Origin of the sequence: Novosphingobium cyanobacteriorum (assembly GCF_029436685.1) — a bacterium.
Taxonomy (GTDB): domain Bacteria; phylum Pseudomonadota; class Alphaproteobacteria; order Sphingomonadales; family Sphingomonadaceae; genus Novosphingobium; species Novosphingobium cyanobacteriorum.
In genome coordinates, this window is the sequence record NZ_JAROCY010000009.1 from 1 (window position 1) to 57671 (window position 57671).

At 61.5% G+C, this 57671-nt stretch carries 43 protein-coding genes and 1 pseudogene (1 of these 44 running past the window's edge); 23 read left to right on the plus strand and 21 right to left on the minus strand.

Annotation, left to right across the window (positions count from 1 at the left end):
• A partial coding sequence (locus POM99_RS10655) for a hypothetical protein (protein WP_277277574.1) occupies positions 1-219 on the plus strand: 219 nt, incomplete at its 5' end.
• A 241-nt stretch (positions 220-460) separates the two neighbouring features.
• Here the strand turns inward: POM99_RS10655 and POM99_RS10660 are convergent.
• Entirely contained in the window at positions 461-2041 is a 1581-nt protein-coding gene (locus tag POM99_RS10660) for a calcium-binding protein (RefSeq protein ID WP_277277576.1), read from the minus strand.
• Positions 2042-2431: 390 nt separating this feature from the next.
• Here POM99_RS10660 and POM99_RS10665 point away from each other — a divergent pair, with 390 nt between their 5' ends.
• From POM99_RS10665 to POM99_RS10675, 3 genes are all read left to right on the plus strand, one after another.
• On the plus strand, positions 2432-2725 hold the full coding sequence (locus tag POM99_RS10665; protein ID WP_277277578.1) for a hypothetical protein: 294 nt from the start codon (positions 2432-2434) through the stop codon (positions 2723-2725).
• Positions 2726-3410: 685 nt separating this feature from the next.
• A complete protein-coding gene (locus POM99_RS10670; protein ID WP_277277579.1) occupies positions 3411-3740 on the plus strand; it encodes a hypothetical protein in 330 nt (109 codons plus the stop codon).
• Between the two features lie 1535 nt (positions 3741-5275).
• The gene (locus POM99_RS10675) at positions 5276-6205 is read left to right on the plus strand and encodes a hypothetical protein (RefSeq protein ID WP_277277581.1); all 930 of its coding nucleotides are present in this window, start codon (positions 5276-5278) and stop codon (positions 6203-6205) included.
• A 1462-nt stretch (positions 6206-7667) separates the two neighbouring features.
• Here POM99_RS10675 and POM99_RS10680 read toward each other — a convergent pair.
• The 3 genes from POM99_RS10680 to POM99_RS10690 form a co-directional block, all read right to left on the minus strand.
• Positions 7668-9047: a replication initiator protein A gene (locus POM99_RS10680; protein ID WP_277277583.1), complete on the minus strand. Its 1380-nt coding sequence runs from the start codon at positions 9045-9047 to the stop codon at positions 7668-7670.
• Between the two features lie 109 nt (positions 9048-9156).
• Positions 9157-10167: a ParB/RepB/Spo0J family partition protein gene (locus POM99_RS10685; protein WP_277277585.1), complete on the minus strand. Its 1011-nt coding sequence runs from the start codon at positions 10165-10167 to the stop codon at positions 9157-9159.
• Positions 10164-11363 (minus strand): AAA family ATPase, encoded by a 1200-nt coding sequence (locus POM99_RS10690; RefSeq protein WP_277277587.1) that lies wholly within the window; start codon positions 11361-11363, stop codon positions 10164-10166. Before POM99_RS10690 ends, POM99_RS10685 begins: the two co-directional genes overlap by 4 nt.
• 425 nt (positions 11364-11788) lie before the next feature.
• Between POM99_RS10690 and POM99_RS10695 the strand changes: the two genes are divergently transcribed.
• From POM99_RS10695 to POM99_RS10705, 3 genes are all read left to right on the plus strand, one after another.
• Positions 11789-11992: a hypothetical protein gene (locus POM99_RS10695; RefSeq protein ID WP_277277589.1), complete on the plus strand. Its 204-nt coding sequence runs from the start codon at positions 11789-11791 to the stop codon at positions 11990-11992.
• Between the two features lie 1585 nt (positions 11993-13577).
• Positions 13578-14099, plus strand: a complete 522-nt coding sequence (locus POM99_RS10700) for a Ros/MucR family transcriptional regulator (protein ID WP_277277591.1) — start codon at positions 13578-13580, stop codon at positions 14097-14099.
• Positions 14100-14344: 245 nt separating this feature from the next.
• Positions 14345-14902, plus strand: coding sequence for a MarR family winged helix-turn-helix transcriptional regulator (locus POM99_RS10705; RefSeq protein ID WP_277277593.1), 558 nt, complete (start codon positions 14345-14347; stop codon positions 14900-14902).
• A 295-nt stretch (positions 14903-15197) separates the two neighbouring features.
• Here POM99_RS10705 and POM99_RS10710 read toward each other — a convergent pair whose 3' ends face one another.
• Both POM99_RS10710 and POM99_RS10715 read right to left on the minus strand, forming a co-directional pair.
• Entirely contained in the window at positions 15198-15599 is a 402-nt protein-coding gene (locus POM99_RS10710; protein WP_277277594.1) for a hypothetical protein, read from the minus strand.
• A gap of 246 nt (positions 15600-15845) precedes the next feature.
• Positions 15846-16592, minus strand: a complete 747-nt coding sequence (locus POM99_RS10715; RefSeq protein WP_277277596.1) for a ParA family protein — start codon at positions 16590-16592, stop codon at positions 15846-15848.
• Positions 16593-17249: 657 nt separating this feature from the next.
• On the opposite strand from POM99_RS10715, the gene POM99_RS10720 reads away from it, so the two are divergent.
• Positions 17250-17447, plus strand: coding sequence for a hypothetical protein (locus POM99_RS10720; RefSeq protein WP_277277598.1), 198 nt, complete (start codon positions 17250-17252; stop codon positions 17445-17447).
• Positions 17448-17508: 61 nt separating this feature from the next.
• On the opposite strand, the gene POM99_RS10725 is transcribed toward POM99_RS10720, so the two are convergent.
• The 3 genes from POM99_RS10725 to POM99_RS10735 all read right to left on the minus strand — a co-directional run bounded on the left by POM99_RS10725 (position 17509) and on the right by POM99_RS10735 (position 22561).
• Positions 17509-18150, minus strand: a complete 642-nt coding sequence (locus POM99_RS10725) for a hypothetical protein (RefSeq protein WP_277277600.1) — start codon at positions 18148-18150, stop codon at positions 17509-17511.
• Between the two features lie 709 nt (positions 18151-18859).
• Positions 18860-21307 carry a calcium-binding protein gene (locus tag POM99_RS10730; protein ID WP_277277603.1) on the minus strand — a complete coding sequence of 816 codons (2448 nt, stop codon included), beginning with the start codon at positions 21305-21307 and terminating at the stop codon, positions 18860-18862.
• Between the two features lie 147 nt (positions 21308-21454).
• The gene (locus POM99_RS10735; RefSeq protein WP_277277605.1) at positions 21455-22561 is read right to left on the minus strand and encodes a helix-turn-helix transcriptional regulator; all 1107 of its coding nucleotides are present in this window, start codon (positions 22559-22561) and stop codon (positions 21455-21457) included.
• Between the two features lie 973 nt (positions 22562-23534).
• On the opposite strand from POM99_RS10735, the gene POM99_RS10740 reads away from it, so the two are divergent.
• The 7 genes from POM99_RS10740 to POM99_RS10770 all read left to right on the plus strand — a co-directional run bounded on the left by POM99_RS10740 (position 23535) and on the right by POM99_RS10770 (position 33077).
• Positions 23535-24101, plus strand: coding sequence for an RNA polymerase sigma factor (locus POM99_RS10740; RefSeq protein ID WP_277277607.1), 567 nt, complete (start codon positions 23535-23537; stop codon positions 24099-24101).
• The gene (locus POM99_RS10745) at positions 24098-25078 is read left to right on the plus strand and encodes a FecR family protein (protein WP_277277609.1); all 981 of its coding nucleotides are present in this window, start codon (positions 24098-24100) and stop codon (positions 25076-25078) included. The genes POM99_RS10740 and POM99_RS10745 overlap by 4 nt, the downstream gene beginning before the upstream one ends.
• 733 nt (positions 25079-25811) lie before the next feature.
• Positions 25812-26162: an antitoxin Xre/MbcA/ParS toxin-binding domain-containing protein gene (locus tag POM99_RS10750; RefSeq protein WP_277277611.1), complete on the plus strand. Its 351-nt coding sequence runs from the start codon at positions 25812-25814 to the stop codon at positions 26160-26162.
• 4 nt (positions 26163-26166) lie between these two features.
• Positions 26167-26661 (plus strand): RES family NAD+ phosphorylase, encoded by a 495-nt coding sequence (locus tag POM99_RS10755; protein ID WP_277277613.1) that lies wholly within the window; start codon positions 26167-26169, stop codon positions 26659-26661.
• Positions 26662-27617: 956 nt separating this feature from the next.
• Positions 27618-27851, plus strand: coding sequence for a hypothetical protein (locus POM99_RS10760; RefSeq protein ID WP_277277615.1), 234 nt, complete (start codon positions 27618-27620; stop codon positions 27849-27851).
• Between the two features lie 187 nt (positions 27852-28038).
• On the plus strand, positions 28039-30981 hold the full coding sequence (locus POM99_RS10765; RefSeq protein WP_277277617.1) for a TonB-dependent receptor: 2943 nt from the start codon (positions 28039-28041) through the stop codon (positions 30979-30981).
• A gap of 95 nt (positions 30982-31076) precedes the next feature.
• Positions 31077-33077: an Atxe2 family lasso peptide isopeptidase gene (locus POM99_RS10770; RefSeq protein ID WP_277277619.1), complete on the plus strand. Its 2001-nt coding sequence runs from the start codon at positions 31077-31079 to the stop codon at positions 33075-33077.
• Here the strand turns inward: POM99_RS10770 and POM99_RS10775 are convergent.
• The 7 genes from POM99_RS10775 to POM99_RS10805 form a co-directional block, all read right to left on the minus strand.
• A complete protein-coding gene (locus POM99_RS10775; RefSeq protein WP_277277621.1) occupies positions 33059-34834 on the minus strand; it encodes an asparagine synthase-related protein in 1776 nt (591 codons plus the stop codon). The genes POM99_RS10770 and POM99_RS10775 overlap by 19 nt on opposite strands.
• Complete coding sequence (locus tag POM99_RS10780; protein WP_277277623.1) at positions 34831-35430, minus strand: lasso peptide biosynthesis B2 protein; 600 nt, start codon at positions 35428-35430, stop codon at positions 34831-34833. Before POM99_RS10780 ends, POM99_RS10775 begins: the two co-directional genes overlap by 4 nt.
• A 129-nt stretch (positions 35431-35559) precedes the next feature.
• Complete coding sequence (locus tag POM99_RS10785) at positions 35560-35691, minus strand: benenodin family lasso peptide (RefSeq protein ID WP_277277625.1); 132 nt, start codon at positions 35689-35691, stop codon at positions 35560-35562.
• Between the two features lie 80 nt (positions 35692-35771).
• Positions 35772-36410 carry a GntR family transcriptional regulator gene (locus POM99_RS10790; RefSeq protein WP_277277627.1) on the minus strand — a complete coding sequence of 213 codons (639 nt, stop codon included), beginning with the start codon at positions 36408-36410 and terminating at the stop codon, positions 35772-35774.
• On the minus strand, positions 36407-37276 hold the full coding sequence (locus POM99_RS10795) for a phytanoyl-CoA dioxygenase family protein (protein ID WP_277277629.1): 870 nt from the start codon (positions 37274-37276) through the stop codon (positions 36407-36409). Before POM99_RS10795 ends, POM99_RS10790 begins: the two co-directional genes overlap by 4 nt.
• A 3-nt stretch (positions 37277-37279) precedes the next feature.
• Positions 37280-37936 (minus strand): acyl-homoserine-lactone synthase, encoded by a 657-nt coding sequence (locus tag POM99_RS10800; protein WP_277277632.1) that lies wholly within the window; start codon positions 37934-37936, stop codon positions 37280-37282.
• A 62-nt stretch (positions 37937-37998) separates the two neighbouring features.
• Complete coding sequence (locus POM99_RS10805) at positions 37999-38769, minus strand: helix-turn-helix transcriptional regulator (RefSeq protein WP_277277634.1); 771 nt, start codon at positions 38767-38769, stop codon at positions 37999-38001.
• A 347-nt stretch (positions 38770-39116) separates the two neighbouring features.
• Between POM99_RS10805 and POM99_RS10810 the strand changes: the two genes are divergently transcribed.
• Both POM99_RS10810 and POM99_RS10815 read left to right on the plus strand, forming a co-directional pair.
• Positions 39117-40004, plus strand: a complete 888-nt coding sequence (locus tag POM99_RS10810; protein ID WP_277277636.1) for a hypothetical protein — start codon at positions 39117-39119, stop codon at positions 40002-40004.
• Between the two features lie 823 nt (positions 40005-40827).
• Positions 40828-41928, plus strand: a complete 1101-nt coding sequence (locus POM99_RS10815; protein WP_277277638.1) for a GGDEF domain-containing protein — start codon at positions 40828-40830, stop codon at positions 41926-41928.
• 566 nt (positions 41929-42494) lie between these two features.
• Here POM99_RS10815 and POM99_RS10820 read toward each other — a convergent pair.
• Positions 42495-42887: pseudogene (locus POM99_RS10820) on the minus strand (lytic transglycosylase domain-containing protein); the annotation flags it as partial.
• A 601-nt stretch (positions 42888-43488) separates the two neighbouring features.
• Between POM99_RS10820 and POM99_RS10825 the strand changes: the two are divergent.
• The 6 genes from POM99_RS10825 (at position 43489) to POM99_RS10850 (ending at position 51617) form a co-directional block, all read left to right on the plus strand.
• Entirely contained in the window at positions 43489-43950 is a 462-nt protein-coding gene (locus tag POM99_RS10825) for a transcriptional regulator (protein WP_277277640.1), read from the plus strand.
• Positions 43951-45149: 1199 nt separating this feature from the next.
• Positions 45150-46673, plus strand: coding sequence for a carboxylesterase/lipase family protein (locus POM99_RS10830; protein ID WP_277277642.1), 1524 nt, complete (start codon positions 45150-45152; stop codon positions 46671-46673).
• Between the two features lie 26 nt (positions 46674-46699).
• Positions 46700-48004, plus strand: coding sequence for a sugar MFS transporter (locus POM99_RS10835; protein ID WP_277277644.1), 1305 nt, complete (start codon positions 46700-46702; stop codon positions 48002-48004).
• 136 nt (positions 48005-48140) lie between these two features.
• The gene (locus tag POM99_RS10840; protein ID WP_277277645.1) at positions 48141-49676 is read left to right on the plus strand and encodes a tannase/feruloyl esterase family alpha/beta hydrolase; all 1536 of its coding nucleotides are present in this window, start codon (positions 48141-48143) and stop codon (positions 49674-49676) included.
• Between the two features lie 85 nt (positions 49677-49761).
• A complete protein-coding gene (locus tag POM99_RS10845) occupies positions 49762-50985 on the plus strand; it encodes a serine hydrolase domain-containing protein (RefSeq protein ID WP_277277647.1) in 1224 nt (407 codons plus the stop codon).
• A 119-nt stretch (positions 50986-51104) separates the two neighbouring features.
• Positions 51105-51617, plus strand: coding sequence for a MarR family winged helix-turn-helix transcriptional regulator (locus POM99_RS10850; protein WP_277277649.1), 513 nt, complete (start codon positions 51105-51107; stop codon positions 51615-51617).
• A gap of 6 nt (positions 51618-51623) precedes the next feature.
• Here POM99_RS10850 and POM99_RS10855 read toward each other — a convergent pair whose 3' ends face one another.
• The 4 genes in view from POM99_RS10855 to POM99_RS10870 are tightly spaced (at most 43 nt apart) and all read right to left on the minus strand, a layout consistent with a single transcriptional unit that may run on beyond the window.
• The gene (locus POM99_RS10855) at positions 51624-53270 is read right to left on the minus strand and encodes a carboxylesterase/lipase family protein (protein ID WP_277277651.1); all 1647 of its coding nucleotides are present in this window, start codon (positions 53268-53270) and stop codon (positions 51624-51626) included.
• Positions 53271-53299: 29 nt separating this feature from the next.
• On the minus strand, positions 53300-54970 hold the full coding sequence (locus POM99_RS10860; RefSeq protein WP_277277653.1) for an FAD-dependent oxidoreductase: 1671 nt from the start codon (positions 54968-54970) through the stop codon (positions 53300-53302).
• Positions 54971-54983: 13 nt separating this feature from the next.
• Positions 54984-55505 carry a MarR family winged helix-turn-helix transcriptional regulator gene (locus POM99_RS10865; RefSeq protein ID WP_277277655.1) on the minus strand — a complete coding sequence of 174 codons (522 nt, stop codon included), beginning with the start codon at positions 55503-55505 and terminating at the stop codon, positions 54984-54986.
• Between the two features lie 43 nt (positions 55506-55548).
• Positions 55549-57671: the 3' portion of a TonB-dependent receptor gene (locus tag POM99_RS10870; RefSeq protein WP_277277657.1), read on the minus strand. 172 nt of this gene lie beyond the right edge of the window; the window shows 2123 of its 2295 coding nt (coding positions 173-2295); its start codon lies beyond the right edge, outside the window; the stop codon is at positions 55549-55551.

Sequence of the window (57671 nt, forward strand, 5' to 3'; positions counted from 1 at the left end):
CACCGGTTGTCTGGTCCGCTCTCCGGTCGGGGCTGCGCCCCTCCCTACGATCAGACCAGACAACCGATCCTACCGGCCATCATAGTCGCCGCTCAACCGGCCATCGTAGTTGTCGCCGCGCACTGGACCACGTGCCCCGCAGACGACGAATACCAGATTGAACGCGGCGGTGGCGGCCCGACGGTCGATGATGCGGCGTCGTTTGCGGCTGCTATCTGATCGAAAGTTGGGCTGGATGTCGCGCTCCCGAGGCGCTAAAATTCTCGAGCCTCTAAGGTGTGCCCCGGCGCGTTTAGGTTGGTCCCTAGGTCCGCGTCGGGGCAGTAAATCTTTTCAGTAATTCACTGTGTTGAACCAGGTTGCGTACTCGGTCGCCTCAGGCTGCAGGGGAATCAGCCTCGTAACCTTCACGATCAGGAACGCTGCGGCGCGCGGCGTTGAGCTTAGTTCACCTTGCCGGCTACAAAACCAAGTCGCCCTGCAGGAGGTGTGTGTCCCCTTGCACATCGACCAGTATGACAGCATCGACCTTCCCATCGTCGCCCTGATCAATGGACAACAGGTCGTAGGTGGCGCCTTGCGTGATGCTTACTGACGTCACACCGAAAGCGGTCAAATCGATTTTGTCGATTCCGCTTTCGAAGTCGCTGATACGGTCACGGGCACCCAGCGTTGTGCCGGTGTCGCCAGGCGCGAACACAAAGCGATCCGCACCAGCCCCTCCTGTCAAGAAGTCCGCGCCTGTACCACCTGTCAGCGTGTCGTCACCATCACCGCCATTCAACCTATCCTTGCCCTCGTCACCACGCAGGCGATCGATGCCGTCTCCGCCAGCAATCACGTCATCACCGGCACCGCCGTAGGCAAAGTCATGGCCGAGACTTCCAGACAGGGTGTCGTTGCCGTCTCCGCCGTCCAATTCGTCGTCGCCACTGCCGCCATAGAGATGATCATCATTGCCATTCCCTACCAACAGGTCGTCGCCCGCGTTACCGGCGAGCGTGTCATTGCCGAAGCCACCGAAAACAAAGTCATTTCCGCCAGCTCCCGACATGTCGTCGTTTCCCGCGCCTCCGTAGAAGAACTCCGCAAGCTTGGTGCCAGTCACGGCCTGCGCGCCGTCGTCCAGGAACGGCCCCGCATCCAGGACCAGGCGCAGAAAGTCTTCGGGCGTGTAATGGGCGTCATAGAACTGGTCGGGAACGCCGTCGTTATCTGAATCCCACGAAAAATCGTCGTCCGACCAATCCGCAATCCCGTCACCATCCTCGTCGACCTCGATGCCTCCAGTCGCAGTAATAATGAAATCACCTCGCCTGCCGGTGAAGGCAGATACCAGATGCTGCTGGTCCAGTACGATCTTGTCACCCTCTTCGAGGCCGCCGCGGTCAAAGTCGACGTTGAAGAATACGTCGCAACCAAGTCCCCCGGAACTATAGGCCGAGTGGATCACATCGTTGCCGGCACCGGCCTTTCCGTAGGAGCCTTCCCAGAGGTAATCCGATCCGTCCCCCCCATCGAGCCCCTCGCCCCCGAGCATCACATCGTCGCCGGCGCCGCCGCTGCCCCCTGTTCCATTGTCGGGGTTGCCGTCGATGTAGTCGGACCCCGCCCCGCCGCTACCACCGTAGTAGATGATGTCATTGCCATCGCCGCCACTACCGTAATCGAGGATGTCGTCCCCTGCCCCGCCATAGGCGTATTCAAAGCCGAAGATGCGATCGTTTCCGTCGCCGCCATATGCAACGGCACTTAGAGCGAGGCCCAGGTAGTTGGAAAGTACTGCCGAAATCAGATCGTCACCGGTTCCTCCATCTACGACGCCATTGTTCACGAAGTCATGAACGAAGATCTCGTCATTGCCAGCCCCCGCGTTGACAGCCAGGCTGTATATCGGAACAGAGTTGCCATCTTCATCGTAACCGTCTGGCGTACCGAAAATCGTGATGTGATCGTCGCCGGAGAAAGCGTTCAGAACTGTATCCTGAGTCAGGGTGATTTCGTATGTATCTCCGCCTTGGGTCAGATTGATCGTCGCCATGATCTGCACTCCGAATCAGCCACAATAAACTAATGTTAGTGCACATTTACAGATAGATATAGGACGTATTTTGGAGCATTCCTTGCCTCTTCCTTGTTCAGTTGTGTTCCGCATGTGGAATGCCCGCGCGAGCGCAATTTGCGGATGATGCGGCAGTCCGCTCATGATTCGGAGATCGTTCGGACTGAGGAATCAACCGCGGTGCCCCGGGGAGGGAACGCCCCCTTAACCGCACCGGATGACATCGGCAGGGTTCATCGGCGGCATACCTAATCTAGTGTCGCGGCAGATCCGGCCGGGCCCGCACACCCACTCCGAGTGCCCTTCTTGTCACATGTTATTGAATTTTGCGGGGATTATTGCCGTCTTGTGACACTTTGGTGTGACAACATGGACGACAAAGACAAGGCAAAGTCCCCCGGACTGCAGCTGCGCTGGAGCAAATGGTACGCCCGCATCCCCATCCCCAAACGCCTCGCTGCGTTTGATGGTCGCGGTTCGATCCGGCAAAGCTCGGACATCTCCGACAAAAAAGTCTCCGAGCAGCGACACCGCAAGAGGATCGGCAAAGTGCAGGCGGACCTGCGCGACCTAGAAGACCGGGTCAGGCAAATGCTTCGTATCGAAGTCGCCCCAGCCTCTGGTGGGCGGAAGACCTGTCGTTCGAGCACGTCGAAGCCTTGATGAAAGATCGGCGGGAACGTCGTTCGTCTCGACGAGATGAGGAGATGGAAGACTGGGGCCGACAGTCGCCACATGAGATCCAGGACCTCCGTGAGCTGGAGCATCACCCACTGGACATCGATGAGAAGGGCAACGATCCCCTTGGAGGGCTGATCGATCACCTCCTCATCGAGGCGGGATCTATCTCGCAAGCCCCGACTTGAACGCCAAACAAGCCGTGACGCGGCAACTTTCTTCAACAGGACAACGTCCGCTTACTGGTACCTGCACAGTTTGGTCGCTCGCGTGTTGCGGGGCGAGGGAGGTATGGCAGTGGTCATTGCGGCGAGGACGCGGCTGGACCACTCGTGTTAATGGGGAGCGGTTGCACACCCATTTTGCAACCGGTTGCAGCGTTGGGCAGCCCGACGTCCTGCCCAACGCTGCAACCAACTGCAACAGGGGTTTGCCACGACCTGCCGGTCATGCTTCCTCGCGTTCCGTCGGCCGCTTGCACAGACACCGACGCGTTCATCGACCACTTGCGACAACCGGGGGCCTGAACTTGCTAAAACACAGAGCTTCATCAACGGCCTGTGTCACCTGATCGGGATCGAGCCTCCCCAAGGCAGCCTCACCGACGGCCTCGGCAACGACTAGCTAACGCAGTGTTGATAGCCGACCTCTCACACACTAGCATCACGGCATGGCTCTATCGAACAAGGAACGCCAAGCACGCTTCCGTCAGCGCCAACGTGAGGCGTCTCAACCAGCATGGATCCGCAAGGACTTCGAAAGTTCGGCCGACGCACGTGAAACTCTTGTCTGGTTCAGGGAATTCTTCGCGACTTCACCTATCCCACACGGCGCGGGCCTGGCAGTTTATAGCCAAAAGGATATGGGAACCGGGGCCGTCTCCCTGCTGGTGCATCTGCCCTTCCCGCTGACTGAGACTGAAAGAGGCATGAGGGGTTGGCGGTTGGCGCGTGAGGACGCGACCGATCTCGGACACTGGCAAGTCGAGGTCTGGACATAACTTCCCGCGAGCCTACCGACACTCAGGCTGGGCCACGCCGTCGCCCGCCCTGCGCAGTTCGAGCATTTCAACCGCTGCTCTACATCGTGCAGGTGCCGGCTAGTCCCCCCTTGATGCAACGCTCGCGCAGCACGCTGGCATCCATTCCCAAGATATGCCCACAGCCCTCACAGGTGACGCGCAGACTGAAGCTCGCGCGAGCGAGGTCATTGAGGCGTCTGCGGCTCACATGTGGTTGGAACATAACAAGAACTATTTGGCAATTTCGGGGATGCCTTCCAGATCGGATAGGTTTGTGCGTAACCTTCGAAAAGGATAAATTCAGGAAGAATTGCTACTAAGGGATCGCCAAGCAGGGTCCGAAGTCCTTGGCAACCCTTCACGAAACCCGCCGCTCTTGCATCGAACGGCGGGCTTTTTGATTCTTCGGGTGCAAGCGTAGGGCCGGATGGTTCAGCGCTTAGGGGCTGCTGGTGTCCTGAGACGCGCTGCTAGCCCCCGCAGTTCACGCGTTGCTCAGACCCCCTGCTGCGCGTGAAGGCCGTCCAGCACTTGGAGAACATTGCGTTGCGGCAATGGGCCGCTTACGGGGTGCAAAGACGCGATACCTCCGGATTTTCAGAGCCAACTCGGAATCTCTGTGCCGTCAGGCGCGACGGTCTTCCTGTTCCCGATATGAATGTGTCTACATTGCCGTTGTAGCGCCGGGCCTCCACCAGCCTACCGTCTGCGGCGGGGCGACCATGTCCATCGTGATCGACCCAACCCGTCATTTGCACCTCTGCAGGTGCCGGGTCGAATTCAGGAGTGAGCCATGACCCGCTGTGTCGGCACGCCCTGCCCCAGCCGCCTGCACCGCCGTTCAGAACGTTGTACAAAATGCCTATGCCATCCCGCGCGAACAGCGCGGCATCGGCGGTACAGACAAAGGCGCCTGCAGTGGCGTTGCGCCCTGCCACGCGCGGATTTCCCCAAGCAAGGTGGATTAAGGCATCACTCTGGGGCTTGAGGGTTGTTGCCCCCTATCGGGTTTGCCAGCACGATCCGGGGATGTCCCAGTACGCGCTGTGCGGTCTCTCTCCATCGTATTGTCTGTTCTAGCGGTCCAGCTTCTCGCAAGCGTCTTCTTGCGACATACGGGCCGGAAAGTTGTGACAATGCCGGAGAACAGTCGGGCGGACGGCTCTCGTTTCGCGCTTCACCAAGCGTGGCAAGCCCCCCGTGGTCCCTTTGAAACCGGCGGGAAAGCGTGGACCGGCGGGCAAGGGCAAGCTGAGCAGCCACTGGGCTGCCCTTCTTGCCTTCGCTTCGTCCATGCAGAGCACGCAAGATGGACATATTCTGGTGCTTGAGCGTGATAATCCGGGCCCCAAACCACCTCTGCATGATGGGATACTGAAAATGAGGTTTGGTAAACTTTGGCTTGCTGGCGCGGGAACGCTCGGATACTCTCCGGCGTCCCGCCCCCCAAGTACAAATGGCGCATGAACGCTACGTCACTTGCTTCTGTTGCCCAGACCGCCCTGGCCTATCGCATGGGCCAGCTCGATGCGCTTAGGCGGACCTTGCTTGCCGAAACTACGATCTATCCCACGCATTTGCGCCAATGCCTGGCTTTAAGCTCCTTGAGGCGCGCCTGGAACCAGTATCGCGAGGACCGCGCAATAACCCTCGGCACAACCTTGGCCGGTGCCGAATGTGCCGCTGAACGTAACGCTTTCCTCATCCTGCTGACCAAGGCCCTCCCCTCCCCGCAAGCTCTGCTGGCCCCGGCCATCGCGGCAGTCCGCAAGGCCGTCATCCGCCCGCTTGGCGAAGAAGCGCGACAGAGCGACGCGATCGTCGAAGCGGGGCTCCCGGTGATCGATGCGGTGCGCGATGCCATACGCCAGGCCAGCATGCCCGCAGACCCGCTGGAGCGCGTCCTCCAGGTCGTGGAGCGGCTGCGCTATTCGAGTGTGGATGGCAGCGATGCACTGACCGCCACTGCCCACACGCCATGCTGGGCCGTCAACTTGCTCGCGACGGCCGATATGTCGCTGTTCATATCGGGTTCTCACGGGCTGCCTTGCCCGGGACTGGTCAATCGGCGACTGTTCCGGGCAGACCGGACGGCACAGCAGCGTCGTACTGCTGCCCGCGAATGCATGCTCGATGCCCTGCGCATGCTGATCGAGGACATCGCCGTCATGCCCAAGGCTCAAGCGGCTTTCGACGCTGCCTTTCCGCATGTGCGCTCGAACTCCCGTGCAGGGCTTGCCTGGCTGATGCTGTTCGGCCTCGGTTCGCTGACCGCAGGACAGCTTGCACGCGCGCTGCCAGCAACGAAGGCGGGAGCAGGCAAAGTCCTCCGCCAACTGGAAGGCGCAGGTCTGATTCGTGGCCAGGGGCCCTATGCGCCCTATGTCAGTGCTCGCAGGTTCGCAACGCGCTGGCCCGACTGGCTTGAAGAGCCCGCTGCGTAGAATGGTTCCAGGAGGCAGGATTACACCTTCTCCGCCCCTCGTCAGGTACTCTTCCGTCTGGCTATGCAGAAGGGACACTGGAATCGAAAAGCAGGAGTTGCAGGCAAAAGCGCGTCGCTGCAAATGCGGCGATCCCGATCGGTTGCGGCATTCGCGATTTTCCGGCCCCCGCAAAGGCCCCCTGGAGCGCAAGAACGGGCATCGGCAGGGGGCGGATACCAGAGAGGCGGGCAAAGCGCTCCAAGGCCCCCTGGAGCGGCCTATGGCGCATTTTCGTAATATCTAATGTAAAGAGCCGGGATTTTCCGGTCATCCCGCGCCTGGCCTTGTCTGTGAACGGCCTCTCAGGGCGTGGCAGGCAAGAGCACCCGACCAACTGTCATTTCCGACAAGCGAGCTCTGGATCAATCCCGACAAGGTGCATCTGATGCCTGTACGGCAACGGAGACCGGTGCAGTCAATACCATGCCTGGCAATGAAAGTGTAGGGAACGCTTTATGTGTCGGGACTTGTGCATAGCCCTACCCTGCCCTCAAGGTTGATCGACGGATATCTGTGGTACTTCCGTCGCTGTTTCCGACGCAACGCGGCCCAAGGAAAGACCGAATGGATCGATGGTGCACATATCAGGTGTTCCGGGATCACGCCTTCCGCCGGCTTGATGCAGCGCAAGTCACGCTCTTTCTTCCCATTCAGAATCATTCATTCATCCAATCCTGCCGCAGGCAGGGCGTTAATGGGATTTAGAATCTTGAGTTAGACAGTTAGCGGCGCCTCAAGGTGATCAGATCCGCTTGAACTGGCGAGTCGGACTCCCGAACCGATTCCAAAAACACGTCAGATACGATGTGATACCACGACGATGTGATTCTAAAAACACGTTGGCCTGTTCCCGATCCCACGTGTCGCGCGGTTCACGTCAAGCCAGCCAGTTTTTGTTTGGATTTACCACGGGCAGGGAGGAAGCGGTTTGGGTTTTGCCTCGATTTGGAGCGTCACACCGCCAACCATTTCTCCCAGGTCGGCATTGGCAACGTGTTTTCGGGAAGCGCAGGCCTGAGGCCGTTCGTGTTATCGGGAATGTCGTAAACCACGCTTTTCATGGTGAGCGGATTCTATCTCGAGGAACATCGGGGCTGGCTCGGTATGGAAATCTGCTCGCCTCCGCATGACCGCCCGACGTGTTTTTGGAATCGGCTGCGCTAAAATCCGGGCTTGCAGCGAAGGGGCGCTCGACCGGGTACACGCTGATGCCCTCCCCTCCCCCAGATCTGGCCGGTCAGGGTCTTGCGCATAGCATGTGGATTTCCGAAAGCACGATGCACCTGACGGATGCCGTTGCCTCGGTAGCAAGACACAGCACCCGGTTGAATTCCCAGTGCGTTGAGGGCGATGACCTGATTGCGCCGCTTTCAGCTCCCTCGAAGGGCGCAAGGCTGGGGCCTAGCACGGCGTTCCGCGGTCAGACGCCGCGCAGCAGATGCTTGTTCCGTTCATGGTGCTTGCGCACGAACCCATGGAATCGAACCGCATAGTTGCGCGGCAGTTCGTCGGGATTTGCATTCAGGAACAGGTCGAACTGCGCCATGAGTGCGTCGAGGTCCCAACCAGGACATTCGGCCTCGATTGCCATGAGTGTTGCTTCGCCAAGGACAGTTTTCGCTGTCCTGGCAACCGGCCGCGCGACGGATCTGGGCAGTTCGGCTTCCCGGTGTGCTGGCGATGCCTTGCGGTTCGCGCGCTCCGAACTGGCAAGGTTCTCGGTCGTGCGGTTGATCAAGCTGCGCATCAAGGACGCGTCGATGAATTCGACATCCTCACGGGAAGGCGCGTCCCTTTCCGAAGGCGCCGCAGCTGGCAATGCGGAAGGCCCTGGTCGGCGGGACGTGGCCTGCGGCGAGCGAGGGGAAGGGGAAGGGGAAGGGGAAGGGGAAGGGGGCTTCCCCGTAGCCGGATTGCAGCTGGCTTTGTCTTCGAGATGGCGACGCATGACCATCTTGAGCTTTGGGCGTGGCGTTTCGGCACCGATCACTTCGAGATGAATGTCGGGAAGCGCGTTTGCGCGAGCCAGCTCGAGAATCTTGTTCTTGAACGAGGGCAGGGAGCTCTCGCTCCCGCTCTTTTGATGGAGGGTCTCAAAGCCGATCGTAAAGCCGGCAGCACCGTTTCCTCCGGCGTGCTTGCGGCTGGCGCGGTACAGCCATTTACCCAAGCCACTTGTGATTTCAAAGTAAAGCGGACTGATCGCCAGGACGTTACGCTTGTCCATCACTCCATCGAAGAACCACTTCGACAAGGTGATCTCCATCCCCAGGGATCGCTGCGTTCGCTCATCGACCAGATGGGTATAGCTGTCGATCCATGAGAACGTTGTCTCGCGTGTCTTGGAATTGGCCCGGATGTTCGTCTTGATCGTCGTTGCCTGGAGCCGATCGAGCGCGCCTACGAGCCGCTCGTAGGCGCGCCCGCTCACGCCCCAGCAGATGCGCTTGAGCAGATCCCCGGGTTGGACGCGAATTGTCGGCGACAGGTCATTCTCGCCACGTTCGCGAAGTTCGTTCAGATGCGATGCCAGATAGATCATGATGTCGGCATCCCAGATGGTTGCCATGCCGTACGCCGGATTTGGCGAAACATGGACAGTCACCGACTTGTCGGGGCTGACGTACTCTATCGGCTTGAGCCGCTTCTTCTTCGACAGGCTGAAGAATGGCCGTTGCATCGTTTCCTGATAATCCCTCAGCGATACGTCGCTGAAGTCGGGCAGGGTGAAGAACATCTCAAACTGGACCCGCCGTCCGTCAGGCATGGCAGTGATGGTCTTCTTCACGATCTCACCCATCCTCACGGACCGCGTCCCACGCGTGGGACGATTGCATTAAGTCATTGAAAAAAGAGAGAAAATAGCAAAATCTCGGAGTGGCATTGCACGCGCCTGAGGTCTGTTGAAATCACCGGCCATTCCCTTTGAAAATCCTGGCTCTCTCGATCACCGGCCTGAGCGCTGCAAGGATGTCATCAGGCGCGAGGTCGGTGGGATTGAGTGTGAGGGTCAGCCCTCGCGCCCGGTCGCGCTCCACCGTACCGATACATCTGCCTTCGACATCGATCGTGGCTTTCTGGCTTCGCGCGGGCCTGGTCGTGGCGGCCTTGACCAAGCGGGCCACGACTTCTGCCCCTCCGATGGGTTCCTCATCGCCCGACTGGCGGAAACTCTGTTCGGCAGCGATCTGCCTGGCTGCCTCTTCGACCCGGCTGCGCAATGCCGGATTCCGCAGGACGGGCAGGAGCTTGTCGCCGTGCCGCACCTGGAGATCCATTGGTGAATTGAAGGCGCTGATCACGGTGGCAGGAATGTCGGTCAGCCCAATGTAGCGCGCCAGCATGGACTTCGACAGCTTCACGCGGTCAGCCAGACGTGCCTGGACCCCATCGTAGTAGGCTTCGACCGCTGCCTTGTAGTTCATCCCCCGCTCGAGGTCCGATATATCCTCGCGTTCGCGGTTCTCGATGTCAGCTAGACGGAATGCTGCCTCGTCATCGAGGTCTTCGATGATCGCGACAAGCTCGATATCGGGATAATGATTGGCATTGAGCCATGCCACCGCCCAGTGTCGACGTGTCCCGATCACCAGCTCGTACTGGCAAGCGCCCTGTGGGGTGCGGCGGACAACCACGGGTATCCGGTTGCCGTTTTCCGCCTGGATAGAATCGATGAGACTGCGCAACCGGGTCTCGGATAGCAGGGCATAGTCGCGCGCATTGCCTGGCCAGATCGAGCATTCGGCGGGCTTGAGACGGATGGTTGGGCGCTTGACCATGCGCGCCGCCTCGGTGAACCCCTCCAGCCTGCGTGTCGTGAACGTCTTGGGCGCGGTCGGCGGTGCGACCGCAGCGGGCGCAACCTCGATCGCCGACGCTGGCGCGGCAAGCGCCTCGTCGATCAGCGAACGACGGCTCATGCTGCAGCGCTCCCAAGAAGATCAGGCGTACCTGTCGCAATGCTTTGAGATGGCCATTGTTCGCGGACCTGCTGCAGCACCTCGTCGAAGACGGCATTCAGATTGTCGCGGCAACGCTGGTAGGTCGCATGCGAGGCCGAAGGCTTGCTCTCATAGATCGAGCGAAATGCCTGCGTTGCATTCTTGATTTCCTCGGACGCCAGGATTGGCTGGCTCAGCAGGAAATTGGCGTAAGTCGCCTTCATCATCTTCCACATGTCCGCTTCACCCGGTTTGCTCGGTGTGTAGGTCGAACAGACGACGCGGATAAAGCCGTAGTCGACGGGCGTGCCGTGAGCTTCCAGAATTTCGATGTTCTCTGCGATTGTATCCATGAAATGGATCGTGGAAAGATAATCCAGCTGCCGTGCGGGGACCGGCACCAGCAATCCGGTTGCTGCGGCCATCACGTTCAATCCCAGGAATCCCATCGCCGGGGGAGGGTCGAGCAGGATGACATCAAAGTCCTTGGTCACGCTCGCGATGCCGATCCTGAGGCGCTGCAGGCTTTCCCGAACCGCCTGGCCACCTTCCTGCAATGTCGCGGTCAGATCCCACTCGGCGTCCTGTAGGCCAAGGCTCGACGGCACTATCTTGATCGTCGGCCAGGCGGTATCGTGGATGGCCTGGCTGAAGTCATCGAACGTGCTGCGCGGGGACAGGAAGTTTCCCAGCGTCCTTTCCTCATCGATCAATGTTTCGGGCTGGATATCGAACATTGTCGTTGTCGATGCCTGCGGATCGCAGTCGATCACCAGCACATTGAAGCCGCGCAGGGCGAGGTAGTCTGCGAAATGCTTGGTAATTGTGCTTTTGCCGACGCCGCCCTTGAAATTCTGGACAGCGACGACGACCGCATCCTCGTCCGCGGCCTTCCCGGGATGGATGTTCAGCGCATTGCGGATCTGCGTGAGGTCCTCGAGAGTATAGTATCGCCGGCCATTGCCCAGCTGCTTGGGCGGTGCAAGGCGCCCTTCTTTCTCAGCCTTTGCAAGGGCTTCGGGCGTACGCCCGACAAGTTCCGCCGCAGCCGTCGGCCCGAACGTGACGTCGAGCACCTTGCGGTCTTCCGGCCTGAAGACAACCGATTTCACCCGGTCACGCATCAACTCGCAAGAACGCGTCATCGTCCGGAGCGTGCTGACGGTGTAAGACATCGAATGCACCTTCTGTCTGAATCAAGAGATTGCGTCTGGTTAGTGTTTCAATGCACCAGTATCACGGGCAAAGTCAAACCTGCTATGTTGGAGCAGGTCTGAACGCAATCCACACGCAATCGTCGCAGATACGTCCGCGACAAACGGTGAGACGGCCTCGAGAAGACAGCAATCCGTGCAGATGGCAGGGGGGCCAGCCAGAACGCGCACCACCCAGCGACACGCCAGGCTCGCGACGAGGGACAAGCTGGACACAAGCAACAGATCGCTGGATTGTCGTCTCCGCACGACAAGCATGGTTTGGCCAGTCTACGGTGCCGGATCGGTCTACGCCTACTTGACTGACATGCTCTTGCCCCTCGGCGAGGCGGCGCACCTGGTGTTGGTGCCCATGATCTGATGCGATCGGGGCTGGCGTCTTGCCGTTGCGCGAACCGCTTGCCGAATCGGGTCTTTCGCGTTCAAATCTGGTGGTGCGCAGCTTCCGACTGATCAAGCCCGATGGAGTGCCTGTCCGCTACTACGCCGGCAAGGACATGGTCTTCTTCAATGTCCGGGATGCGGCGCGGTGGCTGATGCCGGGTTGGCGGATCAAAGAGATCAAGGGACGCCGTCGTAGCCCACGCTGATCAGATGGTCCCGTGGGCCATGGAGGGAGGCCTGCCCACGGGACCTGCATGCCACGGGCCTGCTGTCACTCAGGCACGCGCCCCGACAACCGGACGATCACCGGGTAGGTTCCATGGCCAACATAAAAAAGGAAAGCCCCCGCGGCCGTTACATGTGAGGGTAGAAGCCGCGGGGCAAGTTCTGGTCATGGCAAGGCTCTGTTCCAAGCCTGTGCCAACGACGACAATACGGAAAACGCCGTCCAACTCAAGCAGCACCATGCAACCGAGACTCTGACCACTGATGTGTTGCCAAGATTACGCGCGTTTGCGCGTCGGCTGGACGTGCGCAGGCGTATTGCTCAGGACGCTCGCTGCGCAAGAACAGGCATCTGATCTTGCCTGGCAGTTGCCGTGGCATGTGGCAGGTCCGGTTGCCACGCCACAGGCTGCAGAGTCGTGGATGGGAAAACGGCCCGTTGCCGTCCTTGCGTCATGAGCGGACGATCCGGATGGCCGTTGCCTGGGCTCCAGGAGCGCAGGGTCCGGGACGACTGCTGTGGGGATTGAGCCGGAGGGTCGCCGGATGCCAGACCAGCCATGCCGGGGTGACGATCTGTCTCGTGATAGATGTGCGAGCTCGAATCTCGGCCCGACCGCCCCGCCTTTTGCGAACCTCGGAGCAGCAGCGCGGTCGAGGCCGGCAGCTTTGTACGATTGCCAGATTGCGAGCTAGACATGGCGCCATGGGGCCGCCAGCGGCAGGGCAACGCAGATGCGCTTGCGAGTTGCGCCTCGCGAGGCGACCCTCAGCGGGTCCGGTGGCAGAAGTGAGATGGACACCAGGCCACTTGTGCTCGTGTGCGGCGCCCAGCCCGCTCAGGCGACTGCTGTCGGTATGCTCGCAGCACGCACGGCAAGTGGATTGCCTACGGGTCGGCCAGATCGACGCCGTGTTGCTGCAGACAAGTTCGGGCGATGCCGGGGCATTGCCCGGGCGCACAGGTCCTGCGCTGCAGATACAAGTCCGCCGCCGGACTGTAAAGACCGACGGCGGACCCGGTGTTAGAACGCTTGCTGCGTTGAAAGCTTGATAATCGCGGCACGGTTTCAAACTCGTAAATGGGCGTAGTCGGCCAACCTCGGTTTGAGACCAGCCAAGGCAGCGCGCGCATGGACCTGGTTCGAGCTTTCGCTTCCGCCAGAACCACATGTGCCAACTGCCAGGAGAACCAGGCATGGCTGCGCGCTTTTCCTGGTGCGATGCAAAACAAGTTGTCCGTACGGAAGCTGACGACTGGCGAGCAAAGCACCACTGATCTGCCGGGCCCCCTTTCTTCATGCGCCGCCTGTCGAGGCGCATGATTGTCACCCAGACCCGCCAGGCCCGCCCTGAAACGTCTGTACAGGCTGGGTTTCATCAACGCCAGCGCGTGCGGGTAACGCGATCCGGCCGTCGCAAGGCTGGCAGGGAAGGGGGCTTGGTCCGCGTGTCCCAGCCTTGGACAGTTTTGCGACCACCCCTTGCTGCACTGCAAAACGTTCTTGCGCGATGCTTCGCTCCCCGGCAGGACTCGAAGGGTTTCTCATGCGGTGAGTCGATACGATGTCCGACGCGAACTTGTTTGCCCACGTTGCCGATATCGTCTCCGCACATGTCAGCAACAACGCGGTTGCGGCAAGCGACCTGCCAAACCTGATAAAGGCGGTACACGCATCCCTGACGAAACTCGGCGAGCCTGCACCCGCCGAGCAGAAGCGCGCTCCGGCCGTTTCGATCCGCTCATCGGTGAAGCCTGACGGCCTGACGTGTCTTGAGTGCGGCACGAAGACGCAACTCCTCAGGCGGCATCTGATGCGTGAGCACAAGCTCCTGCCGGACCAATACACCACGCGCTGGGGCCTGGCCCGAGATTATCCCATGGTCGCACCCGATTACTCGGAGCGACGCAAGTTGCTAGCTGTCTCTATTGGGCTGGGCCTTAAGTCGCCACGGGCGAGGGCCAAGGAGCGTGCAAGTCTGGATACGGACGGCGTCGATCTCCCGGTGATTTCCGCCGGGCCTTCCCCCCTCGAACCGTCGAGCCCGGGGCCTGGCCCGCAGTCAGGCCAATCCGCCGATACCTGACGCAGCGCCAGCTCGCTCTTCCTCGCGCCGGCACCGGCCACGCCTCGGGGCAGCCCCGTGGACAGGGACCAGCCGAGCGTGTCTTCAGCATGACCTGATCACGTGTCCGGGTCTGCACGTCGGTCCTGTCGCCCCATTGCAGGCTGCACCCAGGCACTTGGTCATTCAATGCAACACTTTGCAAAAAGACTTCAAGAGGGAGATCGGCATTTCCTCAAGACCTTGCCGTCGCGGCATAAGGATCCTTGAAGTTGACGCTGCACCAGTTTGAACTTACGCGGGGATGCGATAGCTACCAGCACTATTTAGCGGTTTTACAGATCATGTCCGCTCGCAATCGCACCAGCAAGGTCGCCAATCATGCGAACCAGACCCGCCTGGGAGCATTTCTGCCCTACCAGCTCGCAATCACGTTTGATGCAGTCAGTACCCGTATCGCAGGCAGCTATCATGCGGCACTGGGTCTCAAGGTTCCGGAATGGCGTGTCATGACCGTGCTGGGTGAGATCGGCGCGGCGGCCCAGTGCGAACTCGTGGACCTGACACTCCAGGATAAGGTAACCGTTTACCGGGCCTGCAAGTCGCTCGGCACCCGCGGGCTTGTCGCACGATCAAGCAACGTACGCGACGGCCGATCACATCTGCTTGAATTGACAAGCGCCGGGGAGGCGGTGTTCCGCGAAATCTGGCCTCAGGCCGAGGAGGCCAGCAACGCGATCTTCAACGTGCTTTCCGCGACCGAGTTGAAGCGATTGCGCACGATGCTCGAGAAGATTTACACCAGAGCGAGTTCGTCAGGCTGAGGATTACCGAGGCAACTGGTCGGAGGGGCGGGACCCCTCAGGAGCAATCTGGTCCTTGCAGGTTCGTACCCGCCGCTTCTTGCGCCATGAATCGAACGCCCGGTTCGGGGCGGGCTTCCCCGCCATGCGCTTGACTACGCCCATGATGCGCGGTCCCCGCCCAACTGTGCAGGCGTCTTCGGGCTTGCAGCACGCAAGGCGCTCTCGATCCGGTTCGAAGACCAGCAAGAACGCGGGAACAATTTGGCCCAGCGCCTGGCAAAAGGGGAAACCGTCAAGGCGCAGTGAAGCGATTTCAACGGGAGGGAGGTGCTTGCTCTACATACTCGAAAGAATCAGGCAGGACCCGACATGACCACGACCGCCGATCATCCTGTCTCCCCGGCCCGGACTTGGCGCGCTGTACTTGGGGTTCGGGCATGGAATCGACATCGGCAAACACGCTGTCGAGCACCTTGCGCAGACCGGACGTGATCTTCCATTCTCCCGGGGCTTCGCCTGGAGCGGACCTGCCAGGCCCGAGGGTCGCTGTATCGGAAGGCGGGTCATCGCAAGACAAGGCATCGTCGGGCAAGGCCGCACGACATTGCGAGACCTTCTGTGGTTGTCGGCGCATTTCCCGGTGCGCCAGCAAAACCATGAAAACAACCAGTGCTGCTGTCAACGCGAAGGGCGCGAGTCTGCCGAGATCGTCCATGGCTGACATAATCGCCGAATTGTCCTTTCAAAAGCCCTAACGACCGGAGCGGTCTCGACCATGGCGGATGCAGGGTCCCGACAGCAGGACCTGACGATCCGCACCCAGCAGAAGATTCACGCTCTAGCGGTGCGCCAACGCACACCGGACGCGATAGTGCCCGCGCGATACGCCTGCTCGCGCCTTGCCTGGACCGAACGCCTAACGTCTTCTGTCAGACGATGGCGACATGCCATGATGCTCAAGCTACTGGCGGCTTTCGAGCTCTGCGATTTTCACTTCTATCGCATTGAAAAGTCTTTCCATCGCACGGCTCGGCTCGCTCCAGCTGGCAAACGAGCCTAGCGGGGCCCGACGGACGGCCATCTGCTCGACCAGGCTGTTCATGGGAACAACCGGCCAACGAGGTTCCAGGGCAGCAAGCGTCTCGCGATGAAGCCTGCGTCGGATATCCAGCATTGAAAGAACCGGCAGGATCGGGGGGTGACGGCGGTGGTGACGGATCAATTCGCTGCGTATCTTGTCGAGCGTGCCGGCTTTGAGGCAGGTCGGCGAAAGCGGGACCAGCAGCAAGTCTGCCGCGGCGATGATCTGCTCGCTTGTCGCGTTCAACCCTGGCGGACAGTCCATGATCACGCGGTCATAGTTTGCTGCGAGAAATTTGGTCTGCTGGGCAAGCCTGTAGGGTGACCCGATCCTGGAAAAGGTCAGAACCAGATTACGCAGGCTCTGATCCGATGGCAGGAGGGAAAGCCCTGCGAATCTGGTATCGACGATCAGGTCACGCAGGTTGCTGGTCTTGTAGAACGCCGAAGCGGCTCTAGAGCCAGTGGGTTCCTCGAGCCGAAGCAGGTAGCTGCAGCCGCCTTGCGCGTCGAGGTCCCACAATAAGGTCCGGTGGCCGGAGCCAACAGCCGAACGCCACGCCAGTTCCACAGCCAAGGTCGTCTTGCCGACTCCGCCCTTGGCGCTGAATACGCCAATCACCGCCATGATCACGACCCCTCCGGGCCAGCTTATTGCTGACCTGCGCGTGTCATACAATTCGAACCGCCACCCTTTTAAGGCACGCGCTGGGTCAATCACGTTTGGTGATGCCCTTGATTGTATCCTCGAAAGGGCAAGATGTAGTTTTCACGAAACTTTAATTCACGAGGCGCGCCAGTGTTTAGGAACCTTAAACAAACGGTGCCTATAGACCTGATGGAAGTCGACTGACCGTCAATCAGGGGGTGGCAAGGCTTTCCGGAGATCCTTTGGGACCGGTTGAGTATTACGGCCTCTGAAGGATTGAGATGGCAACAATGAGCGGGGACTGTGCTGTTATGAAATCGCGACGCGGACATGTCGATCGGCGTGCAGGTGTCCGCAGCAGGATCGAGCTATCGGGTAGTTTGCGGCCACCAAGCGGCCAGGCGCACGAGGTTCTGCTCGTCGACGTTTCGGAACATGGATGCAGGATCAGCGGCTATGAAGGACCGGTGATCGTGGGTGCGCCCGCAGTCCTGCGGATTGGCGCGCACGCTGAACAGTCTGTCTGGATGCGCTGGCGCGAAGGCGATGCGGCGGGGCTGGAGTTTTCGAGGATGCTCGCGTCCCGATCAATCGCCGCTTTGGCTGAAAGTGTCGGGACGAGGTGCGAGCTCGTTCATGCGGGCACTGGCGGACAGAGATAATCTCGACCGATTTCTTGATATTGCTGGATTTTCAGGAGCCGTGATGACCTTGGAGCATGGTATCCATGACCAGGTGACGATCGACCTGAACGGTGACCTCAGGTCCGATCTTGTCATCCATGTCCAAACCGTAGACGGCATGCCCCCCTCGACGGCTGATCTCATCGTGTAGCAGTCCGACTATCCTTCTTGCATGCCGGGACCCGCCTTCCGCCCTCGTGGCGGCCATGCAGTCAAGGAGAGGCGGCCTGCCGCACGAAGCGCAGCTCGCTCGCACCACGGTGCATTCTCAGCTCGTTGGGCAACAAGTCAACCGCAATGCCCGTGAAGTCGATAACACCAAGGTCATTGGGAACAAGAACAACGCGGATCGCGCAAGGATCGCTACAGTCGAGAGGAAAACGAGGCGATTCCAGGTGGTAAACGGGCTCGGACAGCTCGATCCAGCGCGGTGTCCGGCGCTCCTCTGCAGGCAACCCCCAACCCTGTTCCTGCGTGTATCCAGCGATCGGCTCGCCAGCACCGAACCCGACGAGAATGTCCACGCCCGCTATGCCGCGACCATTTGGCCAGGTGACTTGCACCATTGGCGAACCGGGGGTTCGGGCGCTGCTTGAGACAAGCCGAAAGACCGGCGCGACGGGCTTTGGCTGCGTCGTCAAGTCAACCTGGCGGTCACGGCGCAGCCAGCTTCCTTCGGCGCGCTCGTCCAATGCGCCATAGGCAAGAATGTACGCAAACCGCCCATCGGCGCGCAACTGCAGCTCGCCTGCCGCGTCGGGCATTCCTTCGAGCCGATAAGTGCCAGCGATTTCGTCAGGCGGTGTGCCCGCTGCGAGCAAAAGGGAGCCAAGCAATGCCAGCAAGACGCGCATGCTATCATCATGCTCCCCTGCACACGAATGGGCCAGTCCAAAGTGTCGCCGAGCGCGCAGGCACAGCCGATGCTCAACCCGGTCGGTGCCCAACCTTGCAGGGATTTTAAGGACCCGGTGCCGATCGGCGATCTCGCAGGGAACAGGCCCAGTGCCCTGCATCAATCGGACAAGAATCCTAGCCGGACACGTGTGCCCGGACGCCTCGTCATTCGGGATCGATCCAACCAGATCAGGGGGAACGTCAAGGCGAACCTTTCGCGGATTGTCTGAACTTGCGACAAGGGGGCACCGGCGCCGGCTCGGCGATACCATAGTGCTGGCGGCTGGGTCGACGCAGGCTTGGCTGGTCGCGCCCGCAAGGCCGTGGGCGTGGATTGTTGTTGCCAAACCATTCGGCTCTCAACCGCCGCAGCACCCAATCGGTCGCATGGCCTCGTTCGGGCAGCCACCATCTCGTGCTTGAACGCACTGCACAATCCGGCCCCTTCCGTGGTGTCCGCCTGCGCCTGAAGGTCGGCTGAAGCCTGTCAAAGCGGGCGCAACCTGGCGGTCACTTGAACTGGTCCTCGATCAGAAGCTCCCCAAGTGCTGGGGCATTGCTGGGCGGATCGTGACAAGGTGCGGCTTTGGGCTATCGCGCTGCGAGATCTGACCGGCCGGGCGGGAAGGGGGGCGATTGGCCCCCGGGCCTCAGGCCTATACGCCCCTAGATCAGCACAAAGTCCGCCGCGTCCAGGACGGGTCTGGTCGACAGCAGGGCAATCTGGACCTGACTCTGGCCGCCGACGCCATCAGCATCGTAGTACAATGCACCCGTGGCCTGGTTGTAGATCAAATGCTGTGTGGCCGCGGCAGCGGCAGTGCCAAGGGCGAAGGCATTTGCCGATATGCCCCCAGGAGCGCTGCCGGAAAAAGCGGTGAAAACGCTCCGGCTCAGGGCGATTTCGTCGATTCCGTGCTCGAAATCCTTGATCGTGTCCTTGCTCGCGGAAGATTCCAGGGTATCGAAACCGAACAGGTCCGCATCTCCACCGCCAGTCAGGTTGTCGGCTCCCAGCCCCCCCCAAAGACTGTCAGTACCTAGACCACCCGAGATGATGTCCTTGCCAGCGAGACCCCAAAGATGGTTGGCCCCGGCGTTGCCGATGACGGTGTTGGCCAAGGCATTGCCAGTCCCATCCAGATCGCCTGCACCCGTCAGGGTCAGCTTCTCGAGATTGTCTGCGAGGATGAAGGCAATCGAAGCCTTGACCGTGTCCGTCCCTGCGCCGGCGCTTTCGCTGACGACATCGCCTGGATCGTCCACCACGTAGGTGTCATTGCCCATGCCGCCGAACAATGCATCTGCCCCGCCCTTGCCATCCAGCGTGTCATTCCCGTCGAGGCCATAAAGGTGATTGGCGCCCGCGTTGCCGGTAAGAGAGTTGGCGAGTGCGTTGCCGGTTCCTTCGAGACTGTCACCACCCGTCAGCACGAGCTTCTCGACATTCTCGCCCAAGATGTAGCTGAAGCCGACGTTTACGGTATCGGTTCCTTCATCGGCCTTCTCGGCGACAACATCGTAAAGGGTATCCACCGTGTAGGTGTCATTTCCCTTGCCACCAACCATCAAATCGGCACCAGCCTTGCCGTCGATCTTGTCGTTGCCATCCATGCCTTCCATGCGATTGTTCGCATCGTTGCCGGTCAACGTGTCTGCAAAGGCCGAACCGACCAGATTCTCGATCGAAACGAGCTTGTCGACGCCTGCTGCAGAACCGGTGTTCTGCAGGCCTGTCAGAAGCAGGCTGACCTTCACCGCTCCTGCTGCATCGTCGTAGACTGCGGTGTCGCTGCCCACGCCTCCATCAAGCGTATCGTTGCCGGCGCCGCCATTCAGCCTGTCGTTCCCGGCAAGGCCGTTGAGCACGTCGCTACCTGCCAGGCCGTTCAGGACATCATCAAATGCGGTGCCATTGAGTTTGTCGTTGCCCGAGCTGCCGCTGATTATGGAAAGATTGAAAGCTTGCGCACTGACCGCCCAGCCATCCTCGCTATTGCCGATGAACTGCGAGACGTAGCCACCGCCCGAAAGGCCGACGAGATGGACATTTCGTTGAATATCGGCAGGCGATATCTCGAAGGACGTCCCAAGCGGTGCTCCGTCCGCTGCGATCTTCTGCCCCATGATCGACGAACCATCAGGCGCAATCCAGGAAACCACGAGCTCTCCGGCACCGTTGAGCGCTATATCCGCGTTGGAGAGCTGACCGGATGAGTGGGTCGTGACAAGTGTAGGGCTGTTACGGGCAGCGCCTGCGGCATTGAACGTCTGGACATAGATCGAGGATTCCCCGTTCTGGCGCCATGCCAGCCATTCGACAGCGAAGCCGCCGTCGGGCAGGGCCACTATTCCATCATGCCAGAACGTGGCCCCGAATTCGGTGGAGTGATCAATGGTGACAACCGCTCCGCCATTCTTGAAATCGCGGTCGTAGATCTGCAGCTTGAAGGATGCTTCGTTGATGGGAGCGACGATCGTTTCAGACCAGCCAACAACCACGCGCCCGTCAGCCAGCTGGGCGACCTCGGGGAAGCTGACATCCGTTGCCTCGCTGAGATTGAGAAGCTCGATGCCTGGACCGAGATTCGCCCCAGTCTGGTCGAGATGCTGCGCGATCAGACCCTGTCCGCGCCCGACAACGAAATCTTCGGAGACAATCCAGAACGAGCCATCCGCTGCAGGAAGGATCCGGGGAGATTCGCTGGAAGGAAAGCTGTCTGAGTAAGTGGCCACTGGGAACGTGCCGCCCAGCGCTTGTCCGGTGCTGTCGAAGGTCCGGGCCAGTACCCCGTTCCCATTGAAGCCGGCATAGTTCTGATCCCACGCCACGACGAAGTGGCCGTCAGCAAGGCCCGACACGGCGACATTCGATTTTGCCGAGTAAGGGACATTGCCCGGCCCCTGGTCGACGATTATCTCAGCACCGACCGGTGTACCGAAACTGTCGAAGCGTTGTGCACGAACCGCCGCCGTGTAGCCGTCATTGCTGTCGATCCAGACAACCACATAGCCCCCGTCGGCCAGGGCGGCGATCTCACCTTCTTGTTCGGAATGCGGTCCATCGAGATCGGCATTATGCCACTCGGATCCGGACTTGACGATGGCAGTCATGACAGTTCTCCCGTTCCAGACCGATGGCTTGCGCCGTTTGGGGCCTCGCGCGACGTTCGATGCGCAAAGCCGTGCCTGCGAGGTCGTTGTGATGCGGGATAGGCCAACAGGCCGAATGCGCCATACTCAGATGGGTAGAAACCGGCTCTATCCATCAAGATTCTGAATCAAGCGAACCAGAGCTGTCTGATTTCTTACATCGGCTTTGCTGAGAATCCGCCGCATATGTACACGGGCTGTCGAATACGTTTGCTGGGACTGATTCGCTGCCATGCGTAGGTCCAGATCATTTTCGTAGAATGCTTTCAGTAATCTTGACTCCGTCGGGGTCAGGACGAAAAGGCTATCGGCCTTTTGGAGTGCTGTTCGAGGATACTTGAGGGGGCGCTCTACAATATGAACAACGGTTCTTGCCGCGAAATGCTGCAAATAAGTCTCGGTTCGGGGGAGGTAATCGATAGTCAATATCCAGTCAGGGTTGCCTGATGGGCGAGGTACGGCGAGCACGCTTCCTCCGCCCAGCGGGGAGTCAATCGCCATGGCATTGGCGATCGTCACGGCAATGCGATTGGAATCTTCTTGTCTGGTGCCATGAAGGCGTCTTCCAGTAGACCTCAAACCGTCGTTTTCGGCCAGGACTGCCTCTGCCCCTTCATTTTGCGCAATTATGAGACCACGGGGGTCAAGAAGCAACGTCGGCATCTTCTCGTACGAGGTCATTGGGGGACGCACCGCAAGCAGCGTTGCTCGTTCGATATGCCGAAACAGCAGGCGCAACAGGTCCAGCTGCTCAGGTTCGAAACAACTCCTGGTGTTCGGCAGGTTGATGGATATGCCCAACGTCAGGTGTTCGTTTGGCGCAGTGTAGCAAACGGCGTTATGTCCAGACCCGAGCTGCCCGGCGACAAAATGCATGTATGGATCATCCTGCAAGGATCGACCGAGCCTGGACAAGGCATCGCGGCTTTCTGCGAAGCCGGCGCTCGGGTTCCGCGCTGCGTAGGTCAGCAGCGGATCGTTCTGAAATTGATGCTCTCGATACTCCTCGACACCGTCAAGAAACTGACCGCTGTCCACGCCGAAGAATTCTGCCTTGGAATAACATTTGGACGCCAGGTCAACGGCTGAAAAGACAATGTAGCGACTTCCGGTCCGGGTCCGGATCTGTTCCAGGACTCGCCGCCATGCACGTTCGTCATGTGGTGATTTATAGATTTCCTCGATCAGGCGAGATAGTCCCTCGTCAAAGGTCATGTCAGCCAGCCAATCCAAGTGTTCAATGCGGGACGTCCGTATTGGATACTGGAAAAGGCAAAGACATGCGCTGAGGATTTTCCATACCCAACTGGGTAGTGTTCCTTGGCAAGCCTAAAGGGAACTGGCGGTCGCTGTGCACGCTGCACGCGCCGCCGACGACATCTGCCTGGCAATGCTACTGTCCAGAGTTGATCGAGCGTAGTCAGGTCGGACCTGCTGCCTGGTGGGCCTTGCATCGCTGGTGCCGATCTTCTTCCTCGGCGCCGGCTTTGGCAAAGTCATCACCCGACCACCCGGGGCTCGATGACGAAGCCGGGACTGCGCCCTGTTACGACGACGTCAGCCACACAGCTTCGTGCTTTCGACATTATCCTTGATACAGGGGCGTTGGGTCTTCTTGCTCCTGAGTCTGGCGGGCGCTGCGATCGGCACGCTTGTGCCAGGCCGAGCACGGGGGTGGCAGGTGCCGGAACAGCAAGGCATTGACTTGCCTCATGGGGCTACGTCCTTGTTCGGCTCATGCCGACCGAGCTGCGTCGGGCAGGATGACGTTGCGGCCAAGCCGCATGGTCGTCGCCCTCGTGACGCCTGAATGACGTCCCATTTTGGCGCTACGGTGCCTCACGATCCGGCAAGTCGAGCAGCATCGCTTGGAGGCAAAGGCACGATGGCAGGGATTATAATTGCAGAAGAAACCAGTTTGGAGGTGATTGAAGCGCTTGCGCGTACAAACGCAGGTTGCGGCAGCGGCAAGATTGACCTAACTTTTCAATGTGTGGGCGTTGCCCTGCACCGAGGCCTGAGAACCTCGTGTTGAGTGCGGACTTCCCTTGCCGTTTTCCGACGGCCGGATCGCCAATGTGCATGTCCAAGCCCGAAAGGGCCAAAGACATTGGCGCACGTCTCAATCGTGTTCTCAGGATCCGGCTCATTGCCGGGGGACCTCGTCCACGAAGGCCCTGGCATCTTCATGACGCAATCGACCAGTCCGACATCGAGCCTGCAGGAACAATCGGGAGAGGCACTTGTCGCATGCGCGGCTGCGTCCATACCGGATCTGGAAACGCTTTATCGCGAACACAGGTTGCCGTTGCTCCGGCGCCTAGTACGCAAGGCCGGGATCGAACGAGCAGAAGACCTCGTCCAGCAGGTATTCCTGCGACTTGTCCGCCGCGAATCCCGGGAAGCACCGATCGAAGCGCCCGCCGGCTATCTTGCCGCAGCAGCAGCCAACGCGTTGCGCGATCTGGAGCGTTCCGCGCGCCGTAGTGAAACTGCGCATCATGTCCCGCTTGACGAAGAAGATCCGGCTGGAATCGATCCAGTTCGCCATCTCGAGGCTCGCGATCGCCTGATGCGGATCGACAACGCACTGGCCAGAATGAAGCCGTTGACCCGTGAGATCTTCCTTGCCCGCAGGCTGGATGGCTATAGCTATGCCGAAATCGCGCAGAAGACAGGGCTGAGCGTGCGAGGGGTCGAGAAACAGATGGCGCGGGCACTTGTCCAGCTGAGCCGGTTCAGGAGCGACGCATGACGGGGCGTAAGTCAGTGCCCGTTGCCATTCGCGAGGAAGCCGCACAGTGGTTCGCCCGCAATGAGGCTCTCGAAGGTGCCGCCCCTAGCCGAGCCTTTGAGGAATGGCTTGCGCGCGACCTGCGCCACCGACTTGCCTATGCTGAAATCGAGCGCGATTGGCACGAGAGCCTTGCGCTCGCCCAGTCTGCCCATGGCCGCCAGCGCCAGTTGACGCCGGCCCCGTTACTGATGCGTCGCAGCACCCACTTCACGATGGCAACGCTCGCCTGCTTTGCTCTGGTCGGACTTATCTCGGTTCACTTCTCCAACCATATTCCGCTCGTGGGGATCGGCGGCCCGGTCGAGGCCCGCACATTTGATACGGCCCCTGGTCGGCAACATTCCTGGCGGCTGGCCGATGGTTCGATGCTCACTCTGGCAGAATCAAGTCACGCGCGCAGCAGTTTCGATGCAAGCGCAAGGCGCGTCGAGATTCTTGCCGGTAGCGCAAGGCTCGAAGTGGCCGAAGGGGATGAAAGGCCGCTTGAAGTTCGTGCGGGCGCACTGGTCGCCCGCACGAAGCACGCGACGCTCGACGTTGCTGCTGCGCCCGGAGCGGCACGTATCCGGGTCCTGAGCGGTAAAGTGAAAGGCGAAAGCCCTGATGCGCCATCGCATGACCTCGGACCGGGCGAAGAGCTGGGTGCTGCATCCCAATCTGGCCCGGCCGCCAGTGCTGTTGCGGTGCCGACCAACCAAATGCTTTCAGGGAATGGACTTACCTTGGGGCGGGCCGTCGCCCTGCTCAATGCACGGAATTCTGTGCAGTTGCGCCTTGGCGATCCCGGTCTCGACCATTTTATGCTCGCCGGCGCATTTCGTAGTGATGATCCAGAAGAGTTCGCAAGGGCCGTCGCGATTGCTGCGGGTCTCGATGTCGTACGGGAAAGCAATGGTGTCCTGCTCCTCTTGCTGCACAAGAGGAGCAACGGATAACGAAACACCAAGCAGGACATCCGCGTCTGCAGGCACCAGTTTCATGGACAAGAATTCGCCATGATGGGCTCAGGTGTTCGAATCACGCAAGCGACACCGCCTGCTTCAAGGTGCTTTCCCCAAGAAAATCTTTAGCTCGCTACCAATGGATGTTAGCCTTGATGTGCCAATTTTGCGTGCTTAAAGCGCTTTCGATCAGTTTGCGGTACTAGACTAAGTCGCACCCACGATGGCCTTGCTGATGAACCTTCTTGGGTCTGCGCTTTACCGACGGCAGCGAACACCGCGAAGTCCGGGTCAACAAGCGCGAGAACAAAATCGGACTGCGAACTCCTGCCGAGCTCGGGGCCTAACGTATCTCCCGGCTGATGGAGCGGCGCTTCGAGGTCATTCGCCCCGCCCGAAGGATCAAGATATCGTCCCGGCAGCCCACTAGCGGGGGCCGCTTCCATGACTCCTGCCGGCCTCGATCCACGCCTTCATGTCCTTGGCGTGCGGGGAATGCCGAACGCGTCGCCATAAGGATGAGCGCGAAAACCGATACGATCCATGCCGTGCTTGGAAACCGGCAACACGTTTCAGCCCTTCTGTGTCATGTCTGCGGGAGAGAGCCCGTCCGGTGCGATCGAGCTGCAAGTTGCCGTGCTGCGACAAACACCGGTGCCCGCCATGCGGTCACTTGAATGCCGCAAAAAATGACGCTATACCACGTCAGAATTCATGGAGATTTGTGATGGCGATTGAGAACTACGCCGACAATGGCGCATTCGCTCCGCGCAAGATCGTCCATGCGCTGCGCACCACCAGCGACGAACTCGCTCGCTCGCTCGGCCTCGGCAAGGACGCTATCCAGCGCAAGGACCGGATCGCTTCCGATCGTACCCAGCGCCGCCTTCGCCAGATGGTCGAGGTGCTCAACAAGGTCGAACCGCGCTTCGGGTCGGCCTTGCTGGCCTATGCCTGGTACCGCTCCGAGCCGCTGCCGGGCTTCTCGGGCCAGACCGCAATGCAGCTGGTGCAGAGCAACCGGGCCGATGACGTGCTGACCTTTATCGACGCCGTCGACGCCGGCATTAACGCCTAGGCGCATGCACTTCACCGGGCTGCTCTACCGCGCCCTCAATCCGGTCTGGTCCTGCGAACCGCTCTCGGGGAAGGGGGCTGCCCGATTTGGCGGACGGTTCAATTGCAGCGGACGACCGGCGCTCTATACTTCGCTCGCGCCCGAGACGGCGCTGCGCGAGGCCAATCAGGTCGGCACGTTGCAGCCGACAACCCTGGTGGCCTATCAGGCCGACATCGGGCCCTTGCTGGATGGTCGCGACACAGCCGCGCTTCAGCCTTTCGGCATGGCACCAGAGGAGCTCGCCGACCCTTCGTGGCGTGACCGGATGTTCTCAGGACGGCCCGTGCCGACGCAGGATCTGGCCGAGGCGGCGATTGCGCAAGGCTTTGTCGGCATAGTCGTGCCGAGCTACGCCCGCGGCGCTCCTGCTGAAGCTATCAACCTCGTCCTGTGGGATTGGGCAAAGCGCATCACGTTCGTAGATGACGACGACCGACTTGGCTTGCGCGCTCCCTGATTTCTGCCAGCGAGTCCGGTAAGCTGATGCCTGCCTAGCTTTCGATCCAGCCGCCAAGCGAGGGACCAAGATACCACGAGGGGCCCTCGACGAAGTCGGCCGGGCGTGGCGGAACGGGCCCGTCGGGTTCACTCAAGACATAGGAATTGCCCTGCGGTACAGGCCGCTTGCCTGAGCGTGGGAGATGCCCCCACATCTGCTAACGAGGACGCATGATATCGAGCAGCCATTCAAGAACATCCAGCATTTGGACGATGCCGCGCCCGACCAGCGGTTAGTATAGGTAGGGCTGATAGTCGTCGTACTGGCACGGCAGCACCTCGTCGTATTGTTCAAGGCATTGGGCGTGTCCTGGAAAACCCCTGCAGCATCACAGCCAGCCGAAGCCACCGCACTTCGCCTATTTCTGTGCGAAGTCGGCCACCGCCTGCCTGGTCCTGGCGATTGGACGCCTCGGCCAACCGCTGCCGGGTCGTGTACCGGCGTGATCCAGTGGCTTTGGCGATGAGATGACGCGACGATGGAAGGAAAGCCGGATTTCAGATCTACGACCGTCTTTCCTGTCAGCGATTCCTGCGCCGGGGAGGGGCAGATGGCAAGATGCCGAAAACATCTTGACGGTCGGGCTGTTCGGTCAGCTTGGTGAAGGCCGAAGCAATTGACAAGCTCTTTGCCCGTTCGGTGCCGGGCTGACCGGCACCGAAACACAAATGTAGGCAAGCTGACGATCAAGGATGGCCTACTCTTCGAAAACCGGCAGGTGAGGGCGGCCAAGACCCAACAGAAGGATCGTCATGCGCGCTGGAGCGTGGAGGATGCCAAAGCAAAATGACGTAAGGCACCACTGCCAAGGCCTGCAAGTCAGCCGGCTCGGACCACGCGATGTCGTTACGGAAACCACATAGGCATAGATTGGGGGCAAGTGCATCTCCGAGATTGAGAGGGCAACGCTGCCCATGACCATGACGGGGACTTTGCGCCACGTTTTCCCGGCTGGTGAAAGGGTGGGCGAGCTCCGCATCGGTCGATCCACTCCGCCATTTGCACTTCAGCTTCAGCACAATCGTGATCCATTGCACATCGGGTTTGCCTCGTTCTCCAAACATCGGACTCATACGATGCTCATGAAGCTGGCACGGGCGGTCGCCGAGACCTCATTCGGGCGTGCGGCGATCGTGCGGATCGGTTGAGAACGACCGATCCGAGCGAGGAAAGAGGAAAGCGGGCTTTTGAATTCATGCGACCGGAGCGGCTTGCCGCCCCGGCGTCCGGCCCCCTTTCGCGAACCTTCCCGTGCAAAAAGATGTCGGGGGTTTGGTGCGGCCGGCGTCTTCAGCTCCAGAAAGCCCCCACGCGAGGGCAATCAGGGAGGTCTCCATGTTGTCACGTTCTCGTTTGCCTTCGTTTGTTGCTGTGCTGCTTGCAGGTGTCATCATACCCTGTGCTGCAAATGCACAGGCCGCGACCGAACACCGGATGGCCATCGCTTTGCCTGAACAACCTTTGGCCGCAGCTCTTGCGCAATTGTCTCTCCGGACCGGGGTAACTGTGCTCGCAAGCGCTGATGTGACGGCCGGAAAGACCGCGCCTGCGATCGCTGGAACGCTCACACCCGAACAAGCAATCCGGCTGCTGCTGGTCGGCACAGGACTTGAGGCAATCCGCAGTGGTGCTGGCTTCGCGGTCCGGAACTCCCAGTATGGCGGGCAGGTTGATGAACGGGCACAGGCCGCTCCGGTCCTGGACGAGATTCTGGTCACCGGTACGCGCATCCGCGGTGCCGCACCTGCCGGTGCCAACGTAATCGCCATCACGCGAACCGACATCGTCCACAGTGGCCTTGCGACAACGCAGGACGTCGTCGCTGCAATTCCCCAAAACTTCGGGGGCGGTGCGAACGAGGGGACCCTGGGCTTTACCCAGCGCAACGGAGCCACGGCGAACATCGGTGTCGGCGCAAGCGTGAATCTTCGCGGGCTTGGAGCAAGTTCGACGCTGACTCTTGTTGAAGGCAACCGCCTGGCCCTTGGTGCGGGTGCCAGCTTCGTCGATCTCTCGCTTATCCCCGCGAGCGCGATCGAACAGATCGAGGTGCTGGCCGATGGGACATCGGCCATCTATGGTTCTGACGCCGTGGCCGGGGTCGTCAATCTCCGCCTTCGTCGGTCATTCGAAGGCGCCGAAACCAGCGTTCGCTCGGGGCTCGCGAACGGCTTTACGGAGTTCCAGGCCAGTCAGATTGCTGCCGCGAAATGGTCGCGAGGCCGGATCATGGTCGCATACGAGTATTACACGCGGGGGCGCCTGGGCTCGGAAGACCGGACTTATGCCAGTGAGGACCTGCGCCCATTCGGCGGACCGGACTACCGCCAGCCCTATGCCAATCCCGGTACCATCATCGCTGCGGACGGATCGGTCTGGGGCATCCCGCAAGGGCAGGATGGAAAGGCGCTGACGCCGGAAAAACTCCTGCCCGGTGAACGGCGCTTGGGCGATGGCCGGATTGGTACTGACCTCCTGCCCCGAACTCGCCGCCATGCCGGCGTCATCGCGCTTGCACAGGACCTGTCCCACGACGTTACCCTTCGTCTTGACGGATTTGCGGCCGACCGCAGATCGGAACAACGCTACTTTGCGCTGAACGCGCCCGTGACTGTGACGTCAGCCAATCCTTACTACGTCGATCCGATCGGCACTGGCGAGCCGGTGAGCGTATTCTACGATTTCCGGAAGGATCTGGGCGCGCCGCTCAACAAGGCCCATGTCAAGAACTGGGCTGTATCGGGTGCGATCCAGGCACGCAGTGGCAGTTGGCGGGGCGAGTTGTGGGCCAACCTCGGCATCCAGCACGAGGAGCTGCGCGCCCTGAACGTGGTCAACAGCGCTCGTCTCGCGGTGGCTCTTGCGCAAGGCGACGCTGGCCGCGCATTCAACATGTTCGGCGATGGCTCGCATAGTCCGGCCGCCGTGATCGACGCCGTGCGGGGCTCGGCGATCTCCCGCGACCGTTCCCGCCAGATTGGCACGGGATTCAAGGTTGATGGTCCGCTCTGGAGCTTGCCAGGCGGCCCACTCGCGCTCGCTGCCGGCGTCGAATTCCGATCGGAGGCGTTCGGGGCTTCCAGCATCTACGACGACTATGCCCTAGAGCCAGTCTCGTCCGGCGATCGCGGCTATCCGCTCGGGCGCCGGGTCGTGGCGGGGTACGCCGAACTGCGTGCGCCGCTGGTGGCGCCGGAGCAGGGCATTGGAGGGATCCGGCGTCTCGATGTCTCGATCGCCGGCAGGATCGAACACTATTCGGATTTCGGGACAACCGCCAATCCCAAGGTCGGACTGACATACGAACCATTCTGGGGCATTGCGCTGCGCGGATCGTGGGGCACTTCGTTTCGCGCACCGGGGTTTTACGATACTCGTCAGGGTCCCGGCCTTAGCCAGATCGTGCCCCTGCCACTCGCCGACCCGAGCGCTTCTGGCGGGTCCAGCAACGTCGTTGCCCTGTTCGGCAACAACCCGGCCATGGGACCCGAGCGGGCGCGAACATTCACTGCGGGTGTGGATGTCCGGCCGCCGGCGCTGCCCGGCTTGTCGCTGAGCATGACGTGGTTCGACATTGGCTATCGCGACCGTATCGCCAATCCGGCTGCCGATGCCTTTACCTTCCTTGTCCAGCGCCAGCGCTATGCTTCGCTGATCGCAGCGGCGCCGTCACCTGCAACTCTCGAGGCGCTCTACACAGCCCCGGACTTCTTCAATCCATTCGGCATTCCGGCATCTGCAATCTCCTACGTGATCGATGCGCGCAACGCCAATCTTGCACGCCAGCACCTCGACGGCATGGACTTCGACCTTGGATATCGCACCGCGCTTCCGCGCGGCTCGATCAGTCTGGGTCTTTCCGGCACATGGCTATTCCATATCACGCAACAGCTCACCCGCAGCGCGCCTGCGGTCGAGGCGCTGGGCACGATCGGTAACCCGGTACGATACCGGCTGCGCGGGCGTCTTGCTGCGGATCGCGACGGCTTCGGTCTGGCAGTCTTTCTCAATCATGGCGCGGGCTATCGCAACACGGCGGTAGACCCGGTTGAACGGGTAGCCGGCTGGACCACGCTCGACCTTCAGGCAAGCAAGGCGTTCGGCCTGGAGACCGGCGGTCTTTCCGGCACACGCCTGTCACTCAGCGTGACCAACCTGTTCGATCAGGACCCGCCTTACGTCAACAATCGCACGCCCTATTCGGCTGTCGGCTTCGATCCCGAGCAGGCAAGTGCCGCCGGGAGAGTCATCGCCGTGCAATTGGTCAAGTCATGGTGAGCCGCTGGTTGCCAGCCCTGCTGGCGCTTGCCACGGTCTCGTCCCCGCTCCCGGCCCACGCCGGGGGTGGGGACGGGATACGCGCCGGTGTCGAAATGGCCCGGATCGACAGTCCATCGATCTCGCCCGACGGCCGTTGGGCGCTCTGGCGCACTTTTCGTGCCTCAACCGATCGCAACGACTACACCGCCTGCTGGATGATTGCCCCTGTCGACGGCTCGGCGCCGGCGCGGCGATTGGCCGATGCCGGGGAAATCGAATGGCTCAATGGCTATCCCTTGCCGGGCACACCGGCCTGGAGCGAGGATTCCGCCAGCGTTCTGTTCCGCAAGGTGGCCGACGGTGAAGTGCAGGTGTGGCGCGCTTCGGCCGACGGAAACGGGCTGAGGCAGTTGACTCGTGAGGCGGGCAATGTGCGCGATCTTGTCGCGATTGAAGGCGGCCGGGCCATGCTGATCGCGCTTGGGCAGGACCGCAGGCGCGTCGCCGACGCCGAACAGGCCGAATACGATGCTGGCACCAGGATTGATGCCTCGGTCGACCCGCAACGTCCGCTTCACCATGGCGACCGGATCGAAGGCCGTTGGGCCGCAGGTCGCTTGCGCGGCTTCTGGTTCGAACAGGGCGGTATCCTTCCCGTCACCCAGCCCTTGCTGCGTCTGCTTGACCCGCTGACCGGCGACGTCCGTGAGCCGACCGAGGCGCAAAAGTCGCTTTACGCACCCCCAGCAAAGGCTTTCGATCAGGAGGGCGACTGGTTCGTGACCGAACGCAAGACTGCGGGGGACGGCCGCGGTACGGCGCTGGTCCTCGCCCATGGACAACAGACAAGTCTCGTGGTTGTCGATGGCAATGGGCGAGAGCGGGGGCGCTGCCAGGCGGCGGCCTGCACTCGGTCCCGTTTGCGCTCGATCAGCTGGATGGGCAGCGCCGATGCGATCCTGTTCGAAACCCGCAACGGGCAGGGTGGCACCATCCTGTCGCGCTGGGACATCGCTTCAGGAAATGTGGCGGACCTCGCAGGCGACAGCGAAACCCTGACAGGTGGGGGCGATGGCGACGGATGCGCAGCTTCCTCCTTGCATCTCGTTTGCGTCGCAGCCGCTGCAGACAGCCCGCCCCGAGTTGTCTCGATCAATGTGCGGGATGGCCGGTCGATAACGCTTGGCGACCCCAATCCGGCGCTGCGCAGCGAACCGCCAGCCTTCGAGCGGCTTGTCTGGCAAGACCGGCACAACCGGTCATTCAGCGGCTATCTCGCGATGCCGATCCAAGCTCGCGGCCCGGTTCCGCTGTTCGTGACGTATTATGCCTGCAGCGGCTACTTGCGTGGCGGACTGGGCGATGAGTATCCCTTACGCGCCATGGCTTCTGCGGGCATTGCGACGCTGTGCATCAACCGCTACCCCGCTGATCCCGGTGTCGGGGGCAACGTCGCGGCCTATCGTATTGCTGCTTCGGGTATCGCCGCGATTGTCGACCGCCTCGCTCGGGAGGGACGCATCGACCGAGCGCGGGTCGGTGCCGGCGGAGTGAGTTTCGGCAGTGAGGTTGCCAGCTGGCTGGCGATCCATACGCGCCTGTTGCGTGCGGTCTCGATCGCCAGTGTCACGGTCAGTCCCACCTATTACTGGCTCAATGCAGTCAAGGGACGCGAAGTGCCGGCGGTGCTGCAAGCCGGCTGGGGATTGGGTAGCCCCGATCCGAGTGCCGGGGCCAGGTCTCGGAAGGCATGGCGCGACATCTCGCCGGCAATGAACGCGGACAGAATCACCGTTCCCGTCCTGATGCAGGTGCCCGAGCAGGAGTACCGTCCCAATGTCGAAGTTCTCGCGCGTCTCCAGGCGGCGGGCCGCATAGCCGAGCTCTGGGTCTTCCCGCACGAAATGCACATCAAGTGGCAGCCGCGCCACCAGCTTGCCGCAAACGTGCGTAACCTTGAATGGTTCAGATGCTGGCTGCAGGGTGTCTGTACACAAAGCGCAACAGCGCTCGAGCGGGCAGAACCAAGTGCAAAGGCACCACGATCGCTTTGCCGATGGCTCGGTTCGTCTGAGAAGGGCAAGGGCGAGCCGGCTCAGCCAGCAACTCCCTGACCTTCGCCAGACTGCGACACCTTGTTCAGCCGGGGTGTCGCAAGCAGATCCGTTGGGCGATCCGGGTAGTACCAGCTGCGCAGCCAGGCTTCCGTGTCGATGAGGGGAAGAAGGGCATGCGGCTTGGCGTCCCCCCGTCTGGCGACGGACGACAGGGCCTTCTCGACGATGTTCCGGTCGATAATCTCCAAGGCCGCGACGTGGCCGTCCAGAAGGAACGGCCTGAGGTCGGCACGGCACGCGGCAAGGGACTCGAATGCGAAGGCATCGAGGCCCCCTTTGGTGCGGCGCTCGAGTACACGGCGGGGTAAGGCACCACGCCAGGCAGCGCGGGCCACCGCGCGGTCGGAGCCTTGGGCGATCCACAGCCAGCTCGCAATCCTCAAGGCGACTTCCACCACCGGCTGACTGAGCAAGGGAAAGCGGGTCGGCGCGATCCGATGGCGTGGATAGCCATCAACGTGCGCAAGGCTGGCAAGAATTGAGCGAACCTGGTCGCGCTTGCCGGGCAGGACCCAGTCCGGTTCCTCGAGCCAGGGGTGGGCAGGAGGCACGTCGGGGACGGCGTCCTTCACAAGCAATGTCGTGACCCTGTGCCATGGCCGTACTGCGCGCGCATTCCGAGCCAGCCGATGGGCACTGCGTGCCACCGCCCAGACATTCTCGTCGTGGATTCGAGCGAGCGACTGGCAGGCTTGCCAGGCGCCGGAGCTCCATCCCGAGCGCAAGAGGAGGTCGGCTGCCGGTGCTGCAGAGGATGGCGAGCTAAAGACGCAGTCGCCACCCGCGCCAGAGAGGAACGCTGGTGCCGCCGTCTCTCTCGCGCGGCGCGCGAGCGCGGCGTCGGCGCCCCAAAGTATTGCAGGCAGACCCGAACGGGCGGTGCGGACCGGGGCCCGGGCGGCAAGTGCGCAATTGAGCGGTACGTCCAGTTCGTCGAGCGCAACGCCCGTGGCCTTGGCACTTTGACGAGCGTATGACCGCTCGTCGCCTTCGGCGTGGGCCGTCACCAGCGTTGCGGCGTGCGCCCTCACGTGCGCTTCGGCCAGTGCCGCCGCAAGCACGGACGAGTCCAGACCCCCCGAAAGCTCGAGAAGTCCCGGAGCGTTCTGCGGAGCGAGCCTGGCCACTGCCTCAATGATTGCGGTGCGCAGCATCGAGGCGGCCGTCTCCGGCTCGGTGATCTCGAGATCACGCGTCGTCCAGTCCCATGGCGACCAGCGCAGCGATTTGCGCCAGCCACCCGACACGGCCCGGTGCAAGCATTCGCCCCACAATAGCTCCTCGACTCCTTCGAGCCCTGTCTGCGCAGTCTTGAGATGCGCAAATGCGAGGTGGTTCGTCACGAACACCGGGTCGATCGCGGGCTGCCAATCCTTTGCGATCAATGGCGCGTCCGAGGCAAGGACCAGGTGCTCGCCGTGCTGCTGCATCAAGACCGGCAAGTGCCCCAGCGGTGCCCGCAGAATCCATTCTGCGTCGCCTGTGCCGGAAATGCCCACCGCGATGTAATTGCCCCAGCATTCCCGGACCAGGTCAGCCGGGCAGACCTGGGCATCGTCGGCAAGCTCGGTCTTGCCAAAGAACTGGCCAAGGATCAGGCAGCGCGGTCGGCACAAGACGGGAAGATGTGGCGGGGCAAGGAGCCTGATGGCTGCGGAAATGGTGCGTCTCACCATGCCACTGCCGATTGCGGTTGCATCCCCGGCGGGATCGAGACCTTGTCCCAGACAAAGCCTGTAGCGCTCGGCATTCATAGCGCAAGGATCGGCTTGAAGCGGCGGACGCGATCGAGCGGATCGGTCAGCACAAGGGAGCCGGCCTGAGCCCAGCAATGCGCTTCGAAGGGATACAGCTTGACCCCGAAGACCATAACCACCGCATGACCGCGGCGCCGTGCGCAGCGGACGAATGCAAAAGTGTCCGGCAGGCATCGTGGCTTGACCGGCGCCAACCTGCGGCCGCGATCGAACCGTCGTGCCAGGTCGATCAGCTGTGCCAGCGGACGGCCGCGCAGGTTTGTCGGAAATGTTTCGAGGAGACCGCGCAAGTCCCGGCGGCGCAAGTCGATGCGCGCCTTTACGCAGGCGATGGCCGCTGCGGCTTGCCCCGGATCAAGTACTGTCGACGTATCAGGACCTTCCAATGCACTCTCCTGCGCCTCGGTGAGGTCATCCATGTCCAGCCAGGGACCTGGCATCGGACTGTCAAAGCTGACGAGACCTTTGCGGGCCAGTGTCCTGATGATCGGGTCGCACGGTTCGACAGGGCGCCCATCTCGCAGCGCGATCAATGTCCGGGCGGCGTGACCTTCGAACAGGCTGTAGCGGTCTTGGGTGAGGTCGAGAACCACGACCGAGCTGTCGAATGCAGCAAGTCCCGTTGCGTCGGCAAGACGGGCGAGAGGAACGTGAGACATGGCAGGGTCAGTCCAGGAGAGAAACAGGCGCACGGAGGCTTCACCCGTGCGCCTGTCGATGATTCAGTCGCGATCGAGACCGAGCGGTCGCGCAATCACGCCGAATTCGAGCTGGTTGCCTGGTGCACCCAGCGTTTCGGTGCTGGCCTTGCCGAGGTCTTCCATTTCATCGATCGTGTCGAACTCGCGTTCCATTTCTCTTCTCCTGTCGCCGCTGGATCGCGGCAAAAGCAGGAGTAACCAGCGGCATTTGTTATCCGAACTTTATAGCGATCCTATTCTTCGATTGTTTGCGCATCGTTGACCGGCGCGGTCTTGTAGACCGCCCGGACAAGATCGGTCGCAGCGCGGATACGCCGCCGGTGGAAGGCATTGAGCCGTCTGCGCAGGCTGTCCTTGTCCCCGGTGTCGAGCGCCTGTTCGAGCGCGATCGTCTCGGCAAGGGCGTCGGTGAGGATCATGGGCTCAAGCACCCTGATGGCATGAAGGCGGGCGTTGAGCAGGCCCATTGCCCTGGCATGCTCACCATTGAGCGAAAAGTGCGCGATGCCTTCGAGCACATTTGCAATGCGATCTGCGTAGACACTCCTGGTGTCACGGATCCGGTCCCAGTCGACCACCGCCACTGGGCGGCAGCGCCTGAGAGAGAGCATCGCGATTTCATTGGAGAAGGCATACATGTCCTTGAGCAATGGCTCGTTGAGCGAGGGAATAAAGAAGCCCCCGGCCCGGCGGGCTTCAACCAGTTGTTCACCGCACAATATGTTGAGGGCTTCGCGCACCGGGGTCACACTGGCAATGAGGCGCTCGGCCAGCTGGTTGGGATCGAGCCTCTGTCCCGGCAGGAAGCCATGGCCGAGAATCAGCCGGCGCAAGGCATCGTAAACGCGCTCGGCGATCGGCCCGGCGTTCACGGTACCTGTCCTTGGGCGAGCCAAGTTGCGGCGGCCGACTCCTGGTCTTCGCGCAAGGCGTCGACAGCGCCCAGCGGTTCGCCAGCATAGCCTCGCAAAAGCACGGAAGGACATTGCCCTTCGAAATTTCCGAGATTGGGGCGATGCTGGACATATCCCGCAAGCGCAGCAAGCGCTGGCGGAAACGTCCGCGCAAGTTCGGGCGGGTAGGCGAGCCAGGGGTTCTCATAGGGTTTGAGCCAGCCAAGTGCGTATCCGATGAGGACACCTCTGCGTTCGGCTCGGCTGCAGTTGGCACCGGCGCCATGCAGCGTCGAGCCAAGGAACATCAGCGCGGCACCTGGCATGAGGTCGGGGACTATCGGAGCTGGCAGGGCAGAGTGGCTCGCAGCCTTGCTGCTGTGGCTTTCCGGCCAAATTACCGTCCCGCCATTACGGGCGGTGAACGGTGTCAGTGGCCACATGACATTGACAAGACACTCGCGCGAACCTGGTTCGAGACGCCACATGTCCTGATCACGATGCGGCAGCTGCTGTCCTTGCCCGGGGTGCACTGAAATTGCCTGGGTCGTGTTGAGCTGGACCGTGTCGCACGAGGGGCCAAGGACTGCCTCGACAATGGCCAGGACATGCGCATGGAGAATGAGATCGTGTACTGCCCGCGAGCGCAGAGGCAGGCGACCGAAGCGCTTTGTCGCATCGCCATAGAACTGGCCCTTGCCGAAGGGCGTTCGCTCGAAATCGTCCCACAGGTCTGCATGAACCGCGCCGAGCACCGCAGGCGCTAGCGCATCTTCCAGGACAAGGTAGCCTCGCGCCAGCAAGGTCTCAACGTGCAAGGACACCGACGATGGATGGCAAACCATGGATCACATCTCCTGGCAGGCAGCGAACCATTCGGGGCCGAGGAAATCGGGACCCAGGTCTTCGGGGCCCAAGTCTTCGGGGCAGGGTGAGGTGATGCCGCCAAGCTTGAGCAGGTGCGGTGTCCGGGGATCGATGTCGATCAGCATGGCGACAAGGTCTTGCGTACCGATGCGCACGGGTTGACCCAGTGGCTGGCAGGACCACCCAAAGCGCACGATCTGGTCGTACCAAGCCGCTTCGGCCACGGCGCAGTAGGCGCTGATCCCCGCATTCAGCGCATAGCTGACAAGGCCTGTGACCAATGCGTCGCGCACGTCTCGCCGTTCGCGCGCGTGCAGCCGGCGATCGAGGCAGAAGCGGGTTACCTCAAAGACGTCAGGTCCTTGCGGGCAGGGCCCCGCACAGAGCATCGGGAAAAGCCCGGACAGAATACCTGGCTCCGTGGTAAGAAGAAGCCGTGCCGAAGCGAGATGCTCACCCTTGTTGCTCAGGATGAGGTAGCGGGCCTTAGGCGTGTCGAACTGGTCGATTTCATACTGGCCGTCGAGCACAGGAACGTCCCAGCCCAGAATGTCGACGAAAACCGCCTTGCGGGCCGCGAACATGGCACGCGTCAGGGCGACGTCCGGCTCGTGGCCGGGCGCGATGATTGAAAGCATGGAATGGTTCTCCTTGACCGGATTGGTCGGTTGAGGATCACCGCTTCGCCGCCGTCATGGAATTACAAGAAATGGGGATATCGCCAGGGCTTGAGATCACCGAAACTCAGTGTTCCATCGAACAGCGTCAGGGTGATTAGCACTTGCCTCTTGTAGACTCTGTAGCGCCTGCAGGCTGTAGCGATGTGGCTGGTTGCCGTTTCCCGCGATATGCCAAGTATCTGCGCGATCTCCGCGTCGCTCTTTCCCTGCGCCATGAGCAGTACGCAATCGCGCTGACGGTCGGTCAGGACGCCTCTGGCGCGCGACTGCAACTGGCCGCGCCGCGACCACAGCTTGCGGGCGGTTTCGAATGCGAAGACACCGGCAAGCTGCGCGCGCATCTTCGTCGCCTCGCTGAACACGTGCCCTGCCGGTGCGGCGAAAGAGCAGGTTCCTCGGGCTTCGCCGGGGACATGGACGGGCACGGTGAAACCCTCGCCAATCCCCTGTTGGCGTCCGGCGTCAAGTATCCTGTGGTCGTCGCAAGTGAGGGGAATCAGGATCGGCAGTTGCGACCAGGAAAAGCCAAGCGCAGTGACGTGACTGGCGCGATGAACAGGATCGACCAGGCCGAGGGCCTGTCGATCGTAGTCCATTGCCCAATGCTCGGGATAATTATGAAGGCGCATCGCTTCAGCGCCGCTGCGGGCAATTTCTACATGATGCGACAGTGCGTAGAACGGAAATCCCAGTCGCTTGGTGATCTCTGCCAAAGCGGTGTCAAGATCGGACACCGAATGCACTTCACTGGCCACGGCCAGCAACAGTCTGCTGAACGAACGCGCCGCCATGCGGTACCATTGCGCCCTCCGGCGGTATCTCAACCTACCGGCGTCCCGCAGAGCGCCCCTTCCCCAGCCAGTGGGCCGCACGCTGGTTTCTCAGGCCCAACCGCGCACCAGGTGATGACATGGGCAAGATATCATTGCGTTCCGATGCTGCAATGCGGGATGGCGCTGTTTTGGCGGGATATGTGCAGGGTTTTCGGCCTGTTACCTGATTGCCTTAACGTCCTCGGGGGCACCCAATGTGTGGAGGTGGCAAAGTGAAGCGTGGCCCGGCTTGTGACAAGCGATGTCTGGCGTCGCGGCAGCGTTGTCTCCCGCTGCAGAGGCCAAGATCGAGCGGAGGGAATGCTGTGCATGCACATCGCTGCCGCTGGACAAGCCTTCATGCTGCGCTGGCCGCTTTTGCGGAGTATCCCGGTTCCACACAGACCCTGCGTCACATCCTGCCCCTGCATTGGTACATCGCCTGTCGGCTCGTCGTCGAAGGCGGCTTCAACCCGGATGATATTGTGCCGAGACCTCCCTTCCGCGTCGAGCGCAGGCGGCGCAGACCGCCGCTCCTCCATTTCGATCCTGCGCTTGGTGGAGGCGGCGAAGGCATCGTGATCGGCGGCATCAAGGCCAAGCATATCGATGTGCTGGTGACCCTTGAGCAGATCGGCCCGGTTATGTCCGTCTCGTGCAAGGGTGTGACCGGCGCGTTCCGCAACCTTGGCAACCGACTCGAGGAAATGGTTGGGGAATCCACCAACCTGCACATGACCCATCCTGCGCTGGTCATGGGACACATTGTTATCCTGCGGGCCAACCAGCAGGAGCGGCCCGATGATACACCACGCGAAGGCCCGCAAGACACGGTTCGCCAGCGCGGTGGAGGCGATGTCGCCATACTCGCGGACGGTGCGATTGCGCGCCCCTTGCGCCGTTTCCACGACGCTTTGCGCGACCTTGGTTTGCGCCAGAGCCTGCTCGACCATCCCGGCAGATGCGAGGGCTTGGGCCTGGCCCTGGTCGGCATGGCAGGAAATGCGAGAGGCCAGCTTGACAGGCACTTTCCGGAAGCGTCGAGCGGTCTTGGGATCGGTGATCTCTTCGATGCACTCTATACCCGCTACGATGAGCGCTTTGCCCGACATTCGCTGGGGTTGAAACGGGTCACCGCACGGCATTGCTGGGATCCGCTGTCGCCCGGGCTACGACTCTTCGGGCTGGACTATCAACCCCGCACCTTTTCGTGACCGGGTGCATCGAGTGCAGGCAGTTCGCCTTTGACAAGGTGGTTCTGCATAGTGGCTTGAGCAAGAGGCGGAAGGAGCCGAGGATTGTCTACCATAGGCCAGCGAGCTGTTTGGTAGTGCCGAACCAGATTCAGGACCGCTTGCGGCGCTGGCCTCGGAGAGACTGGGCGAAATCCGCAGGGGGCAGAAGATAGCGGAAATGCGTCGCAATGTGTGTTAGGGTGAAAATGCTGTCTGCCACAGGCACCTAATCTCAGAATTGCCATCCGCCATCGCAGGCGCTTAGGCGAAGGCAACGATGGTCGGACAACAACCCGCGAGAGCCCATTTGGCGCGCCAGAGAATCCTGTGGCAAAGCGGAGCATGACCGCGGTGCGACCGGAATCCATAGAAGGCGAGATCATGGCCCGCATGACCGCGGCTTGGCGGGCGCAAGGCGCCGATCGCTGCAGGGCGTCAGGTCTGCCTGATCATAACAGTCCGATCCGGTGCAAATTCCAAGGCCAGCACCGGGGCGCTCTAAGCAGGCCTCGTTAACAAATATCGCATGCAGATTCAGCTTCTACAAGACACAAAGCAGTATTTGCGATGCGATCTGCGCAAAGCTGATCATGGACAATTAAGAAGTTGCGGCCCTGCTTCTTCCACAACCTGGCCTCGAGAAGAGGATAGCCCGCATTGCATCTCCTTAACGGAGGCTACGACTGATTACGCAGGACATGCATACCCAAGAATTATCCATCTTTCCTGATGAGGCGAGCGGTCAATCGCGTCATTTGGGCGGGATCGGGAAGAACTCAAAAATCAGGGGTTGGGAAGAACCATGTCCAACGCCAGTGCCGCGGCACGCCTGAAGCGCTTCTTTGGCGCAGGCGATGAAGATGCCGGAGAAGGGGAAGTAGCCATCAGCGTGCGTCCGTCACACCTGCGTGTGGCTGCGGATTCGAGCGCCGAGCGACTGATGGAGGAAATCTCCTCGTTCCTGCTCGGCAACCGGCTTGCGGTGACGGCGCGCAACCTGCTGGTGGCGCACTCGGCGTTTTCGGGCGAGGACCTGACGCTGGCGCGCAGGATCATTGATCGCATCGCCAGCGGCGAGGGCGTGACGCAGGATTGGCTGGACGGTGAGACGCCGATCGAGGATCCGGCAGGCAGCGCAAAGCGGCTGACCGAGCAGTTGCAGACCTCGATCGATGGCTTCACCGCCACGACCCGCAGTGCGCGCGACACGGCGGCGAGCTACAACACCGAACTGGCGGCGCACGTGAACGAGGCGAGCGCGGCGGCCGAGGGGGCCGACGTGACCCGTATCGTCACCCTGGCGCAGGCCATGCTGGAGCGTGCCCGCACGCTTGAGGCGGAGATGGAAGCACGCCAGGCCGAGGCCGAGGAGCTGAAGGAGCGGCTGGCCCGCGCCCAGCGCGACGCCGACATCGACCACCTTACGGGCCTGCCCAACCGTCGCGCATTCGAGGCACTGTTCGAGAAGAACCTGCGCGAGGCGCAGCAGCAGATTGACCAGCTGTGTGTGGCGATCTGCGACATCGATCACTTCAAGCGGGTGAACGACACCCACGGCCACGACACCGGTGACCGCGTGATCCGCGCCGTGGCTGAAACGCTGGCCCGCATCACCGACGACAAGTGCCATGTGGCGCGCCATGGGGGCGAGGAGTTCGTGATGCTGTTCCGGGGGCTGAGCAAGACCCAGGCGCGCGAGAAGCTGGACGCGGTACGCGAGAACTTCTCGCAGCGCCGCTTCGTCAACCGCGTGACCGATACGCCCATTGGCCAGATCACCTTTTCCGGCGGGGTGGCCGACGTCTTCGCCTATGCCAACCCGCGCGATGCGCTGAAGGCGGCGGACGAGGCTCTCTATGTGGCCAAGGAACAAGGCCGCAACTGCATACTCAGTGCCGGCTGACGGGAAAATGCAACAGGGTGTTCTGCAGATTGCGCGATCCTGCGTTCGGATCGCAAGACTTCTTTCTGGGGCCCTGCACGGCAATGCACCCTATTGAAACTGGGTACTTATTCGCGCAGAAATCTCATTGAAGTTTTGTAATAATTCAAAATGTTACCAGATACTCTCAGTTCGTTTGTGATATTCTAAAATAAAACGTTTAGTAAGTAATATGGAAGTTTTGATGGAATCGCCAAGAAGGTGTGATTTGACAATCGCTCATGGGTCAAATTAATCAGTGGAGCTAAAATCGACGAAATATAAGTGGAATATGTTGATAATATGACAATATATCATCAAAATAAATAGATTGAATAATCATTGTTTATTATAAATAACTTCGGTGTTTCAGGTAATATGCATCTAAAAACAATCTCGATTGTAATTGACAAATTCAGCAAAGACACGGAGTCATTTTTAGATTGCTGCATGATAATTTTTGCGAGATATTTAATTGAAAAGTTCAATAAAAAATATATAATCTAAGTTTTATTTGCGATCAGCGAGTCCGTGCGTAATATAACTCCCTATAAAATCCAGTTATCAAGTACACTGCGAACATAGCGCGGCGTTTCCCCATTGCGAGGAATGCCGCCTGCGCTTTCTACCGCTCTTGGGCCGGCGTTGTAGGCGGCGAGTGCGAGGTGAACCATGCCGAATCTGTCGAGCAACTGCCGTAGATACCGGGCGGTGCCCGTGATGTTGGCCAATGGGGCGAACCGATTGGATACACCAAGTTCTTTTGCTGTTGCGGGCATCAGCTGGCCAAGGCCCGCGGCGCCTGCAGGGCTGACTGCGTGGGGATTATAGCGGGATTCTGTCCAGACAAGTGCGTCAAGCAAACCGGTTGGCAAAGCATATCTAGCTTCTGCCACTTGAATATGGGGCAGGTAGCTGGCCCGCAGCAAGCCGGAAGGGCCAGGCCTGATCCTGCGCCCGCTTCTAAATGACAGGCCGTTCCGGCCGTTTTCTTCAACAGTGGACATCGATGTCGGAACTTCCTGCGCAAATCGCCAGAGGTGAACTTCGTGAGGGCAGGGGTGAAGGTCGTGTCAGCGCCGGCATAGGCGGCGCTGGCCGCAAGCGCCGCGATTGCGACCGGGATGGCAATGTTGAGGGTCTTGCCGAGACCCTTGACGCTGGCGCGCCGGGGGAGGGTGAGAGACTGCATGTGAAGCTCCGGTTGGAGGGGTGGTCACAGCGTTCTTGCGTTCGCTGTGTGTTCCACATGCATCTAGGAAATGTTCGTAGGAAAGTGTTCAACGGCAAAACCGTCGGGAGGTGGAAGGATGCGGACGCATCTTTTCCAGCCCAACGCATAGAATCGACGATAACGACGTAAATCCAGTCGTTTTGTGTCGATGAAAGCCGTCACGGCAGCCGGGATTTGGCGACGACTCGGATAGAGGAACTGATTCGCCTCTAAACGAGATGTTCCATGTATGTTCTTTTCATTTTCCTACATGGGATGCTTCGCGATATGCCTGCGACTCGAACCAGTGCAGATGCAAGGAGACAACCATGCAGCATCCAACCACCGTTGCCAGGCCGGCCAATGAAAGTCTGGCTCGCGTGCTCGCCCATGCGATTGATGTCGGCGGCAAACCCCGCCACAGGATTGCCAGTGAATGCGGAATGCACCGCGAGACCCTGCTTCGCCTTGCGCGTGGCGATCGGCCTATCGGTCTCGACGAAGCGGCACTTGTGCTCGCCGCCTGTGGAGCGCACCCCCGCGCGACCATGATCCTTGCTCTGGCCGGGCAAGAAGTGCTCGCCTGCGAGTGGATGCATGGCGAGATGGGCGAATTTCTCGAAGAGTTCTTCACCAGCCTCCCAGTCCACCTTCAGCGGACCCTGGGGCGGCGGATTGAGGATCTGCGGCCTCGGTGGGCCAACGGCACCTCACAGCTCGTGGCGCGAACGCTTGCCAAGCACATCGATGATTTCGTGAACCGCGACATCGCTAGCTGTTTGACAAGGTGATTCGAAGTCTCTGCTCTGACGAAGATTTGCATCAACGCCAACAATTTCTCCTTCGGGCGTAGCTAGACAATCATGAAAAAATCCGCATGAACTGGGATATGCATTGTAAAATATCTTAATGAAAATGTGAAACTTATTATTTAAAATTATAAATTTGGATATTTAATTAACGAGTTTTATAACTTATCAAAAAAACTATCTTTTTAATATTTAATAAACTATCATAGATTAGTTTTTCATTACAAAATACACCATATTATACGCTATTTATTTTCTCTATTTTCTCTATATTCGATATATCGATTCGATTAAATGAGATGGAAGCGGGTGGAATTATTTTTAGACAATTATTTTGTCTAAACGCCCTTGCCGCCATATGCCAAGATCCTCTGATATTCCCATAGCCTTCTGAGGCAAAGGGCTGCCCCCGAGTTCTCATGGGATCCTCAGCCGTCTAATAGCAAATCCTCCATTGCCTCGCGTAAACGCCCCCCTTGGCTCACATAAAGTGCCCTGGGCCTATCGCGAAACGCCTTCAAGCCGCTGGATCTTGCGTTTTTACGGCCTCCGAATCGGGGCATAACGAAACAGTTCATGCTCTCCTCTCTGCCCGGTGTCTCGTTCTAGCTCTTTGAAAAAAGCCCTCTTGGTTTCCGAGATATGATCTTCGCTGCAACCCGCCAGGGAGTTGGCACCTTGCGCGATAAACCCGCTAGCTGTGTGCAAAGCAGCGCGCCGATCATGTGCGCCTAACCATGAGATCAACCCGATCGGCTTCGTGGAAAAGTGCAAGGGTGAAGTGATTCTCTCCATGTGAGCGATGGGGGGGTAACTTGCGCCGATGCTGCTGCACTGACACCACCCAGATCGGTAATGAAGGCCAGTGCACTGTCGCACTCGCCCAAACCATTCTGCGACACTTTTAAGCGGCCTGTATGCAGCGAGCATCGGAAGGCTGTTGGCACTCTTGTCTCGGTTAATCGAAGGCAGGATCTACGGGACCCCACTGTACTCTTTATGTGAATGATCGGGGGCTTCACACCGAACTACAACGTCATGCATGTTCTCGTATAACTGTACCAATTGCCAAGGCCGTTGTCCGGCATTGGGGACATATCAGCGGTAGGCCAAAATGGATAAGACCTAAGCCCGGAACTGGGAGTAGGGATCGCCACTGGAGCTTTAGAAGGAATGATTGAATGAGTAAGCTATCCTTGCTCGTCGCAGTAGCGGCTTCTCTCACTCCCCCGGCAGCGCAGGCCCAGGTGGTGCAGGTGTCCGGTGGCACGGTAAGAGGCGCAACCTCGGGTGCCGTCTCCAGTTTCCTTGGCATTCCCTATGCAGCACCGCCAGTGGGGGAGAACCGCTGGCGCGCGCCGCAGCCAGTCTCCAACTGGGCGGGAGAGCGAGACGCCACGAACTACGCCTCCGATTGCGCGCAGGCCCCGTTCCCGCCCGATGCCGCGCCCATCCGCACCACCCCGGCCGAAGACTGCCTCTACCTCAACGTGTGGAAGCCAGCATCGGCCGAAGCGGGGGCCAGGCTGCCGGTCATGGTCTGGGTCCATGGGGGCGGGTTCGTCAACGGCGGCTCGTCTCCCGCGACCTATTCGGGCGTGAACTTTGCGCGCGATGGCGTCGTGCTGGTCAGCCTCAATTATCGTCTTGGCCGCTTCGGCTTCTTCGCCCACCCCGCGCTCGCCACGGAGGGTTTTGGAGGCAACTTCGGTTTCCTCGACCAGATCGCCGCGCTCAAATGGGTCCAGGCCAATGTCGCGGCCTTTGGCGGTGATCCCGGCAACGTCACCGTGTTCGGTGAAAGCGCAGGCGGCATGTCGATGCATATGCTGCTGCAGTCACCGCTTGCGCGCGGCCTGTTTCACAAGGTCATCATCGAAAGCGGGGCAGGGCGCGATCGATCCCTGCCGACACCCACCATGGCACAGGCTGCGGCTGCGGGCGTCGCCTTCGCGCCCGGCCTTGATGCCGCCGCGCTGCGTGCGCTGCCTGCCGAAAGGGTCACCGGCGACCTGTCGATGATGACGATGGAACAGCCGGGCTATGCCGGTCCCATGCTGGATGGCCGCACTCTTGTCGGCTCGGGCGTGGATGGTGCATCCGCGGGCCTCTATGCAAACGTCCCGGTGATCGTCGGCGCCAATTCGGCCGATGGCTTCCCCCGGACGATCGACAAGGACGCGGTCTTTGCCCCCTATGGCACGTTGGAGGCCGAGGCACGCAAGGTCTACGATCCCGATGGCAAGGGGCAGGGCCTCGCCGTCGCCGTCGCCACGTCGGCAGACATGACGTTTATCGAGCCGGCGCGCGTCATTGCCCGTGCACTCGCACCCCGCCAGGCCACGTTCCTCTATCGCTTCGCCTATGCCCGGCCGGAATTTGCGGCCATGGGCGGTGCCCCGCATGCCAGCGAAATTCCCTATGTCTTCGATACCGTCGAAACGCGCGGCACCGTCGGCGGCATGATCAAGGATCCGCGCCCCCTTGCCAAAGAGGCCGCCGTGGCGAAGCTCACCCATCGCTACTGGGTCAATTTTGCGCGCACCGGCCGCCCCGATGGCGAAGCCGGGGTGCCGGCCTGGGCTCAGGCCACGGCTGACGACACCACTGTTCAGGTGATCGACGCCAAGGGCGCTGCCCACGTTGAAGACCCCATACGTATTCGCGTGGACTTCGCCGAGCGCGTGGCCAAAGCCAAGCGCTGACAAGATAATTTCAGGAGAGTTCGCGCGTGGCCGTCATCCCCTCATCGTCTCGCAGCAGCGATTCCATTCCGCTGGAGGATGACGGCGCGCATATCGACGCGCCCGAGCTGCGCTTCTTCGTCATGGCGCTGTTCTTCATCTTCGGCGGCATCACCTCGCTCAACGACGTGATCATCCCCAAGCTGAAGGAACTGTTCACGCTGAACTACACCCAGGCCATGCTGGTGCAGTTCTGTTTCTTCACCGCCTACCTGCTCGTCGGCATTCCGGGCGCGGCGCTGGTGAAAAAGGTCGGCTACATGCGCGGCGCGGTCTGCGGCCTGCTTGCGATGATGATCGGATGCCTGCTGTTCATCCCCGCGTCGCAGGCGGCAGCCTATCCGCTGTTCCTCGCCGCACTGTTCGTGCTGGCGAGCGGCGTGGTGGTGGTCCAGGTCGTCACCAACCCGCTGATCTCGCTGCTCGGCAAGCCCGCCACCGCGTCCAGCCGCCTCACCTTCGCGCAGGCGTTCAATTCGCTCGGCACCGTGGTATTTCCCAAAGTGGGTGCCACGATCATCCTCGGCAGCCTTGCCACCGTGACTGCGGCCGAGCTTTCCGGCCCTGCACTCGATGCCTATCGCGTGGCTGAAACGCAGACCGTGGTGCGCACCTACATCGGCCTCGCCATCGCGCTCGCAGTGGTTGCGGGCGTGGTCTGGATGAACCGCAACCGGCTGAAAGGCGAACGCCACGAAGCCACCTCGCTTACCGCCAGCCTCGAGCTGCTGCGCCGCCCGCGGCTCAGCTTCGGCGCGGCCTGCATCTTTCTCTATGTCGGTGCCGAAGTCGCCATCGGCTCGCTGATCGTGAACTATCTTCAGCAAAAGGACGTGCTCGGCATCGGCGCAGAGGCCGCCGGGGGTTACATCCCCTATTACTGGGGCGGCGCGCTGGTCGGCCGTTTCATCGGCTCGTTCGTGCTCACCCGCGTCAATCCGGGCAAGGTGCTCACCGTTAATGCGCTCGCCGCCATTGCGCTGATCGCGGTCTCGGTCTCCACCACCGGCGCGCTTTCGGCCTGGAGCCTGCTGCTCGTCGGCCTCGCCAACTCGATCATGTTCCCCACGATCTTCACCCTCGCCTGCGAAGGGCTGGGCCGCCGCGCGGCCGATGGTTCGGGCCTGATCAACATCGCCATCTTCGGCGGCGCAGTGGTCCCGCTGCTAACCGGCGGCATTGCCGATGTCACCGGAAAGCTGGCGCTGGCCCTCGCGCTGCCCGCCGCCTGCTATGCCGTGATCGCGCTCTTCGGCCTCTATGCCCGCCGCCCCGCCCCGGGGCTGACCTGAGCTGCGAATTCGAATATCCTTGACGACGCAATGAAAATTTGGTGCTCTGCGAACGTCGCTTAGACGGAGCTCGCCGATGCGTGCAAATTGCCGAATGATTGCGCCTGTTGCATCCTTGCTTGCCGCTTCCGCCGTAGTGGCGGCTGGTCTGACTGCGGTGCCCGTGCGGTCCGAGGACGTGCAGGGACCGGGGCAGGGCGTTTGCGAAAGACTGCAGCAGATGGGCGATGGCGATCTGCGCGTGCTGGAAGCGCATGACGTTGCCGCAGGCGTGGCGCCTTCGTTCTATGGCGAGAACGAGGGGCTGCGGATGCCGGCGCACTGCCTGCTGCGCGGCAGTTTCGGCGAGCGGAAGGGCGTTGGCGGGCGCATTTACGAAACGCGGTTCGAACTGCGGATGCCGGCTGCCTGGAACGGGCGCTTCCTGTTTGAAGGGGGCGGAAACATGGACGGCGTGGACTGGCCTGCACACGGCACGCTGTTCGGCCGGCTATCTCCAAGTGCGCTCGAACGCGGCTATGCCGTGGTGCGATCGAACGGCGGGCATGTGAGCCCCGGCAACAATTCGGCGGACGGAACCTGGGCAGTCGATCAGCAGGCGCGCATCGATTATGGCTATGTCGCGCTGGATCGCGTGGCGATTGCCGCCAAGCGCATCGTCGCCGCCTATTATGGCAAGCCGGCCGCACATTCCTATTTCGTCGGCTGCTCCAACGGCGGGCGGCAGGCCATGCTGGTGACACAGAAATTCCCCAGCTATTTCGATGGAGTGGTGGCTGGCAACGCCGCCTTCAACCTGATCAGGATCGCCCCCCGCTTTTCCTGGGCGACAGCACAGCTCACCAGGATCTCGAAGCCGGGCGTCGGCGCGTTTTCGCAAGGCGACATGGATCTGGTGGCCAAGGGGGCGGTGAAGCAATGTGACAGGCTGGACGGCCTGGCGGACGGCCTGATCCAGGACGTTGCCGCCTGCCGGTTCGATCCCGTGGTCCTGCAATGCAAGGGCGCAAAGACTGCATCCTGCCTTGCGGCCCCCCAGGTGGTCACGCTGAAGCGGCTGATGACCGGCCCGCTCGATCCGCAGGGCAAGCCGTACTACGCGCGGCTGCCCTATGACTCAACGCCGCCGGGCTGGGATGGCGTGAAGCAGGCCGATCCTGCCGCGCCATCACTGTTCATGGACACGATGCGCTATTTCGCCAGCACGCCGCCCAATCCCACGCTGGATGCGCGGGACGTGCACTTTCCCGGTGTGTTCAAGAGCTTGGAGAGCGCGCGCGAACTGGTAGATGCCGAAGGGACGATGCTCAACAGCTTTGCCCCGCATGGCAAGCTGATCATCTATCACGGTACGAGCGACTATGCCCTGTCCACCTTCGAACTGACCGGGTGGTACGACAGGCTGGCGAAGGACACCGGCGGCAGGACGCAGGATTGGGCGCGGCTGTTCCTGGTGCCGGGGATGATGCACTGTGGCGGCGGCAAGGCGACCGACGAATTCGACCCTCTGAGCGCTATCCAGGATTGGGTTGAGGAGGGCCGCGCGCCAGACCGGATCATCGCCACGGGCAAGGAACTGCCCGGTATAAGCCGGCCGTTGTGCCCATGGCCCAAGGTGGCGCGCTATCGCGGGGGTGACCCCAAGAGCGCCGAAAGCTTCGAATGCAGCTGAGCATTCCAGCCTGATCGGCAAACCAGACCCTCGCCGCCTGAAGCGAGGGCACCGGCCCACCGGGCCGAAAAAGAGAGGACGATCCATGTTTCGTATACGTTCGTTGCTTGCCGGGGCTGCGGGCCTCGGCATGATGCTGGCCCCTGTGGCGGGGGCAACGGCTGCCGACGAGGCGCCTTCGCGGGCGATGCAGGAACTGCGCCGCATCTTCTTTGCGGACCCGCGGATCAACATGCTGACTTTCCACAACATGGACGACATCTTCTACACGGTGCCGGTCCACACACGCGGAACCGCCAAGGCGATGGCGCGGGCCGAGGCGCGGCTGGATTTCACCTACAGCTTCAAGGGGGAGACCGTTCGCGCCGACGACTTCCTGGAGCGCACCTTCACCAACGCGCTGCTGATCATCAAGGACGACCGCATCGTCTATGAAAAGTATCGCAACCTAACCGGGCCGAAGACCCATTTCCTGTCGATGTCCATGGCCAAGTCGATCACCTCGATCCTGATCGGCGCGGCAGTGCAGGATGGCTTCATCAAGTCGGTCGACGACCCGGTGGTCACCTATGTGCCCGAGCTGAAGGGCACGGCCTATGACGGCGTGACCATCAAGGACACGCTGCTGATGCGCAGCGGCATCGCGCGCAGTGACCGATACGACCCCGATCCCAACAGCGAGATGACGCGCCTGCGCGAGGCGACGATGGTCCAGAACACCCGCCGCGCCACCGACGAGGCGCTGACCGTGAAGCGCCGCGAGGCACCTGGGACGAGGTTCAACTACTCCACGCTGAACACCACCGTCCTGGGCTGGGTGCTGGAGAAGGCGACGCGGCAACCGCTGCAGGACTACATGAGCCGGCGCCTGTGGCAGCCGCTGGGTGCAGAGGCCGACGGATTTTTCATCACCGATGGACCTCCCGGCGTGGGTCGCGCGACGAACGGAATGGGCTACAACGCGGTGCTGCGCGATTTTGGCCGGATCGGGCAGATGATGCTGCACGAAGGCAAGGCGAACGGCCGCCAGATCATCCCTGCCGCATGGGTGCGGGAATCGACGGTGCCGACCGGGCCGGAACCGGCCGATGCCGAAAGCGAGCAAGGGTATCAGTACCAGTGGTGGACCCTGACCAATTCGAACGCGTACATGGCGATCGGGCTGCAGGGGCAGTTCATCTATGTCGATCCCGACACCCGCACCGTGGTGGTGAAGCTCAGCTATTTCCCTTTGGGCAACGAGGCGGCCTCGCAGGAAAGCGAAACCTTCTTCCGCGCCGTCTCGGCATGGCGGCCGGCGCGGCGCTGACCCATGCCGGCTGCGATACGGTGATCCATCAATGAATTTGGGGCGGTGATCTCTACGGCAAGTGGACGCCATCACCGTCGATGACTATGGTTGCGGTGACTGGAGTTGGGAGCGGTGGTTTGGCGACGAAGAAGCATCCCGAGCCCGTGCGTATGCCTGCGGCTGCGGGCGGTGCGCGGGACCTGAACGGCTGGGTCATGCCCGGGCTGGATTACCCGACCTTCCGGCTGAACCTGCTGTGCAAGCTGATGGATCGCAAGACACTGCGCCAGCTGGCAGAGCGAGCGAACTGCACCTACCCCGAATGGCGGGTTCTTTCCCGGCTGGGGTGCACCGTAGGCGGCGCCACAGTTCGGCAGATCGCCGAGGCGGCATGGGCCGATCGCGCCGAAGTCAGCCGGGCGGTCGCCTCACTGGAGGCACGCGGATTGGCGTCCCGGCTGGACAACCCGCAGGACCGGCGCGCGCCGATCATGTTCCTGACCAAAGCCGGCGTGCAGCTTTACCGGCGCGTGCTGGAAATGCGCGGCGCCTTTCACGAGGAAGTCATGGCTGATCTGGATGCCGAGGAGCGCGAGGCGCTCGATCGCATTCTGGGCAAGCTTGCCCACCGCCTGCAGGAGATTCCGTGAAAGGGATCATTTGGCTTCACCAACACCACCGGCGACCACGCGATAGCGCGGCAGGCCGGCTTCGAGCAGATCGAGATCGGCACCGTCGGGCGCGAGCGCGAACTTGCTTTCAAGGTTGAACAGCATTGTCGGCCGCGCGCGGTCATAGGCGGGCCAGGCGGGAATGCCGCGATGCTGCGGATTGCCGGTGCGGGCGAAGGCCAGCCAGGCCCCGCCCATCTGGCGCTGCATGCGGTTCTGGGCGTCCAGCTCCCCCGGCTCGACCGGATCAGCGCCTACGGTATCCAGCGCAAAGGCGATGTCGATGGCGTGGGGCGACATCAGCAGGCCGCCACGCGCGCCTGTTGCCCAGTCCATCCGATAAGTGAACACAGGCGCGCCGCCAAGCCGCGCCTGTGCATCGGCGATGCGGCGGGTGAACAAGCGGGTCGGCCAGTCCGAGCGGATCAGGGCATCGACTTCCCAAAGGCCGGCGCCAGGGTGTGCGGCGCGATAGTGCATGACGATGCCGGCCGCGTCATCTCCGAAGATCGGCACAAGATCGTGCACCACCTGTTCGGCACTGCGCTGCGGCGCGGCCGGGTGCGCATCGAGGAAATACTCGGTCATTTCGGTGCGGGTGGAGCCGATCATCAGCGGGATATGGCGCGATAGCGGGGAAGCGCCGTTCCAGAACGGGTGCTGCGGCAGCGTGACGCCATCGACCACGGGCGCGAAATCCTGGATCACGCCCATCACGCCGAAACCGCCGATCTCGTCAAAGATGCGGTAGTAGGCGCGCATGATCGACTCCAGCGGCACCTTCTGGATATCGGCGGTGCTGGCCTTGTCGATGCCCAGCAGGTCGAGCAGGCGGCCGCTCAGCTTGCTGGCATATGCGGGTTCCAGCGCGAGCGGGGCAGGGCCGCTCTGGATGATCGCCTTGTGAAACAGGCCGTGTGCCGCAGGCATGGCCATCAGCAGCGAAACCTTCTGCCCGCCGCCGGACTGGCCCAGGATGGTGACGTTGTCCGGGTCACCGCCGAACTCCTCGGCATGGTCGCGCACCCATTGCAGAGCCTGCACCAGATCGAGCATCCCGGCGCTGGCCGAGCCGGTGAAGCGGGAATCCTTATCCTGCAGCCAGGCGAAACCTAGGACACCCAGCCGGTGGTTGGGGCTGACCATGACCACATCACCGTGAGCGGCGAGATTGGTGCCGTCCTGATAGGCGCCGGCAGCCGAGAGGCGCCAAAGGCCACCGCCGTGGAGCCAGACCATCACCGGCCGCTTGCGACCATCGCGCAGCGCCGGGGTCCAGACGTTGAGCGTCAGGCAGTCTTCGCTTTCCGGCCCTGCGCCGGGGCGCGGACGATCCGGGTTCGATTGAGGCGATGCAGGGCCATCATGCAGCGCATGCAGCGGCTCTCGCCATGGCACGGGCGGGGTTGGCGGCATGAAGCGGTTCGCGCCGCCGGTCGGCCCGCCATAGGGTATGCCCTTGAACGCAATGGCGGATCCGGTGCTGCGGCCGATCACGAGTCCTGACCTGGTGCGCGCCGTCACCGTATCCCCGGTGCCCGGCGTGGCCGCTTTCAACGTGCCAGCCAACGGCCCCAGCAGAAGCGGCGCGGCAAGCGCCTTGATCGCATCGCGCCGGTCAAGCTTGGTCATCACGGAATCCTTTCGCAGTGGCGCCTTGGTCAGATGGCGTCGGCCAGGGCCGGCTGGGCATGGCCGCACAGGCGCGCGACCAGCGAGGAGACATCATCGGGCAGGGTATCCCCGCGCCAGGCGACATGGCCATCGGGCCGGCTGAGCAGCAGGTCGTGGCGATAGGCCTCGGGCCGCTGCTCGCCCGAAAGATCGAGCACGGTGAGCGGCATGCCTGCCTGCAGCGCCGCGCCCACCAGCGGAGCGATCCGGGTTTCGGACTGGAATACCAGCAGGGTGTATCCAGGCCCCATGCGATCATAGAGCGACGCGCCATCGGCCAGGCGGAAATGGGGCGTACGGCATCCCGGCACGGTTGATGGCGTGTAATCGTACATCGTGTAGGCAGGGGCCTGTTCGGCGTCATAGGCGATGATCGGCGAGTGCGGGTAGAAGTACCCGAAGTTCAGCCCGGCGCAGGCGAACTGCTGCACGTGCAGGGCATAGGCCTCCTCACCGATCCGGTGGCGCACCGCGTCTGCCTCAGGCCCATCGTCGTCGATTTCGGCCGGAATGCCTAGCCGTTCGGCAATCGCCTTTTGCGCATGGCTCATGGCATAGCGCGATACCTGCTCGGTGATCGGGTGGCGCTCGGCTTCATAGGCATCGAGGATCGCCGGGCTGGCCCAGCCGTTGACGGTTGCTGCCAGCAGCCAGGAGAGGTTCATGGCGTCGGCAATGCCCGCATTCATGCCATAGCCGGCATAAGGCACCCACAGATGCGCTGCATCGCCGCAGATGAAGGTGCGACCGGAGCGGAGCCTGTTCGCCACCAGCCGGCGGCCGATCCAGTCTTCCTGGCGGATGATGTCATACTCGAAGCTGCCGTCCACGCCCAGCAGGGCGCGCAGCCAGTAATCGCGGTCCACATCTTCGAAGCCGCCTTCCTCGGGCAGCAGGTAGTTGTGCAGAAGCCAGGTTTCCTTGCCATCGATGGCGACAAGATTGCCCGCCCGCCCGCCGATGTAGAGGTAGCTCATCCACGCTGGATCGCCGCTGATCCTGCCGAGCAGGTCGGGCGCGCGGAAATAGGTCGATTGCACCCGCTGGATCACGGCGTCGCCTTCCAGCACCGCGCCGATCGCCTTGCGCACGGTGGAGCCGCCGCCATCGCAGCCGACAAGGTATTGGCCATTATAGGCCAGGCGTTCCCCGGTGCGCAGGCAGGTGGCTTCGCAGATGACGCCATCATCGCTCTCGCGAAAGCCGCTGACCTCCACATCGTTGCGCAGAGTGATCAGCGGATTGACGACCGCGCGTTCCAGAAGGATCGGTTCAAAGAAGATCTGGTTCACCCGGTGTGGTGGCTCGGGCGTGGGCCACCAGCCATCGGGCACGTCAGTAACGGTGAAGCGATCGCGCCGGCAGGGGATGGGAATGCGGGTGAGCACACGGCCAGTGGCGCGGGTACGCACGGCCACATCGTTGGGGTAGTCGTCGGGCAGGCCGACAGCGCGGACCTGCGATGCGAAGCCGAGACGGCGGAAGGTTTCCATCGTGCGCGAAGAGACGTGGTTGCAGCGCACCGTTTCGTTGGCGCCGGCAGGGCTGCGTTCCAGCACCACGCTGGGAACACCGCGCCAGGCGAGATCCAGCGCAAGGCACAGGCCGACGGGGCCGGCGCCGACGATGATCACGGGAGCTTCATGGGGCAGGGGCATTGCGGTCAATCTTTCATCGCTGGTCGGGTGGCCTGCGCGCACCGGCATCAGGGCGCAGCGGAATACGGACACGGTCGTTGAAGGCGCCGACGAACTTGCCGAGCAGCCCGGTCAGCTGCTCGAGCTCATCCGCGCTCATCACCTCGCGCATGCGGCCGGAGATGGCCGAGGTGAGGGGGGGCGTTCTCGCCAGCAGCGCCTCACCCGCGGGGGTCAGGCCCAGCTGGTTGCACCGGCGATCGCGCTCGCTCTGGATGCGGACGACAAGGCCGTTCCGTTCCAGCAGGCGCAGCACCACAGTGGCGGTGGACCGATCGATGCCGATCAGTTCGCACAGTGCGGTCTGGTCTATGCCCGGGCGGGCGCGCAGCGCGTGCAGCACGCTGTATTGGGTGGTGGTGATGCCAAGCTCACCCGCCGCCTCGTCAAACAGGGCCAGCACGATCTGGTGCGCGCGCCGGATCATGAAGCCCGGACGCCGGTAGAGCGCTTCCATCGAAGTCGGATCGGGCGAGGCTGGTTCCGGTTCGTTCACTGAATTGCGTCTCCACCCTCGCCCGCGCAGACCGTGCCGGGGTTCAGTTGCGGAACGATACCGTTACCCCCACCGTGCGCGGCCGCACAGTGCTGTAGTAGAACAAGGGCGATGTCTGGGTATCGTGAGACTTGCCCAGCAGGGGGGCGGTGTCGAACAGGTTGTTGACGAAGATCGAGGCATCGACCCCGCCAGTGCGGATGCCAAGGCGTGTGTTCACTTCGGTTATTGCCGGATCGAACTGCAGGTTGGGATCATAGCCCGATGCCGTCGGATCGTCATACGATGCGAGCTTGCCGTTGTTGTGGCTGTTGTAGCGCACGTCGGCGTGGAAGTATCCCTTGGCACGATCGCTCAGGCCCGCGGTGTAATCCAGGTTGCCGGCGAACTGCCATGGCGAGCCGGGCAGCGAGTCCCCGCTGCGGGCAAAGGTGACGCCGTCGGAGATCACGGTCTTGGTGTACTTTGCGTCGACATAGCCGACCGAACCGCTCAACTGCAGCGCCTGGCTGGCGCGGATGGTGAATTGCAGGTCGAAGCCCTGGCTGCGCGCCCCGCCAATGTTGTCGCGGAAGCCGTTGCCCGCGCAACCGGCCAGGATGAACTGCTGGATGTTGTTCCAGCGGATGTGGAACACGCTGGCGTCGGTCTGCAGAGCGCCGCCGAACAGGCGGTTCTTTGATCCGGCCTCGAAGCTCCAGGTGGTGTCAGGCGCGAACGTCGCTGGATAGTTCTGCACCTGGCAGCTGGCGAACAGTGGCGGGTTGACGCCGCCCACGCGGAAACCCTTGGCTGCCGAGGCATAGACCATGTTGCGATCGTCTATCTCATAGCTGAGGCCGAACTTGGGGGTGAAGGGCTTGGCCTTCTGGATGCCGGTGGTGGTTACCGTTTCAGGCCCGGTTCCGCTGTAGTTCAGCGGCCCGCCAAGATCGCGGCGATAGTCGAAAGTGGTGTTGCTGTAGCGCAGGCCCAGCGTGGCGGTGAGGCCTGGCGCGGGCCGCGCGTCGAACTGCGCGAACAGAGCCCACTGCTTGTCCACCGTGTCATTGGCTGAAGTGAAGATATAGCGGCCGTCGGTCAGCCCGATGCCGAAGATGGCTTCAAGCGGGATGATGTTGGCGGTGAACTGGTCCTCGATCTTGAAGCTTTCGACCTGGCGGGCGCGGCTGTAATAGGCGCCCACGGTCCAGCGGATCGGCGCCTCGCGATCGGTGGAGGAAAGGCGCACTTCCTGTGAGAACACCTTCTGCCGCGCAGCCGCGACGCCGGGCGCCTTCCAGCCCGGCACAAAGGGGTAGGGCGTGTCGAAAATGAAGTTTGTATTCAGGTTGGTGTAGTCCTGAATGCTCCTGCCCTTGCGATCGAAATAGGCGGTGACCGCAGAAAGCAGTACGGAACCGAGATCGGCCGAAAGGTTCAGGCTGGGCAGCAGGAAGCGGTCGTTCGCCTTCTGGGCCAGCGAATAGCCATTTACGAACTGGCCCTTGCCGGTGTTGGTCAGGTTGCCCCACAGGGTGCCGGAATCGTGGTTCCGGATGCGCTGGTAGTATAGCGAAGGGGTCAGGCTCAGCACCTGGCCAAGCTTGAAGGTGACCGCGCCGCGCAGCGCCAGCGTGTCGGAATCGTTGGCGTTCTTGTAGTATTCGGTGTTGTCGGGCGTTGCCACGTTGAACGGCTTGCGGTCCACCCAGCCACCGTCGCGCCGGTAATAGGCGCTGGCGCGTACGCCGATCTTGTCGGGCACAACGGCAAAGCCTGCCGCAATGCCGGCTTCATAGCTGGGGTCGCCGCTGCGGGTCGTCGCCAGTTCGGCGCGGCCATAGATCGACGTGGCGTCGAGGCTGGGCTTGGGCGTGATGAAGCGCACCACGCCACCTTGCGCACCTGCGCCGAACAGCGTGCCCTGCGGTCCGCGCAGCACTTCCACGCGTTCGAGGTCGAACACCCGGGGAAAGGCGGTGCCGAATGCGGTCTGGGCGTTCGAGCGGATCTGGATCGCCACGTCGTCCACATAGATGCCGGTGGTCGCCGCGCCCGAACCGGACGAAATGCCGCGGATCGAAATGTTGGTGCTGGTGCCTGCGCCAAAGGTGTCGCTGGTAAAGTTCAGGCCCGGGGTGATGCGCGCGATGTCGTTGACATTGCGCACGCCCTGCCGATCCA

What these genes read in the sequence shown, in the direction of transcription:
- POM99_RS10760 (WP_277277615.1), top strand. Translation starts at nt 27,618, where the DNA reads ATGACCATGACGGGGACTTTGCGCCACGTTTTCCCGGCTGGTGAAAGG.
- POM99_RS10855 (WP_277277651.1), bottom strand. Translation starts at nt 53,270, where the DNA reads ATGACCAAGCTTGACCGGCGCGATGCGATCAAGGCGCTTGCCGCGCCG.
- POM99_RS10755 (WP_277277613.1), top strand. Translation starts at nt 26,167, where the DNA reads ATGCACTTCACCGGGCTGCTCTACCGCGCCCTCAATCCGGTCTGGTCC.
- POM99_RS10675 (WP_277277581.1), top strand. Translation starts at nt 5,276, where the DNA reads ATGGGCCAGCTCGATGCGCTTAGGCGGACCTTGCTTGCCGAAACTACG.
- POM99_RS10785 (WP_277277625.1), bottom strand. Translation starts at nt 35,691, where the DNA reads ATGGAACGCGAGTTCGACACGATCGATGAAATGGAAGACCTCGGCAAG.
- POM99_RS10670 (WP_277277579.1), top strand. Translation starts at nt 3,411, where the DNA reads ATGGCTCTATCGAACAAGGAACGCCAAGCACGCTTCCGTCAGCGCCAA.
- POM99_RS10685 (WP_277277585.1), bottom strand. Translation starts at nt 10,167, where the DNA reads ATGAGCCGTCGTTCGCTGATCGACGAGGCGCTTGCCGCGCCAGCGTCG.
- POM99_RS10665 (WP_277277578.1), top strand. Translation starts at nt 2,432, where the DNA reads ATGGACGACAAAGACAAGGCAAAGTCCCCCGGACTGCAGCTGCGCTGG.
- POM99_RS10765 (WP_277277617.1), top strand. Translation starts at nt 28,039, where the DNA reads ATGTTGTCACGTTCTCGTTTGCCTTCGTTTGTTGCTGTGCTGCTTGCA.
- POM99_RS10845 (WP_277277647.1), top strand. Translation starts at nt 49,762, where the DNA reads ATGTTTCGTATACGTTCGTTGCTTGCCGGGGCTGCGGGCCTCGGCATG.
- POM99_RS10725 (WP_277277600.1), bottom strand. Translation starts at nt 18,150, where the DNA reads ATGCGCGTCTTGCTGGCATTGCTTGGCTCCCTTTTGCTCGCAGCGGGC.
- POM99_RS10745 (WP_277277609.1), top strand. Translation starts at nt 24,098, where the DNA reads ATGACGGGGCGTAAGTCAGTGCCCGTTGCCATTCGCGAGGAAGCCGCA.
- POM99_RS10775 (WP_277277621.1), bottom strand. Translation starts at nt 34,834, where the DNA reads ATGAATGCCGAGCGCTACAGGCTTTGTCTGGGACAAGGTCTCGATCCC.
- POM99_RS10770 (WP_277277619.1), top strand. Translation starts at nt 31,077, where the DNA reads ATGGCCCGGATCGACAGTCCATCGATCTCGCCCGACGGCCGTTGGGCG.
- POM99_RS10710 (WP_277277594.1), bottom strand. Translation starts at nt 15,599, where the DNA reads ATGGACGATCTCGGCAGACTCGCGCCCTTCGCGTTGACAGCAGCACTG.
- POM99_RS10800 (WP_277277632.1), bottom strand. Translation starts at nt 37,936, where the DNA reads ATGCTTTCAATCATCGCGCCCGGCCACGAGCCGGACGTCGCCCTGACG.
- POM99_RS10715 (WP_277277596.1), bottom strand. Translation starts at nt 16,592, where the DNA reads ATGGCGGTGATTGGCGTATTCAGCGCCAAGGGCGGAGTCGGCAAGACG.
- POM99_RS10830 (WP_277277642.1), top strand. Translation starts at nt 45,150, where the DNA reads ATGAGTAAGCTATCCTTGCTCGTCGCAGTAGCGGCTTCTCTCACTCCC.
- POM99_RS10815 (WP_277277638.1), top strand. Translation starts at nt 40,828, where the DNA reads ATGTCCAACGCCAGTGCCGCGGCACGCCTGAAGCGCTTCTTTGGCGCA.
- POM99_RS10720 (WP_277277598.1), top strand. Translation starts at nt 17,250, where the DNA reads ATGCGGGCACTGGCGGACAGAGATAATCTCGACCGATTTCTTGATATT.
- POM99_RS10825 (WP_277277640.1), top strand. Translation starts at nt 43,489, where the DNA reads ATGCAGCATCCAACCACCGTTGCCAGGCCGGCCAATGAAAGTCTGGCT.
- POM99_RS10735 (WP_277277605.1), bottom strand. Translation starts at nt 22,561, where the DNA reads ATGACCTTTGACGAGGGACTATCTCGCCTGATCGAGGAAATCTATAAA.
- POM99_RS10750 (WP_277277611.1), top strand. Translation starts at nt 25,812, where the DNA reads ATGGCGATTGAGAACTACGCCGACAATGGCGCATTCGCTCCGCGCAAG.
- POM99_RS10690 (WP_277277587.1), bottom strand. Translation starts at nt 11,363, where the DNA reads ATGTCTTACACCGTCAGCACGCTCCGGACGATGACGCGTTCTTGCGAG.
- POM99_RS10740 (WP_277277607.1), top strand. Translation starts at nt 23,535, where the DNA reads ATGACGCAATCGACCAGTCCGACATCGAGCCTGCAGGAACAATCGGGA.
- POM99_RS10730 (WP_277277603.1), bottom strand. Translation starts at nt 21,307, where the DNA reads ATGACTGCCATCGTCAAGTCCGGATCCGAGTGGCATAATGCCGATCTC.
- POM99_RS10795 (WP_277277629.1), bottom strand. Translation starts at nt 37,276, where the DNA reads ATGGTTTGCCATCCATCGTCGGTGTCCTTGCACGTTGAGACCTTGCTG.
- POM99_RS10700 (WP_277277591.1), top strand. Translation starts at nt 13,578, where the DNA reads ATGTCCGACGCGAACTTGTTTGCCCACGTTGCCGATATCGTCTCCGCA.
- POM99_RS10860 (WP_277277653.1), bottom strand. Translation starts at nt 54,970, where the DNA reads ATGCCCCTGCCCCATGAAGCTCCCGTGATCATCGTCGGCGCCGGCCCC.
- POM99_RS10660 (WP_277277576.1), bottom strand. Translation starts at nt 2,041, where the DNA reads ATGGCGACGATCAATCTGACCCAAGGCGGAGATACATACGAAATCACC.
- POM99_RS10805 (WP_277277634.1), bottom strand. Translation starts at nt 38,769, where the DNA reads ATGGCGGCGCGTTCGTTCAGCAGACTGTTGCTGGCCGTGGCCAGTGAA.
- POM99_RS10680 (WP_277277583.1), bottom strand. Translation starts at nt 9,047, where the DNA reads ATGGGTGAGATCGTGAAGAAGACCATCACTGCCATGCCTGACGGACGG.